Here is a 54941-nt window from a genome sequence, read left to right as displayed (position 1 = left end):
CGCATAAAGGCGAACCCGGTGAAAAACAGCAGCTGCCAACCGAATGGGTTGAAGAACCATTGGCGGTCCGACCAAGGCTCAGCCGGAAGGGCCAGCGCTCCGGTCTGAGCCACAAGCCAGATAGCGATCGACACAGCCGCCATCAGCCAAAAGCTGACGCGGTAAAGGGCCATGTAGAGCGGCATCATCGCCAGAACAACCAGATACATCGGCAGGATGTCGAAGTAGTTCGGCACATAGGTCAGGGTGAAAATCCCGACCATTTGCGGCAGCGGGTCATTGAAGAAATGCTGCAGGTTCAGCGACGATACGTAGCTTTTTTCAAACAGGCCGGAATTGTCCAGAGCGGCCATGCTCATGGCCACAAAGAAGAACAGACAGATATGCGCCCAGTAGACCTGCCAGATGCGGAAAGCCACGCGGGCCGTCCCCATCCACCAGCCTTTGCGCAGGAACGCGCCGCCAAAGGCGATGGCCGAAGCCATGCCCGAGCAAAACACGAAGATCTCGGTCGCATCCGAAAACCCGAAACGGGCCGGGATCCATTTGGCCCATGGGTCGTTCGGGATATGGGCGATCAGGATGATGAACATCGCAATGCCGCGATAGAAATCCAGTCGCGGGTCGCGCACACGGGCAGTGGGCGCTGCGGCCGAGGCCGCAACAGTCGCAAAATCAGAAGCGGGCGAAACAGTCGCCATACGTTTTCTGTCCTTCTTGGTCTTTTTGTTATTCAGCCGGGACGCTTTGTGCGTCGCCGTTGTCGCGGGCCGCGTTAATCAGGGCGCGGCGCGCGAGTGCGTAATTATCCTCACCACCGGCGCGTTTGGCGCGGCGGTCATCCAGAATACGCTCGACCGCATCCAGGCGCCCGGCGCGCAGGCCGGAATCAATTGTGATGCGCTCGAATACATCACGTTGGGCGTGACTGCCACCGGCCAACTGCATGCCCGAGCGGGCGGTCGACAAGAAATCAAACGCCGCGCCGTACAGACCGTCCCCAAAGGCCTCAAGCCCCTTGGCGGCGGCTATGCCGGGGTCAGACATGCGGATCGGCGTGTCGCCTTGGTTGCGCTGGGCGTCTTTCTGGATGCGCTGTAGCATCTTGGCCGTAGCGTCAGAGCGGTTGTCGCCGGTCAGCGCCAGCAGATAGTGCAGGTCGGCAAAAATCAGGCAGCCATCTTCGGTCCGTGCGGCGCTAAGATCGGCCAGCTCCTCCCACCGGTGGCCGACATCAATGCCCTCAAGCTCCATCCGGGACAGCAGCGAGGTTGCGTTCGAGATATCGCGATAATCGTCAGTCTTGTCCTTGCGGATATGCTGGTCATAGAGGTCGATGACCTGATCAACCTGACCCAGATCCAGATGCATCAGCGCCTTGTGCCACCAGACGTGATAGCGGAAGTTGTTGCAATGGGCCCAGGCGTCCTCACGCCCCGCCAGCCAATCCAGACCCAACTGAGCATTGCCCGTCATCTCGTGAACATGGGCGACTGCGTGCAGACCCCAGGCATCGTCGGACACCATCCATAGGGCCTGACGACCGGCAATCTCGGCCTTGTCATAGGATCCGGTCTCTTCCAGGGCGAAGGAATGACAGCCCAGCAGATAGCCACGGCCCGCATGATCCGGCTCATAAGCGGGCATGACTCGTTCGATCGAGCGCCGCATGCCCTCCGCATCGCCCAGCACAAACCGGGTCGCATGGCTGAGCTTCATCGCCAGCGAGTCGGTCGGATGGGCGCGCAGCACCTCTTCGAACTTCTGCACGGCCTGCGAGGGCACGTCCGCCAGATAGAGGGACAGGGCCTTAACAAAAAGCTGCTCTCGCTTCGAGATGGGCTGGCGTTTCATCGCTTCATTGGCGGCGCTCAGCGCGTCGACGGCTACGGGTAGCATCTCGCGTCGGCCCAGAAGAACCATGAACAGGCCCTTGACCGCGTGGCCCAGAGCAAAATCGGGCTCAAGCTCCAACACTTTTCCCAAATGATGAGGGGTAATCGCCGCATGCGCCATGAACCCAAGCAGAACACCGTCCCATGCCTCGACGGCCGCCGGGTGGGTCAGAGTGTTCATCTGTCCAAAAACGTCTTGTTTCATACTTGGGTCCAATCTGGTTGCGGTATTTGACACTGTTCGATTTACCAGAGTCTGCGACGGCGTCGTAACAGTATCGACCCTGCTCTCGAATTGGTGAAATCGCGTGTGTGAAAAAAGTGAAAAAAACCGCCGATTCAAGGGCATGTTTCAGCAAGTTGCTGCCGAAACATGCAAGTGTTTCAATCTTCGAACGGGTTTTCAGCGCTTAAAATATCATCAGTATCGGCCCCGAAGACCGGTGGCGCATGCCGATATGTTACAGGTGTGAGCGACAGGTTGAGCGGATTGCCGATCAGATTCACCTCTGCCGGTTGGGCCTGCATGGCGATCTTCATCTGCCGCGCGGCGACCTGATCGGTGTCAAACACCTGATCCACCGTTTGCACCGGGCCGACGGGTACCTTGCGGGCCTCAAGCTCGGAAATTACGGTCGTCGTCGGATGCTGTTTCATCGCCGGGCGCAGGATCGCGTTCAGTGCGTCACGGTGCTCCAGTCGCGCCGGATTGGTGGCAAAGCGTGCGTCGTCGGCAAGATCCGCGTGGCCGATGAACGCGCAGAACCTGCGGAACTGGCTGTCATTTCCAACGGCCAAAATCACGTGACCATCTGCTGTCTCATAAACCTCATATGGGACAATATTAGGATGTCCGTTGCCGCGCCGCTGAGGTACCTGGCCCGAGGTCAGGTAGTTTGTGCCTTCATTGATCAACCATGAGATCTGTGCATCCACCAAGGCAAGGTCGATCTGTTGCCCTTCACCGGTCTGATCGCGGTGGCGCAAAGCTGCCAGAATACCAACGGTTGCGTACATGCCGCACATCACGTCGGCGATGCCGACGCCTACCTTCATCGGAGCGCCGTCTGGGTCGCCGGTCAGGGACATGATCCCACCATACCCTTGCGCCATCAGGTCATAGCCGGGCTTGCTGGAGTTTGGTCCCGTTTGCCCGTAGCCGGAAATCGAGCAATAGACGAGGCCGGGAAGATCCTGCGACAAGCTGTTGTAATCCAGCCCGTATTTCGCCAGCCCGCCGGGTTTGAAATTCTCGATCAGGATATCAGCATGCGAGGCCAGCCGCTTGATCTCGGCTTGTCCTTCGGGTGTTGCAACGTCGATGGCAACAGATTTCTTATTCCTGTTGGCCGACATGAAATACGCGCTCAGGTCGGAACGGTTGCCCGCTTCATCCTCAACATACGGAGGGCCCCATTGCCGCGTATCATCCCCACCGGTCGAGGGGTTTTCGATCTTGATGACACTCGCGCCCAGATCGCCCAGAAGTTGGGTGCAGGTCGGTCCGGCCAGAATGCGCGACAGGTCCAGAACCTTTACGCCTTTCAGCGGCCCATTAGATTCGGCCATCATATCCTCCACGTTCGATCTCGGCAGCGATGACGGTGAAGCGGTCGGCTTTGACCGCCTCAACCAGTGCTGCACGCAGTTCTGCGCGGTTGCGGACCGTGTGTCCATAGCCTCCGAACGCGCGGCCCAGGGCGGCAAAGTCATGACGGTCGAAATCGACCCCGTTATTGCTCATCTGCCGTTGGCGTTGTTTCAACTCGATCAGGGCGAGGGAGGCGTCGACAAAGACCAGAAAGATCGGGTTGCCGCCCATTTCGGCGGCGGTCGACAGCTCTCCGGCGACCATCAGGAACCCGGCATCGCCCGAAAAGCTGATCACAGGACGGTTCGGTTCCGCCAGTTTCAGCCCAATCGCCATCGGAACAGCGCAGCCCATGGTGCAAAGGGCCGAGGACTGGATCAGCCCGCGTGGCTCCGAACACGCCCACATCTGGCTGAGGAGAATGCGGTGCGCGCCGCTATCCGCCGTTGCCAAAGTATTCGCGGGCAGGGCGGCACGGGTTTCGGCGATCACGCCAGCTGGCCCCCAATCGTCATTCTGTGGGAAGGCTTCTGCCAATGCGGCTTTGACCTTCGCAGGCTCTCCGGCAGGCCATGTGGCGCGGGCGGGGTTGCCTTTGGCGATGGCCTCGAGGGTCTCGCCAGTATCGGCGACAAGGTTTAGCCCGGCCTGATGCATGTAGTGATCATTGACCACGGCCGAGATATCGATCACGCGCGTTTCTTCGGGATCCCAGATCTCGCGCCAGCCGGGGCGCATTTCGATAGGGTCATAGCCCAGGCACAGAACCAGATCGGCCTGTTCCACCAGCGCGACAAGGTGTTTGTCGGCCAGAGGGGACAACCCGGCACCGCCCAGACACAAGGGATGATCTTCGGGCACTACGCCTTTTGCTTTGTAGGTCGTGACGAAGGGGATGCTGAAATGCTCCAGAAACGCCTGAACCACGCTGCGCGAGTCGTCATATAGGACGTCCAGCCCGATGATCGCAATCGGACGCTCGGCTTCGGCCACCCAGCGTCGGGCTTTGGATAGGCAATCGCCTTCGGGGGCCACTGCGGCCACTTTGGCCAGACGGCGGCGTTTCGTCGATAAGACGCGGGTATCCGCGACCGAGATCGGTACGTCGATATGCACCGGGCCGGGGCGGGGCTGGTTGGCAAGCGACACCGCTTTGTCTGCGATGATATCCGCGCCCTCGGCGGTGAGGGTAAAGGTCCCTTTGGTGATCGAGCGATAGACTTGGCTGTGGTCCATGACCTGATGCGTGTAGGTCAGCGCTTCATCCGCGTCGACGCAGCCGGTCAGCACGATCATCGGCACCCGGTCTTGCAGCGCGTTGGCAACCACGTTGATCCCGTTCATCGCGCCGGGACCAAGGGTTGCAACCAGTATCGCAGGCGCGCCATCGCGGTGATGGACTGCTTCGGCCATGAACCCGGCTGCGTTCTCGTGTTTGGTCAGATGAAAGGTGATGCCAGCTTGTTCCAGCGCGCCCACCAGCGTCAGAACCTCACCGCCCGGCATGCCGAACGCATGGCGACACCCTGCCTCATACAATCTTTGAGCCAGTAGATCCGCCGCGCGGGGAGAGAGGTCCTGCATCAGTCATGCTCCGAGAAAAAGATATGTGACAGCAAATGTCTGACACACCGGCAAGAGGCAAGCGGGTTCACATCAGTGTGACTATTTGACGGCTGTTTTCGCGATCGATTGAAACTTTTGGTCCAGTTCTGCGGCAATATCGGACAGGGCCTGCCCGCCCTGACTCGTGTAGGGCTCAAACACAAAGCTGGGGGTTTTGTAGGACAAGCGCGCGCTGCCGTCGTCATTTTCGGTCACATAGAGGCGAATCGGCGCCTCGATCATCGCAGCGGTCGAGGTTTCGAGTACCCGCACCGCATAGTCGTTGTTGAATACGCCGATCACGCGATTGCCCGGAATGGTGATCCCACGGGCCGCCGCCGCTTTGGTCGGCCCGGCCTGAGTGACAACGATCAGCCCGTGTTCCTTGACGGCAGCCTTGGTGTCGGCCACCAGCGCGTCATAGGATTTCCCCGTGTCATGAACCGCCCATCCCGGCAGGGCCTGATCCGCAAGGGCAGGCGAGGCCAGCAAGCAGATTGCAGCGCAGATTGCTCTCATCACAGGGTCTCCGTCTTGTTGGTGCCCAACTAGAGCAGGTTTCGCCCATCGCTGCATTCACATTTTCGTATGCGTCTTCAGGGTGACCGTTTTTGCAGCAGGTAGATATCCATGATCCAACCATGATCGGCGCGGGCCTGCGCACGGGTGGTCAAAATGGTCTCGGCCACCTCATCCAGCGGGCCGTGGATCAGGATCTCTTCCTTCATGCCGACATAAGCGCCCCACCAGATATCGAACGCCTCCATGTCCAGAGCCTGGAACGAACACTCGCCGTCCAGCATCACGGCAACCTTGGTGGCGTCCGAGGGCCAGCCTTCGTCGCGAATACGACGGCCAGTGGTAACAACATAAGGCGCGCCGATCTCGTTGATGGGAATGGTATGGGCTGCTGTCAGCGCTTGTAGCGCGGTAATCCCCGGAATCACGCGTTTGCGCGGTTGCGGGTCCAGCCGAGAGGCAATCCGAAGCGAGCTGTCATAAAGCGAGGGATCCCCCCAGATCAATAGGGCGATCTTTGAGGCCTCAGGATGTTCCGCCATCGCTTCTTGCCAGCGCAGTGCAATAGCATCGTGCCACTCGTCGACGCCTTGCAGATATCCGTCGTCCGAGCGGCGCTTGGGGATATCGAAATACGCGATCTGCGGAGGCATCTCAGTGACCTTGGCGATGATCTCCTCCCGCAGTCCGGCCAGATCGGCTTTGTTCTCACCCTTGCGCGGGATCAGGATCAGATCCGCCTCGCGGATTGCCTGCGCGCCTTGCAGGGTTACGTGATCGGGATTTCCGGTGCCAATTCCGACCAGGGACAGCTCATACATCCTCGAACTCCGCCAAGGGCCCATAGAGGATAAGGGCAGGGGCCGTTCCGATCTCGGATTTCAGCGTGTCGGTCAGCGCGCCAATGGTCGAGCGGTGCAGCTTCTGATCCGGTGTGGAAACGGATTCCGCCATCAGTGCAGGCGTATCCAGTGGCAGGCCGTTGGCGTGCAGGGCCTCGACCAGCAGCGGAAAGGTCCGTTTGCCCATGAACACAACGGTGGTCGCCGCAGCGTCCGCCAAAGCGGTCAGGTTCAGATCGGGGGGCAGTTGCCCGCTGACATCGTGGCCGGTGACAAACTGTACACGCCGGGCCGTCAGCCTGCGGGTCAGCGGAATACCGGCAGCGGCTGCGGCTGCGATGGCCGAGGGGATGCCGGGGATGATCTCATAGTCGATCCCGGCTGTACGCAGGGCGACGATCTCTTCCTCAAGCCGTCCGAACATGCCGCCATCACCGGATTTCAACCGCACGATACGTTGTCCGGTCTGCGCGTATTCCACGAGCAGGCGGCTGACATGATCCTGTTTCGGCGAGGGCCGCCCGGCCCGTTTGCCGACGCCCACAAGATCCGCATCCGGTTGCGCGTGGCTCAGAATGGGCCCGCTGCTCAGATCGTCGAACAGAACGGCGTCGGCCTTCTGCATCCGGTCCACAGCCTTCAGGGTCAGCAATTCCGGGTCTCCCGGACCGGACCCGATGAATGACACAAACCCACTCATGCCGAGGCCTCGGCGATGAGGTGAAAGAACGTACCGGTGACATTGCTACGGCGTGATCCGGTCTGCGGGCCTTCATCTCCTTCGGCATCGAACACGCGCGCCAGCGGTGCATCAGGCTGTTCGATGATCGAGGAATAGTGGAACTCATGCCCGCGCAGCGATGCGCCTTGCGCAAACCCCGGCATCGGAGACAGCAGTTCGGCCCGGCGATACCCCAGGTTGAACTTGCGCTTCTGGTACGAGGTCTGCAGCCCCAGCAATCCAGCCATCTGGTGCGGCACGCCCTCTTTGTCGATCAGAACCTCACCAAGGGCCATATAGCCACCGCATTCCCCATGCACCGGCTTGGTTTCCGCGTGTTTCCGCAAACCGGTCAGGAACGTGCCCGCGGCAGCCAAAGTGCCCGCGTGCAGCTCCGGATACCCGCCCGGCAACCAAACCAGATCGGCATCATCGGCAGGGGCTTCATTGGCTAATGGAGAAAACGGCAGGATCTCGGCCCCCGTCGCGCGCCATCCCTCCAAAAGATGCGGATAGGTGAACGAAAACGCCGCATCCCGGGCCAATGCGATTCGTTGCGCCGGAGGCCGCGGCAGCGCGGCTGACGATGGCCCTTTGGGGCCTGAGGAAGCCGCCAGTTTGATCGCCTCAAGGTCCACATGTTCCCGCAGGAAGGAAGCATATCCGACAATGGCGCTTTCCAGATCAGGATGCTCAACCGCTTGGATCAGCCCTAGGTGACGTTCCGGCAGAGTCAGGTCTCCGCGACGGGGCAATACGCCCAGAACCGGCAGGCCTGCACGTTCCATTCCCAGCCGCGTCAAACGCTCATGCCGAGGGCTGGCGCAGCGGTTCAGGATAACTCCGGCGAAAGGCAGGTCGGGGTTGTACATCTTGAACCCAAGCGCGGTCGCCGCCGCCGATTGGGCCTGACCGCCCACGTCCAACACCAGCACAACAGGCCAGCCCATCCGCTGTGCTGTCTCGGCGCTGGACCCATGCCCCAGCTCTCCTGGTTTGGCGACGCCGTCAAACAAGCCCATCGAGCCTTCGGCCACCACGATATCCGCCCCTTCGGCCTGATCCGAGATCGCGCCAAGCAGCCCGTCGCCCATCGCCCAACTGTCGAGGTTGAACGACGCCCGCCCCGCAGCCGCGCGGTGGAAGGCCGGGTCAATATAGTCGGGGCCGCTCTTGAACGGCTGTACTGTGAGGCCATCCTCGGCCAGCGCCCGCAACAGGCCCAGCATCACGGTGGTTTTGCCGGTCCCCGAAGAGGGGGCCGATATCAGAATGCCCGGAGGGTTAGTCATCGAGTCATTCATCCTCGGGGCTCCAGCTAGACCATGGGCTGTCCGCACTTTGCGGGCGATAGCGACGGTCATAGTCTTTTGAGTACAGGCAGCTTTCGTCGAACCCTTCACCTGCCAACGCAGGCCCGACAATGATCAGCGCGGTGCGCGAAATACTTTCATCCAGCGCGTCTTCGAGGGTGGCCAATGTCGCGCGGATGATCCGCTCATCCGGCCAACTGGCTCGATAGACGACCGCTACTGGGCAGTCCGCGCCATAGGCAGGGCTCAGATCGGCAATCACCTTGTCCAAGTTGCCGATCGACAGATGAATGGCCAATGTCGCACCAGTGCGGGCAAAGTTTTCCAACGTTTCGCCTTCGGGCATCGAGGACGCACGGCCCGGGGTCCGCGTCAGGATCACAGATTGCGCCAGGCCGGGCAAGGTCAGCTCGGTGCCCAAAGACGCCGCAGCCGCAGCGAATGAAGGCACGCCCGGGGTAACGCTGACGGGGATGCCCATATCTTTAAGTCGGCGGATTTGTTCACCCATTGCCGACCAGACCGACAGATCGCCCGAATGCAGGCGTGCTACATCCTGGCCGGCCTTATGCGCCGCATCGATCTCGGCCATGATCTGATCCAGATCCATGGGCGCGGTGTTGATGATCTTAGCGCCTTCGGGGCAGTGGCTCAGAATTTCTTCGGGCACCAGAGATCCCGCATAGAGGCAAACGGGGCAGGAGGCGATGATATCGCGCCCACGCAGTGTGAGCAGATCGGCAGCGCCCGGTCCGGCGCCAATGAAATGAACGGTCATGAGTGTCCTCCGATGGCAATGGCGCATGTCGCCAGCCCGTCGTCCGAGATATGTCTGGGTGAAAGAAGCCGCGCGCCTTTCCCGGCGGCGACCAATGCGGATGCTTCGGCCACGCTACCAGTGCCATAGGTGGCGCGGCTGCGGTTCGAGCATGTCAGGGTGCGCTGCCCGGCCAGATCGGCTGCGGCAACGAAATGCAAGGGCAGGGCAAGGCCTTCTGCGAAACTGGCCAGAGCCAGGTGGCCCTCTTTGTCGGCAACGGTTGCCAAGGCTTGAACGTCATGATCAGCGGCAGCGGCGTCATAGGCCGCGCGCAGGCTGTCCACTGTTGCGCTTGATGAAAAGCCAAGGCCTGCGACGATCATAGCGTCACACTCCATTGCACGACCGGATAGGCCGATTTCCATCCGCGCCGAGAGCCGAGCGGTGCCGAGTGCGCAAGTTCAATCCGCAAAAGATCTCCGCCCAATTCTTCGTGCCAGCGGGCCAGCAGCGCTTCGCTTTCCAAAGTAACGGCGTTGGCGACCAAGCGGCCGCCTGATGGAAGGGCATCGCGCAGCCACGCCAAGAGATCGGCGCTGAGACCGCCTCCAATGAACACAACATCGGGCAGAGGCAGACCTGACAGCGCATCCGGCGCCGTACCGTGAACGACATTCAACCGATCTTGCCCCAACGCATCGGCATTGCGTCGAATGCGTTCGGCACGATCGGCACGCGGTTCTATGGTTGTGGCCGTCAAGGTCGGATCGCACATCAGCCATTCAATGCTGATCGAGCCCGTGCCGCCACCAATATCCCACAGATGCTCACCGCGTTGTGGGGCCAGCGCCGACAGGGTGAGCGCACGGATGGGGCGTTTGGTAATCTGGCCGTCGGTCTCGAAAATCTCGTCGGGTTTGCCCGAGGCCTTGGGGAAAACGCGTCCCTCGCCCGCAACCTCCAGCCCGACGCAGACCGGGTGATCGAACGTGCCCAGAAGCGCTTCGGTCAACGAGACCGAGCGTGCGCGTTCACGCGGGCCGCCCAGAGCCTCCATCACGTGCAACTGGGTATCGGCGAAGCCCGTCTCGGTTAAATAGGTCGCAAGCTCTGCAACAGCTGCACCATTGCGCAGCAGGATGATCGCCCGCAGCCCCGGAGACAGGTGCGGTCGCAAACGCGTCAGAGGAGCGGCGTGTAGACCAAAGGTCTGGATGCCCTCTAACGGCCACCCCAAACGCGCGGCGGCCAGCGAAAAGGTGGATTGGCCGGGTCGAGCTGTCCACTCGGCAGCCTCGAAATTGCGTGCAATCACCGAGCCCGCGCCGAACCAGAAGGGATCGCCCGAGGCCAGAACCACCGTCGCACGACCCCGAAGTCCGGTCAGGATCGGCAGACCGTCGGAGAACGGCACCGGCCATTCGATCCGCTCAGCCCCAGTTTCGGGCGCCAGTGACAGGTGGCGAGGCGGGCCCATGATGACCTCGGCCCGATCCAGCACTTGACGGTTTGCGGGCGACAGGCCATCAAGCCCATCTTCACCTAGGCCCAGAACGGTTAGCCACGGAGTATCAGACATGACCCACCTCCTGATCCTTGGCGGAACGACCGAGGCAAACGCTTTGGCCAAAACCGTTGCCGAACAGGGGCTTGCAGCGACCTATTCCTACGCGGGACGAGTCGAGAATCCGCGCCCGCAGCCCTTGCCGGTTCGGGTCGGCGGGTTTGGCGGCGTTCAGGGTCTGGTTGCTTACATCCACCACAACGGGATCAGCCATGTGATCGACGCGACGCATCCTTTCGCCTCGCAGATGAGCCGAAACGCGATTGAGGCCTGCCGTGATGCGCAAACGCCACTGGCCGCGCTGACGCGACCCGCCTGGCGCGCGCAGTCCGGCGATGACTGGCGACACGTTCCCGATATTCCCGCCGCAGTTGACGCGTTGAACGTCGAGGCGCAGCGTGTGTTTCTTGCGGTTGGTCGGATGCATCTTGAGGAGTTCTCGGCCCAGCCCCAGCATCACTATTTGCTGCGACTGGTGGATGCGCCCGAAGAGCTGCCCTTGCCGAATGCCGACGTGGTTGTCGCGCGCGGCCCGTTTGCCGAGGCTGACGACCGCGCGCTGATGCAAAGGCACGGGACGCAGTTGGTTGTGTCCAAGAACGCAGGCGGCACGGGCGCGCGGGCCAAGCTGGACGCGGCGCGGGCGCTGGGCCTGCCGGTGCTGATGATCGACCGTCCGGTCCTGCCAGAGCGGACCGAGTTGTCGACGATTGCACAGGTTCTGGACTGGCTGGCTCATTCTGGCGTGAACCTCGGCGTGTAGACAATCGGCGCGCCGTCGCGCTCGATCACGCGGGTGCGCGATGATCCGACAATGACCACCGTCTGCATATCCGCCATCTCGGGCGTGGCCTCGGCCAGAGTGGAAATCCGGATCGCTTCGTCCTCGCGCGACACGGCGCGCGCGAAAAGGATCAGGCGTTCAGGCTCACATTCCTCACGCAGGATTTCCAGCGTTTTCACAAAGCCTTCCGGTCGCGACTTCGAGCGGGGATTATAAAAGGCCATCGAGAAATCCGCTTGCGCCGCTAGACGCAGCCGCTTTTCGATCAGGGACCAGGGCTTGAGGTTGTCGCTAAGGTTGATAGCGCAGAAATCATGCCCCATAGGCGCGCCTGCACGGGCAGACGCGGCCAGCATCGCGGTAATCCCGGGCAGTACATCAATCTGAATGTTGCGCCATTCTTCCGGGCCGTTCTCCAGCGCCTCGAACACCGCAGCGGCCATCGCAAAGACACCCGGATCGCCAGAAGACACAACGACGACGCGTTTCCCCTCGGCCGCCATCTGTAACGCGTGTTGCGAGCGGTCGATCTCAACCCGGTTGTCACTGGCGTGCAGCGTCAGGTCGGGGCGTTCGGCCACGCGCTCAATATAGGGGATGTAGCCGACCACATCGGTCGCCTCGGCCAACGCAGCGGAGACTTCGGGCGTGACCAGGTCTTCATTGCCCGGCCCGAGGCCTGCGATCTTGACCCAGCCGCTCATGGCCGACGCCCTTGACCATGCACCAGGATAATCGAGAAATAGGGGGTGATCCCCTCACAATTCTCGGATAGTTTGCAGACGCGCTGGTTTGGCATTTGCGCGTATTCCACGATCCACGCGCGGTCATACATTCCGGCGGTCTTGAGCGCGCGCTTCACCTTGTCGATATTGCGCCCGATCTTCATCACGACCAGCGCATCAGTCTTCGCCATGCGTTCGGCCAGAACCTCTTCTGGCAGGGTCGCTGCCAGAACTGTCAGGATATCGTCGCCCCATGTGATCGGATCGCCGGTTGCTGTCCAAGCGCCCGACATTCCGGTGATGGCCGGGACGACCTCGACCGGGGCGATATCGCGGAGGCGGGTATAGAGATGCATGAACGAGCCGTAGAAGAACGGGTCACCCTCGCACAGTACAACGACGTCTTCGCCCGTCCCAGCAAGGGCTTTCAGATGGTGCGCGCAGTCCTCGTAGAATGCAGCCAACAGTTCATTGTAGCGCGGATCGTTCAGAGGGATCTCGGTTGTGACGGGGTATTCCATCGGGAACTCCACCGCGCCTTCCGGGATCATACCGTTGACGATCTGGCGGGCCTGACCACTGCGGCCCGGCTTGCGGAAAAACGCCACGTGGCGGGCATTGCGCAGCAGGCGGTCGGCCCGCACGCTCATCAGGTCGGGGTCACCTGGGCCGAGGCCAACGCCATATATCTTGCCGGCGCTCATTCGGCGCGGCTCGCGATGGCGTTGATGGCGGCGACCGTGATGGCGCTGCCACCGAGACGGCCTTTGACGATGCAGGACGGCACCGGCTGCGCCTCCCATAGGGCGTCCTTGGATTCGACCGCGCCGACAAAGCCCACGGGGCAACCTATGATGGCAGCGGGGCGCGGGCAGTCAGGGTCTTCCAGCATGTTCAGCAGGTGAAACAGAGCCGTCGGCGCATTGCCGATAGCGACCACAGCGCCTTCCAGATGCGGGCGCCACAACTCTAGCGCCGCAGCAGAGCGTGTGTTGCTCATCTCTTCAGCCAGAGGGCGCACGCGCTCGTCATGCAGCGTGCAGATCACCTCATTTTCGGCGGGCAGGCGGAATCGGGTCACGCCCTCGCTGACCATGCGCGCGTCGCACAGGATCGGCGCGCCGTTTTCCAGCGCGGTACGCGCGGAGGATACAAAACCGGGTGAGAAATGGACGAATTCTTCCAGCCCGACCATGCCAGCCGCGTGGATCATCCGAACGGCGACCTGCTCTTCATCGACGTCGAACCGGGCCAGATCGGCCTCGGACCTGATGGTTGCAAAGCTCTCCTTGTAGATCGCCGCGCCGTCGGTTTCATAAGTGTAGGGCATCAGGTGAAGTCCATCGTCATCAGTGTTTCGGGGTCCAGCCCGCGCAGGATTGGCTCATCACCCGCACGGCCCTGTTTGACAAGATCAAATCGTTCGTTCTGGCCGACTAAAGTCACATCCGCGGGACCCATCCGGGCGCACCCTTTGGAACACCCCGAAACATGAAGTGTGCCGGGTACAAGCGGGGCCAATTCGCGCGCGATATCGCGGGTTTCCGCTTGCGCCTGCGGGCAGAACGGAGCGCCGGGGCAGGCGTCGGTGGTCATAAGCGGGTCGGTGCCGTCCGTGACGAAGCCCGGGGCGGGTATCGCCGCCCCGCCTTCCAGCAGGATCAGCCGCCAAGGGGTGACACGCAGGGCAGAGGCGCCGCAGTCGCGGATCAGCGTGTACAGATCATTCGCGGGCAATTGCCCAAAGACCGCACCATAGAGGCTGCCCAGAGCACAAGCGCCCGGTTGCAACGGCGCGCCGATGGGGCCGGGGTCGCTGCCTTGCCATTCCGCAGGCAGCCCAAACGCCGCCACGGCTCGCGCCATGCGGCGGGTGTCTCGCGTGAAGACCTTTGCAAACCAAGTAGCCAGAGCAATGAGGTGATCAATGGCCTCAGCCTCGGAAATTGCGTGCCCTGTCTCTGCCCCGTCGGCGCGCAGGATGAGCCCATCGGCGGAACGCTCCAACCGGATATCGGCCGAGGCCGTCGCCAGCAGGCGCTCCGGTCCTGTATCGATGGCAAAGCCGAACTTGGCCGGTAACGCGGGCAACTCACTCAGGCGATCGATCAATTCCTGAGTCAGCCGCGCGGTCAGATCGCCCGGCTGATAAAGCGGTGAGACCAGAATATTGCGACGGACCTCAATACCCGGCTCCGCGTCCAACAGCCCAAGCGCGGACAGCTCGGACAGCAAAGCCTGGTGTTCCCCTTCCTGTACGCCACGCAACTGAAGGTTCGCACGGTTGGTCAGGTCGATTGTGCCATTGCCAAATTTTTGGGCCAGTTCACACAGGCCAAGCGCTTGTGGCGCGGTCAGCCGCGCCAGCCGAGGGCGCACGCGCACCACCAGCCCGTCCCCAGACATCATCGGTCGGTGGGCGCCGGGGCACCAGCCTTGGACGACTGGTTTTGGGGTGGGCGCGCTCATTCCAGCCCCTCCAGATCCGCCCGAATTGAGTTGCGCCTTGTGTTCCACAACCCAGCATCCAACAGCGCGCGGAACCGGTCCTGCATGGCCTGATGGGCCTGCGGATTGGCCTGCTGCAGGAAGGCATCCACGTCTTCATCGCCCAGCGTGGCATCGTGGTAGAGGTCGAACAGATGCGGCGCAACGGTGCCCGACAGATGCGCGAATGAGGCCATGTGATCCAGCGTCGCCGCGATCTCGGCCGCGCCCCGGAAGCCATGCCGCTGCATCCCGGCGATCCAGTCCGGATTGGCTGCGCGGGCGTGGACAACGCGGCTGATCTCTTCCGGCAAGGTGCGGGCGCGTGGGTTTGCGGGGTTGGTATTGTCCAGATGATACAGCTGCGCGGTGCCACCCGTGGCCTTCTTGGCGGCGGCAAAACCGGCCTCATGCGTGGCGTAGTCATTGGCCAGGAGAAGGTCTGTTTCGGTCAGGTCCTGCAGGTGAACAAAACTGTCGGCATGTGCCACACGTTGCGTGATGCCCGCCTTGTCCTGAACGATATTCTCGCCCTCCAGCGCGAAGGAGCTGGCCTCAAGCCATGCCTCACCTGCCTGCGCGCGGGCCTCGTCGGTATAGACCTCGGACAGTTGGGTCATGTTGACGCCATAGCTGCCAGGCGCGGGGCCGAACACGCGGGCCGACGGGGCCTGACCGGCATAAGGGTTCCAGTCGGTCGCCTCGTCCCGCGCCGCTAACGCGCGGATCGCCTGACCGTAAAGCGCCGAGAGGGTTGGGAAGACGTCCCGGAACAGGCCCGACACACGCAGCGTCACGTCCAAGCGCGGGCGGCTGAGGTCGGTGATCGGCAGCACCTCGATCCCCGAGACCCTTTCGGAGCCTTTGTCCCAGACCGGTTTCACGCCCAGCAGGTGCAGCGCCATGGCGAATTCCTCGCCAGCCGTGCGCATGGTGGCCGAGCCCCACAGGTCGACGATCAGCCCCTTGGGATAGTCGCCTTCTTCCTGAAGGTGGCGGCGGACCAGTTCCTCAGCCAGTTTGACGCCTTGGGTATAGGCCGCCCTCGTCGGCACCGATCGGGGGTCGGTGGTATAGAGGTTCCGCCCGGTTGGCAGAACATCCGAGCGTCCGCGATAGGGGGACCCGGACGGCCCGGCCTCGATCCGTTTCCCGGCCAGCGCGTCGATCAGAGCATTTCGTTCCGCATTGGCCGAAGGCGCGGGGTCGAAAGTACCGGATACCTCAGGTGCGCGGCCATAGATATGCAGCCCATCGCCGAACTGGCTTTCTTTGATATCGCAGACAAAGCGGTCGATGCGGGTGATCGCCTCTGCAGTGCAAGTGGCTTGATCGAGGCCCAGATCGCTTTCCAACCCGATGGCCTGTGCCTCATCCCGAATGTCCTCTTGAAGGCGGTCGCGGCGTTTGGGATCAAGCCCGTCCGCGTTCGAGAACTCGTCTAGCAGAGATTCCAGCCGCACCATACGATCCGGCGTGCCGCTTTCCTTCATCGGGGGCGGGATATGGCCCAGCGTCACAGCCCCGATCCGACGCTTGGCTTGCGCGGCCTCGCCCGGGTCGTTGACGATGAAGGGGTAGATCACTGGCAAGTCGCGGATCAGCGCCTCTGGCCAGCAATTCGCCGACAAGGCAACGGATTTGCCCGGAAGCCATTCCAAAGTGCCATGCGCACCGATATGGATCAGCGCATCAGCACCCAGCCCCTTGCGCAGCCACAGATAGAAGGCGACATAGCTGTGGCGCGGGGTGCGAGACAGGTTGTGATAGTCGTCATCGCGCAGATCGGGTGTGCCGCGTTCGGGTTGCAGGGCAACCAGCGCGTTGCCTCGGCGCAGGGCGGTGAAGTGGAACGCGCCTTCGGTAAAAACCGGGTCGTCCTCGGGCTTACCCCAAACGGTTTGCAGATCGGTGCGCAGTTGCTCGGACAGGTCTGCTAGGGCTGCCTGGTAATCTTCCAAAGACCATGAAATGCGCGCATCCAGCAGGGTTTCAGCAATTGGTTCGGCCGGTGCGGTGTTGTAGCCCTCGGCCTGAAGATCGGTCAGGATCGCCTCGGCCGAGGCCAGCGCGTCGAGCCCCACCGCATGCGCCATTTGCCAGTCTTTGCCGGGATAGGTCGACAGCACCAGCGCGGGCACCTGATCCGCCTTGGGCTTGTCATGCAGGGTCAGCCAGCCGGTGACACGGTCGATAATCGCTTCGATCCGTTCTTGCTCAGCCCGGTGGGCAAAGCGGGAATATTCCAGATGCGGATCGCGCTTGCCCGGTTCCTTGAACGAGGCTATGCCCGCTGAAATGCGCCCGTCGACTTCGGGCAGTACCACATGCATGGCGAGGTCGGCGGGGGAGAGGCCTCGTTCGGCCTCGGCCCAAGCCTTGCGGCGGGACGTGGCGAGAGCCATCTGAAACACGGGTACGCCCGCCGTGTCCAAAGGAGACGTTCCCGATGCCCCTTTGCCCGAGAAGGAGGTGGCGTTGATGATCGCCGAAGGTTTCAGCGCGACGATGTTGTCACGCAACCATTCAGCGGCAGCAGGAGCCTTGAGCGAGGGGGCGAATAGGCCCACCGCCTCGAACCCGCGACCCCGCAAGCTGCGGATCACGGCGGCAACAGGGGCCGTATCCGCCGAGGTCAGGTAGGCGCGATAGAAGGTGACGACGATACGTTTTGTGTCGCCCGCAAAGGCCGTCTCAACCGGGATCACGCCGCGATCAGGACACCACGCGCCAGATTCGGGCAGGGTCTTGGCCCCCATCACCGGGCCAGCGTAAAGCCCCGCCGCGAGCGCCATCTGCGCCAAGGCGGCCTGTGCCGCGACTTCACCGCCGGTGTCTGAAAGATGGGCCAGACGGCGCAGGGTCGAGACGGGTAAGGTGGAATATTCATCCAGCCGCGTATCCTCACGCCCGTCGGCGGGCAGGACGGCCAGCGCGATCCCCTTGGCCTGCGCAAGTGACAGAACTTGCTGCAGCCCGTAGGCCCAGTAAGGCACGCCGCCAATCAGACGGATCAGAATGCCCTTGGCGCCCTCAAGCGTCTGTTCCACATAGGTGTCGACTGACAAAGGGTGCTTCAACGCCGTCAGGTTCGCCAACCGCATCGTGGGCATACGCCCATCCGGCCCGCCACCGCGATGCCAGCCCGCCGCGAAAGCGCCAAGGTCGCTGTCCGAGAAGGACAGCACCACCAAATCCGCCGGGCTCTGGCCCAGATCGGTTGGGGTTTCTGTTTCTTCTAACCCGTGGCTTTCGCGGAAGACGACGTGCATTGGTCTTACTCAGCGGCCTCGGTGACACCAGCGAGGATATCGCGGATTTCTGCTTCTCTGATGTCGTCATGTTCGGCGATCACCACCATACGCGAGCGGCGGTCTTCACCGGGCTCCCACGGACGGTCATACTGGTGACGCACACGAGCACCCACGGCCTGAACCAGCAGGCGCATAGGCTTGCCTTGAACGGCGGCATAGCCTTTTACGCGTAGGATGTTCAGTTCATTGGCCAGACGCTCGATCTTGGCGACCAGATCGGCAGGATCGGACTGTTCCGGCAGATCAACGATGATACTTTCGAAATCGTCGTGCTCGTGATCGTGGTGAGCATCGTGATGCGACGGGCGAGCGTCCATGTCATCCTCGGCTGCGGCCTCAAGACCCAGAACGACGCGCACATCCACGGCGCCTTCGGCCACTTCGACAACGGGAAGCGGGCGAGGGGCCTCGGCGGCGATGATCTCTTTCGCTTTGGCCACGCCTTCGGGACCGGCCAGATCAGGCTTGGTCAGCAGGATGATGTCGGCGCAGGAAATCTGATCCTCAAACACCTCGGACAAGGGCGTTTCATGGTCGATGGAGTCATCGGCCAGACGCTGAGCGTCCACCGCTTCGACATTCGGAGCAAAGCGACCAGCGGCCACAGCCTCGGCATCGGCCAACGCGATCACGCCATCGACGGTGATCTTGGAACGGATATCGGGCCAATCGAACGCCTTCAGCAGCGGCTTGGGCAGGGCGAGGCCCGAGGTTTCGATCAGAATGTGATCGGGGCGCGGCTCCAGCGCCATCAGAGCTTCAATGGTTGGGATGAAATCGTCGGCCACGGTGCAGCAGATACAGCCGTTGGCCAGTTCCATGATGTTCTCGGCCGGGCAATCCGGGATGGCGCAGGATTTCAGTATATCGCCGTCGACGCCAACATCGCCGAACTCATTGACCACCACCGCCAGACGCTTGCCCTGCGGGTTCTGCATCAGGTGCTTCACCAGAGTCGTTTTGCCCGAGCCCAAGAAGCCAGTGATCACGGTGACGGGGAGTTTTTCCAAGTTGCTCATTTCAGGGCTCCAATCGGGGGAATGCGGGCTGCGCAGTTTTTGCGGAAATGTTCGGGGCGTTCGCGCCATTTGACCAAGCCGTCCTCGGTCGCGAGGTACTTGGTGGCGCCGTCAACGATCACGTCGACATGGTCTGTTTCGTTCAGATGTTCATAAACGAAGGTCCAGCGATCCGGGCCGCCGCGCAGCACGATGGAACAGCCCTCGTTGCAGTTCGACAAGCATTCCACGGCTTTCAGGATAATCCCTTCCGGCAGGTCCGCCTGTTCAAGCGCCTTATGCAACAGGGTGCCGGGGCGTTTCGCATCGTCTTCAACGGGCAGCCCGCGACGACAGGTGGTGCAAACCAGCAATTCGACCGGAGCGGTCTCGGTCATGTCTCTCATCCCCCCAAATCCTCATCGTGGGGGACGGGGTTTCATGCGGGTCCCTTGACCCGACACCGGAACACCCCGTCCGGTTTCATCTTCGGGCGCTGGCAGGTCTCCCGGCTTGCGGATGTCAGAGGCGTCCTCTGTCGGATGTCCCGCCTTCCCGGCTTTGCGCCAGTGGCTTGGGCACCCTCTCCGGTCACGGTCGCGGGGGCGGCTGCGTTTGGCGGAAAACCCGTTGACGCATTCCCTTTTCATCTGTTCTCACAGACACCAACACGAGGCTCATGCGGCACGCACCCGCAGCTTGTCAAGCGCGATGCAGCCCAGACCGCTGCGGCACGTTGAAAAGCGACCTGCCAGCGTCGCTAGGCGGCATGAACATGGCGCTGATGCATGGTCGCATGGCCTCAAATCGCAAACGGAGGCGAAATCCATGAAAGTAGGTTTTATCGGGCTTGGGAATGTGGGTGGCAAGCTGTCGGGGTCATTGCTGCGCAATGGAATCGATCTGACAGTTCATGACCTGAGTTCCGATCTGGTCGAGGCCTTTGTCGCGCAAGGCGCCAAAGCGGCTGAAAACCCGGCCCAGATGATGCGCGATTGCGATGCCGTGATCACCTGCCTACCGTCGCCTGCGGCCTCGGACGCGGTGATGCAAGAGATGCTGCCTGAGGTTGGCCCCGGTAAGATCTGGATGGAGATGTCCACCACCGACGAGGCTGAGGTCAAGCGGTTGGGGGCATTGGTTCTGGAGCGCGGAGGGGCCGCCGTCGATTGCCCTGTCTCGGGTGGCTGCCACCGCGCGGCGACCGGCAATATCTCGATCTTCGCTGGCTGCGATCGCGACACCTTCGAACGCATTCTGCCCTTCCTTACGACCATGGGGCGGCGCGTTCTGCACACCGGAGAGCTCGGCTCAGCCTCGGTTCTTAAGGTGCTGACCAACTATCTGGCCACAGCCAACCTGATCACTTGTGCTGAAGCGTTGGTTACCGCCAAGGCCGCCGGGATGGATTTGAACACCACCTATGAGGCCATCAAAATCTCGTCGGGGACATCGTTCGTGCACGAAACCGAAAGCCAGGTGATCCTGAACGGTTCGCGCGATATTTCGTTTACGATGGATTTGGTGAAAAAGGATATCGGCCTCTTTCAGGACGTCGCCGACCGCGCCGGTGTTCCGCTGGAAATCAATCCGGTGATGATCAAGATCTTTGAAGACGGCATCGCCCGGTTTGGCGAGCGTGAGCTGTCGCCAAACATCATCAAACGCCTGGAAGAGGCCACGGGCTTGGACATCCGCGCACCGGGTTTTCCTACGGAAATGCAGGACGATGAGCCGGAAGAACCAGGGTACGAGGTTGTGCCTCAGGGGCGTTCCTTCTGAAAACTGATTTCCAGAGATGTTATTTAGAGGAAGGGGATGTGGAGGCGAGTACCGGAATCGAACCGGTGTACACGGATTTGCAATCCGCTGCGTCACCACTCCGCCAACTCGCCTTTTCAAGTAAAATCAAATACTTGCCGTGGTGTGATGGGCGTTTTAGCAGCTTTCATCGGGGGCGTCCAGAGTATTGCAGTCGATTTTGGGCCGCAAATCAATTTTTGTGGGCGGCCGGTCTAAACGGATCGTGAACAAGGCTTGCGGCATCTGGGCCGTTGTCGAGACAGGTCGAGTGTGGCACAAGCCAATTACCCAAGGGATTGAAAAGAGAGATCAGATGTCAGATTTCGCAGCCCGGCGCCGCACAATGGTTGATACGCAGGTACGACCCTCGGATGTGACCAAGTTTCCAATCATCGACGCGATGCTGTCCGTTCCGCGTGAAAGCTTTGTGCCATCGGCACAGCGCGAAGCGGCCTATGTTGAAGGGTTGATCGATCTGGGTAACAACCGCTGCATCCTTGAGCCCCGCACTCTGGCCAAGATGCTGGACGCGCTGAATATCTCGAATGACGAAATGGTCCTCGATATCGCGCCGGCTTACGGGTATTCAACCGCTGTCGCCGCGCGGATGGCGCAGCTGGTGGTTGGAGTCGAATCCGACGAACATCTTGCCTCTGAGGCGCAAAGCGTGCTTACCGAAGAAAATGTCGACAATGCCGTCATTCATGTCGGTCCTCTTGAAGAAGGGGCTGCCGAGCATGGCCCTTATGACGTGATTATGATACAAGGCGGTGTCGAACAGGTGCCCGACGCGGTACTGGACCAATTGAAGGATCAGGGCCGGATCGCCTGTCTGTTTGTGGATGGGCAACTGGGTACGGTTCGCATCGGTCGCAAGGCCGGTGGTGTGGTCAGTTGGCGGGATGCCTTCAACGCCAGTGCGCTGGTTTTGGACGGTTTTTCCCAAGAGTGTGCATTTTCGCTATAGTCCGCTGACTGTTGTTTCCACCACCTTGATTAGTTGAACATAAAGACGCAAACTGCCGGAGAGGCAGCGTAATTTCGATTTGAGAGGATTTGGTATGCGTGGAAAGACAGCGGGAAAGCTGGTCAAAGCGCTTGCAGTGACTGCGGCCATTGCCCTGAGTACTGTTCCCGGACGGGTCGTCTGGGCTGACAATCTGACAGATGCGTTCATCGGAGCGTATAACACCAGCGGTCTGCTGGAACAGAACCGAGCCCTGTTGCGGGCAGCGGATGAAGACGTGGCAATTGCGCTTTCCGCGCTGCGCCCGATCATCAACTGGACGGTTCAGGTTAGTCAGGATTACACGAGAACAAGAACTGACTCCGTCAGAACAAGCACCGACCCGTCGCGATTCTTCTCGGGTCTGACGCTCAGCCAGCTTTTGTATGATGGCGGGGCATCGGTGCTGGGCAAGCAGTCCGCACAGGAAACGGTTCTGTCGACGCGCCAGTCGCTAATCGATATCGAGCAGCAAGTTCTTTTCCGGGCCGCAACCGCGTATCTGAGCGTCCTGCTGCAAGAGGAAACGGTTCAGATTCGGCAAAACAACGTCGATCTGTCGAGCGAGGAACTTCGGGCCTCGAACGACCGCTTCGAAGTGGGTGAAGTAACGCGGACTGACGTGGCTCTTTCTGAGGCGCAGCTGGCCAGTTCGCGCGCGGATCTTGCGGATGCCAGAGGGGATCTCAGCACCGCTCAGGCCGAGTATGTTAATGCGGTCGGCAAGTTGCCGGGGCGTACGGCTGGGCAGCCGGGGCTTCCGAATCTCCCACGCTCGCAATCCGAGGCAATCAGCCTCGCGCAGCGCAATCACCCGGCGATTCTATCGGCTCAGCACCAGGTGCGGGCGCTGGATTTGATCGTGCAGCAGCAACGTGCCAACCTTGGGCCCAATGTCAGCCTGAACGCGGACGCGGGTGTGACGCAGCGATATGACAATGATGACTACATCAACGACGCCACTGTTTCGCTGAACTTCAACCAGCCGATCTATGCAGGCGGTCGTCTTGCGGCAAACGTGCGCCGGGCGATGGCTACGCGAGATTCGTCGCGGGCCAATCTGCTGAATGTGCAGAAAAACATCACTCAGGGTGTGACAGATGCGTTTGTGCGGTTCCAGACGGCAACGGCCAGCCTGACGGCCTCGACCGAGCGGGTCCGGGCCTCGCAAGTGGCGTTCGACGGGATTCGCGAAGAAGCAACGCTAGGCGCGCGGACCACGCTGGACGTGCTGACCGCTCAGCAAGATCTTCTGGATGCGCAATTGGCCGAGGTGGCCTCGCGCACCGAACGGTCTTTGGCGGCATACCAGCTGTTGCAGGCGCAAGGTCTTCTGACGGCTGAACGTCTGGGGCTTGCGGTGCAAATCTATGATCCGACGCTGTACTACAATCTGGTCAAAAAGGCTCCGGCGCAGGTCAGCAAGCAAAGCAAGGATCTGGATCGCGTTCTCAAAGCGTTGCGGCGGGACTGATCTATACTACTGGTTGTGACGCCCGACGTGTTTGGCTACACTTGGTCTCAAGAATAGAGCGGTAGAGAACAATGTCGGATAGCGTCATGACCTCAGGTATCGAGGATGTACTGTCGTCGGTAAAACGACTGGTGAGCGAAGACGGTCGCAAAGTGTCGGATGTCGATACTGCGACCGCTCCACGCAAGCCGGGGCGATTGGTCTTGACGGACGCGCTGCGCGTTGGTGACGCGCCAAAATCCGACCCCCTGAAACTGGAACCCAAATACAGTCCCGAGGATTCGGCGAAGCCGATGCTGCTGCGGGCCTGCGATATTGTTCAGCCGGGCGAAGCAGCCAATCACGATGGTGCTGAGGAGGTCGGCGACGAGACCACGTCGGAAAACCTGTCCGGCAGCCTGAGTGCCAAGATTGAAGCCCTTGAGGCCGCCATCGCGCGAACCGAGGACCAATGGGAGCCGGACGGAGACAGCGACGACGCGTATTCCGGCACGCCCTCGAAGGCGCTGCATTGGATACCTGCGCCCACCTTTGAAGAGGAGGACGCCGAGGATGTGGATGCACCCTCAGGCGAGGCGAATGCCGCGACAAAAGAACCGGCGACATTCGTTCGGCATGGGGACACTCCTAAAGCAGACCCAGTGGAAGACGACGCGTCTGAGGAAACGATCGAGGACGAGATCGGGTTGTCTGCGTCCGAGGAAGAAGCTCTGCGTGAGATGATCACCGAAGTTGTCCGGTCTGAGCTTCAGGGCGCGCTGGGTGAACGCATCACCCGCAATGTACGCAAGATGGTCCGGCGCGAGATTCACCGTGCTCTGACCGCCAAAGAGCTGGAATAATCGCTCAGGCCCGTTGCGGCGTCTGAGCAAGATCCAGCAGCAGATCCAGATCCATATGCTGTTCAAGATGGTCTGCCAGATCATCCAGCGCCTTTTCTACACCGTCTTCATAGGCGTTCTCGGAGGTGACTCCCAAACGCGATAGGTATTGCGCGCGGAAGGCATCGGATGAGAAAATCCCGTGCAGATAGCTGCCAAGAATGCGCCCATTGGCACTGGCGGCACCTTCAGGGCGTCCTTGCAATTCAAGCCAGGCGCGGGCGCAATCGGGTCCTTCGGTCCGGCCCATGTGAATCTCGTACCCGCTGACAGGTTCGCGATTTGGCAGGGCGCAAGCCTCGGTCAGGGTCACGTGTTTCTTGCCCGCCATGACCGTGTCAACGTCCAACAGCCCGAGCCCCTCAACCGTGCCGGGGCGGCCATCCACGCCTTCGGGGTCTGAGATCGTTTTCCCTAGCATCTGATATCCGCCACAAAGACCCATCACATGTCCACCACGGCGCACATGCGCGTATAGGTCGATATCCCAGCCCTGCTTCCGGAAATAGGTCAGATCACCGATGGTCGATTTGCTGCCGGGCAATAGCACCAGATCGGCATCACCGGGCAGCGGGCGGCCTGCGGGAATGATCTCGACACTGACGCCGGGCTCAGCCGACAGAGGGTCCAGATCGTCGAAATTGGCCATTCGCTCCAGCTGAGGCACCACAACCTTGCACGCCCCACCGGTATGAGAGCGGATGTCCATCATATCTTCGGCGGGTAGTTTCCAAGCGTCGTGGAACCAGGGCACAACACCCAGGCACGGCCAGCCGGTCCGCGCGGCGACATCATCTCGCCCTTCATCAAACAGAGATACATCGCCTTTGAAGCGGTTGATGGCAAAGCCACGGATCATCGCCAGATCGCCCTCGCCCAGCACGGCCTGAGTGCCCACGATTTGCGCAATAACGCCGCCCCGATGGATATCGCCCACCAGCACCACGGGAACTCCGGCGGCGCAGGCGAAACCCATATTGGCGATGTCACCTTTGCGCAGGTTGGTCTCAGCCGGGCTGCCCGCGCCTTCGATCAGAACCAGATCGGCGTCGCTGCACAGCCTGTCGAAGCTTTCCAGCGCGGCCCCCAGCAGTTTGGATTTGTCCTTGCGGTAGTCGCCGGCCTTCATCGTGCCTGCGCGCTGGCCCTGAACGATGATCTGCGCGCCGGTATCCGTTTCGGGTTTTAGAAGGATCGGGTTCATATCCGTATGCGTCGGGCGTTTGGCTGCGCGCGCTTGCAGGGCCTGCGCGCGTCCGATCTCGCCTCCGTTTTCTGTCACAGCTGCGTTGTTCGACATGTTCTGCGGCTTGAACGGAGCGACCTTCAGACCGCGCCGCGTGAATGCCCGCGCCAGCCCGGCAACCAGAACCGATTTGCCGACATTGCTGCCGGTGCCTTGAATCATGATGGCGCGAACCATGGCCGTCTCCTATACGTTAGGGGCAAATGACCTGATTTGACGCCAAAGGGAAAGCCCCAGATGAACACGCCTGCGCATCTTTTGATCGGCGCAGCCGCCTTTGCGCGGCCTGCACGCGGGCGCATACTTTGGGCGGCGGTGCTGGGGTCGCTGTTGCCGGATCTGTCGCTGTACCTGATGGCAGGAGTATCGCTGCATATTCTGAACATTCCACCCCATGTGGTGTTCGACGAACTGTATTTTTCACCGCAATGGCAGAAGGTTTTCGCCATCGATAACTCGTTCATCCTGTGGGGGCTGGCACTGGCGCTGGGGCTTTGGCGGGGGTGGCGAGTCCTAACGGTCGCGGCATCGGCAGGGCTATTGCATATAATGATGGATTTCGGGCTGCATGCGGGGGACGGGCGCCCTCACTTCTGGCCACTGAGCGATTGGGTCTTTCACAGCCCGGTCAGCTATTGGGACACGTCGCATCACTCGATTTGGGTCATGCCGGTGTCGATTACGCTATGCGTCGGCTCTTATGTCGTGCTTTGGAGCAGGGGGCTGTCGATATCCGCAAAGCTCTTCTTCGCGCTGTTGCTGGCGGCCGAGATCTGGGTCGCACGGCAATGGGTTCTGTTCTTCTAGGCAAAGCCAAAGAAAAACGCGCCCCAAAGTCTGGAGGCGCGCTTTTTCGTAGTGAAATCGCCTTGGATCAGGCGGCTTCGGCTTGTTGGGCGGCGTTGCGACGCTCGCTTTCTTCGCGTGACAGGGCGACGGAAGTCCGCACACCACGGCCAACGAAGTCCATCAGTCCGCTAACAACCCGCTCGTTCGGGTCAATACCCGCGCAGGACAGCACCTCGCGACCATCGCGCGAGCGGGCCCAGCGGGCGATTTGTTCGGGGCCATTGCCGTATTTCTTGTCATCGGCGATGGCATCATCCAGTGCGGCCAGCACAACAGCCGCGAAAAGTTTACGCGCACGATTGCCTTGCTCATTGTTAAAGGCAGTGCCGTCAACGAAATCTCTCATCTCGTCTTCCTTGTTGTTCTTGCTCTTGCATTTTCGGCGTGACGGTCCTTATGACCTATTAGCTCCGATTCGGATACAGCTAAAATGCATAGTTGCGTTGCGTCATTTGCATGGCTTGCTGCATGTGCAGCACTAGGTGTCGTTGTCTTGTCAGGGATGGTCCTGCCAGATATAGGGACGACAACTGACGCATCAACCGTTTGTGAAGGAATTATGTCATGCCCAAGATCAATGGGAACGAAATTCGCCCCGGCAACGTGCTTGAGCATAATGACGGGCTGTGGGCGGCTGTAAAAGTAGACCATGTAAAGCCCGGTAAAGGCGGCGCTTTTGCACAGGTCGAACTGCGCAACTTGCGCAACGGGTCTAAATTGAACGAGCGGTTCCGGTCGGCGGACAAGGTCGAGCGTGTGCGGCTGGAACAGAAGGATCAGCAGTTCCTGTACGAATCCGACGGTATGCTGGTGTTCATGGATGCCGAGACCTATGAGCAGATCGAACTGCCTGCAGACCTGCTGGGCGAGCGTCGCCCGTTTCTGCAGGACGGCATGACCATCGTGGTCGAGTTTTACGAATCCGAGGCGCTGAACGCCACGCTGCCACAAAAGGTCACTTGCCAGATCGTCGAGACCGAGCCGGTGGTCAAAGGTCAGACCGCTGCGAACTCGTTCAAACCGGCGGTTCTGGACAATGGCGTCAAGGTCATGGTGCCTCCGTTCATCGGTCAGGACGAGATGATCGTGGTGAACACCGAAACCATGGAATATTCCGAGCGCGCCTGATCGTCGCCCGTAAGTTTTGAAACAGACCGCGCTAATCTGACGCTGCGCGGTCTTTTCATGTGCGGTGGCGATAGCGTGTCGGGTCCGGGCCAAACAACTCCAACATCAGTTCATATTTGATCCGGTTGGCGCTGACTTGCCGGTAAAAGGCGATCAGGAAAGCCGTCGGCCCCTGAATGCGGCCGAGGCCACTGGTGGCGGCCACAACGGTCCCCACATCGGTTTTGCCCTGCAACACCAGCCAGCCGCCCAGCATCAATATTCCAACCGTGCCCGCGCCGTTGATTACGCTCAGCAAGAACTTGGCCGAAAGCTTCCACAGAAACATTCGCTTGCGGGTTTCATAGATGTCGTCGAACAGGGCATTGATATCCTGCTCGACCGCGTCAAGATCCTCGGTCGTCAGTTGATCTGTCGCACTGCGCAGGATGCGGACACGCTCGGCCACGAACACATTCACTTTGCGCTGCGAGACCAGAACGATAATGATCTGCGGCACGATCATCGAAAAGGCGATCAGACCCAGCCCGGGTTGCGTGGATGAGATGTAACCGATGACGCTGATCAACGTGCCGATCTGGACCACCGGGTCCGAGAATGCGCCGCCTGCGAATTTACCCAACTCCTCCGCCTCGGCCGAGATTGCGGTGGTCATGGTGCCCTTGCGCACGCTCTCGCCGGTTTCGTTGATGTCTGAGGATCGCCAAAGAAGGCGTTGGCGGATCAGGCGGATCATGTCCTCGCCCAAAGTACCCGCACGGTAGCCCAGAACCCATTTCAACGCGAGGCTCAGCAAGATCACCCCCATCATGCCAAGCCCCAGATAGACCAGGCGTTCTGCGCCCACATCGAGCGAGGTCAGATGGTTGACGATTGCGCGTTGAAACTCCAGCGGAACAGCGGCCAGAGCGGCCACGGCCACCGAGAGCAGAATAAGTAGGATCTGACGCCCGGCGCTTGCGCGCCAGATTGCGGAATAAAGTCTGAGCATGCGGGTATCCGGTTCATTCGAATAGCCGCACTGTGGCAGGGCAGGGACCGGGGTTCAAAGGGTCAGCGTTGAGACCGCTTTGGCCGCGTGCCGATTGGGCAACAAATATCAGTCGATCAGACGGATAGTGGCCGCGTCGGCCTGCATGTCACCGGTTGCCCGATCAAAGCGCAGATAGGCGATGGCGTGGCCGCCCGATTGCGTGAACAGCGTGCCCACCGGCTTGCCATTGGCTTCAATCGCGCTCCCCACAGGGGCTGCCCCGTCGATGGCGACGCGACACAGTCCTTTGCGCAGCTCAGTCTTGTGTTTCATGCGCGCGGTCACTTCCTGACCAACATAGCAGCCCTTTTTGAAGTCGACGCCTCGCAGCGGCTCAAATCGGGATTCGAGGATATAGCTGTCGGGGTGCAATTCGATGCCGGTTTCGGGGATGCAATGGCGCACGCGGATTGCTTCCCAATCGGTACCATCATCGCTTTCCGTCGACGCGATGTAAGCCCGCCATCCCAAGTCAGGATGACGCGGGTCAGGCAAGGCGCCCTCTGGCGCAGGCCCGGTGCCGCGCTGCAGGTTAAGGTCCGAGACTTCGATCGCCACATCCGCCCGCAGTTTGTACATGCTCAACCGTTTGATCAGGCCATCCGCCAACGACTCGGCCACGTCCAGCAACACAGCGTCGTCGTCGCGTTTTAGGAAGAAATCGGCCAGATACTTGCCCTGCGGCGTCAATAGGGCGGCATAGACCAGCCCTGCATCCAGCCCGCTGATGTCATTGGTGATCAGGTCCTGCAAAAAGCTCTCGGTATCCGAGCCGGTCAGGCGCAGTATGCGACGGGTTGGCATGGCGTGGTCCTTATCATCTGCCTCGGTCCCGAGATATAGGGAGTTTTGCGATCAAGACCAGTGGGTTTAGGCGCTTTGAAGCGCTTGAACTAGCTGTCCGCCTGCGCCTTGTTGGGACTGTCAGGCGCTGTTTCTGTCACCTCCTGCGGCGTGTCGGGATGCATCGTCGTGCGCAGCTCGACAATGGATTTCCCCAATCGGAAGGGCGCGGCAAAGCTGACGAGACACAGCGCCACGATCTGCAGAACAAGGATATGGGCGTTGGCCTGCAGATACTCCCATTCATCTTTCAGCTTGCTGACCTGCTCGATCAATTCGTCGTAGCTTTGGGCGAGGATCAAATAGTCCCCAGCAATCGCGGGGACTTTGCGGCGCATATTGTCGATGGCGGTTTGGGTTTCTTCATCCAGCGAGGTGAAGACCAGAAACTGTTCAATATCGAAGGCATCGGCTTTGGCAGCCATCTCCTCCATCTCATCCTTGTCTTGTCGTCCGAACAGGAAGTGCAAACCCTGCAGGGGGGCGACCTCATTCGTGACCGCGATGAAAAGGGGCAGATCGGTATTGCTGGCAGTTGAGGCCGACAGAAACTCGACCTTTTCGCACAAGACGCCGGTGTCGGGGTCATAGGCCGGGTCGCAAAACCGCAACCGGAACCGCGCCGCATCACGGTCAAAGGCCGAGGACGCCGCGTATGCCACGTCTATCTGCCGATCCAGCCGCGAGCTGTCGGATGTATAAAGCCCCGCTAGAACGGCTACCAGAGCGCCGATCCCGCCGAGGACCACCCAAACCAAATCGGCCAGCTTCCACGCCCTGTGCCCGGCTGGTTTACGAAACAGAAAGCCCGTTCCAACCGATCCGATCAGGAAGAATAGGATCAGCAGAGGCAATTGGTTTTCGGTCACAAAAGTCATGAGACAAGTTTAAGTGGTCCGCCCCCTCACGCAACAGCGATCACGCGCTGTTGTTTCGTCTTTCAGGATGACCATACTGGGCGGAAATAGGTGGGAGGTTTTTATGAAGAAGCATATTGTCCTGATCCACGGCGCGTTTGCCGGCCCTTGGTGTATGGAGGGTTACGCTGGTTTCTTCCGTGACCGTGGTTGGACGGTCCACACCCCGGCGCTGCGGTATCACGATGCGGACCCCAAGGCCGAGCCGGATCCGGGCCTGACCGACACAAGCGTCATGGACTATGCGGATGATATCGCTGCGTTGGTTGAAGGGCTCGACAGCAAACCCGTGCTACTGGGCCATGCCATTGCGGGGGTCGTGGCGCAACAGGTCGCCGCGCGCGGCCTGGCCAGCGCCATTGTTCTGATTAACCCTAACGCGGCCTGGGGCACTCTGCCCGAGACCGACGACGAACGCGCCGTGCCGCGTGCGTTGATGGAGGGTGGGGCCTTCTGGAAGCAGCCCATGCGGGTCGAATTCGACCTCATGGCCCCGTTCGCGCTGAATAAGCTGCCCGAGGCGCAACAACACGCGGTCTTCGATCGGCTCGGCCCGGAAAGCGGGCGCGTGATGTTCGAGATGTTCTTCTGGATGTTCGACGACCATCACGCGATGAAAGTGGACATCGATAAGGTCGACTGCCCCGTGCTGATCGTCTCCGGTACCGAGGACCGGGCCGTGAACCCCAGCACCTGCCACGCCCTAGCGGACCTCTACGGAGACCGTGCGACTTTCATGCCCGCCGAAAACCACGCACATTTCCTGTTCATGGAGCCAGGGTGGGAGGGACCAGCAGCGCAGATCGCGGACTGGCTGGACCAGAAGCTAGGGTAGGCACTGGATGCCTCTACCACTCCAGCCAGTCTGACTGTTTTCAAGTCGTATCGAGTGCCAATTGCGCGAGTAGGTCTAACTCTAGCACCTGAGGTCACGCACTGATCGTCTCGGCAACGTTCCAGCAATTCGGCGGCAAAGTCGAAGACGTCAGGATCGACCGGATTGTGACCTTCCCGAATGAGCCTTCGAGCTCGTGTACAAAAACCATGTGATGGCGCCTGAAATGACGCGCCTGCACCCGATAAAATACTCTCGAAACAGGGTCTGCTCCTTTCAGGGCCAATCTACTTCGTTCAGAATGGAGCTTGTATCGTCGCAGATTGGGGCTTCATTGTCAGACTGAGGTCCATCGGCCGCAATATACAGTCGTACCGGTTCGTCTCAAACACGGTCCTGTTTTGTCTGGGTGCTTGAAGATCAGAATGAGAATCGGAGGCATTGATAGGTGTTTGCGTTCGTTGCTATGCGCTAGGGTTCGATCCTTACTTTCATGCAGAGAACAAACCGGTCTTTCTGAGGCGCTTTTGGGTGTACCAAATGCGACTTGTAGACCCCTCAACAGTCTCAAGCAATCGATCCTACTTGAGGCATGTGCACAAAGGTGTCCTTGAGCGAGCATTCAGATCGTGCGAGCAGGGCAGGCTTTCTGCCCCGCCACAACAGAGAAAAATGAAGGGCGGTGTGGGGCAGGAATGCCGTGAGAGAATATGTCGCCTACAGCAGTATTCTGTGTTGCGAATAGCCCTTTAGTTGTTGGTCGAAAATGTGCTTTGTGGTCTCCACTTAAGCGTGCCGTCACTGTCTCGATGACAACGCAGCAGGCGCTCTTGTACGGTCGTGATCGTGTTGGTGACGGTGTTGTCGCCCACCATCAAAACGAAAGCGTCCTCGGAATAGGCCAAGCCTTCGTAATAGCAGAACCGGGTCTCGGCCCCATCCGGCATAGGTGATGCAAGGCTAAGCGTTTGCTGCGCGCTAGTCGTTGAGGCCAGCAGGGTTAGCGCCAGCCCGAGGGTGAGTGCTTTCATATCGTCCTCCCTTATTGGAAATCAGTTGGTCAAATGGGTCGTGGACGCTCGGAACCTCAGATGTCGTTCTTGGATAACGGACTGCATGTAAGTGTGAACGAGATCAACAGGTTAGGCAAGGGGATTGCGCGCGCCAGCAGAAATGTAGCTTTTCAAGGGCGGGAGCAGCTTAGCAGCGCGAGTGAGATAGGACACGCTCGCCATTCTATCCGATCGTTTGGACTCTCGTCGAAATTCACCTGTGGCGAACAGGGCACAAGCTCAATAGTTCTTGATCAGCCCTTCAATCTGCATCAAATCATAAAGGCACAATCTACGAGCAGCTTTACCGCGCTGTCGCAACAAGGGAAGTCAGTATGAAAACAGGCGCAAAGGGTGATACCTACTACGGCAAAACCGCCCGGAACTACGAAAAACGCCGGACCAAGCAGGAATGGTGGGGCGTGGAGCAGCGCGAAATGGCCAGCCTGCTTGATCTGCTTCCGGACGGTTTGCGCGTGTTGGATGTGCCTTTTGGTACGGGTCGCTTTGTGCCCTACTACCTGAAAAAGAGCTTCACCGTTCAGGGCCTCGATGCCTCCCACGAGATGCTGGCGACAGCCAAGGACATTCTGGGTGACGATTTCGCCAAATGCACGACCTCAACCGGCACTGCCATGTCGCTGGAGTTCGATGACGGCGCCTTTGACCTCGTTGTCAGCACCCGGTTCATTCGGGACATCATTGTAGCAAGTGACGCGAAAAAAGCGCTGGCGGAGTTTGCGCGGGTGACCCGGAAATATGCGATCATCCAACTGGGCGAAAACACGCGCGATCAAAGTGATCCGGTGGACCCAAATGTGGTGTTTGGCAGCCGGCTATCCGCTGCGGATAACGCCGAGATGCTGGCCTCTGTTGGCCTGAAGGTCGTCGAGAAACGTCTGGTGAAAAGCGACGAGAAGGAAAACTCTCACATCTATCACGTGCTGTGTGAAAAAGCCGCCTGATGATCGTTGAGATGGTAGGTCTTCCTGGCTCTGGGAAGACAACTCTGGCAAAGGCGGTGCGCACGGCGGGCAAGCGTGAGGGGGTGGATATCCTGCTGCCCTACGGCTCGGACCTCGAGACGCAGCTGAACCCTCGTACGCCGCGCTATGTGAAGCGCCACGGCCATCGTAGGCTTTTGTACAGCAGCATCCTGTTTGCCAATGACCACCCCGAACTTATCTCCTTTTGCAGACAGATGCGGCCTTCGGGGGCCGAGGCGGATGAGTTTTTGTTCTCCCTAAACGGCGCGCTCTACCAGAACGCTCGGGACAAGGGCGAGGGCGTGTACTTGTTTGACGAAAGCTTCCTTCAGCGTGGTGTGAACCTGCTGATGGACCAATCGCGGCTTGAGGCTTATCTGCCGCTTGTCCCTCTGCCGGATCTGGTCGTGCATCTGCACGTCGAGGCGCAAGTCGCCTTTGACCGTTGCATTGAACGTCGTGGAAGCGGTGACGATATCCGCGAGAAAGTGACCTCCAAATTCGGGGATGCAGGCCAATTCGAGCATCGTGCGGCATTGAACCAGTTCAGCGTTGATGCGGTTGAAGGGAGAGGGGCCGAGGTCCTGCAACTCGACGGAACAGAGGCCGTTGACCTCCTGGCGCAAGTCGTTGTCGAAGCGTGTCTGGCGAAATCAAACAGCTGATCGGATTGGGTTTGATGTCAGCAGACACCAGTTTTAGGCTGCTTTTCTTATTGCTGCACGCTACCCGACCAAGGCTTGATACATAGCATCATGAACGCGCCCGACTCACCCCTAAAGGCGGGCGCGATAAGTGTAGCTCTTTTGAATGGGTGTTTCCGCCCACCTGGAGTCACCCAAACGATAGGCGCGAGTACCGTGCCTTCGTCGGCGGTTGAGTGGATTTTAGTTAATTGAGTTTAGTTGGGGTGCTGACACTCACTCCAGAAACTCTGAAGTTTTGGTCAAAGCTTAAAATCAACCGGTATTCGAATATCAATTCATAGCGAGTCAGCGAAGAGAGCCAGGATGGACTAACTTCTCTATACTGCTCGATCGTCCAGCGGGCGGTTACTTGGTAAATCGGCTGAGTGTCAAAGCGCGGTCGGAAATTCTGGGACCATTGCCTATTCAAGCCACTAAATCGAAACTTTTGATACTGTAGCCATGTCAAGGTGCGGTCAGCGCTCCCTAGACTACTTGCAACACGAAAAACGCAAACCTCTGCACCTGATCCCGTTCCCACCCGCTCCCAATCCAATTCAAGTAAGTTTGGCTCTTCTTTTTCGCGCTCATTTTTTTCCAAACAACTCACAACGTCTGGATAGCGCCACAGAGCTAGTCTGTATCTCATCCATTGCGGATGCAGGTTATCTACAACTTTTCCTAAAAAAGGAAGGGATCGGTTTCTTGATTGGCTAAGTGATCATATTCAATAGTGCAGCTATTGTCGGTGCGGCAACTTTCCCAGAAACCGAGGGGGTTTTCTTCCTCAAGAATAATAAAACAGCTACAAACCCACACGAGTGACGATGCAACTGCCAATACCTGAGTGCGCTTAATATTCATTGACCTTACCGAAACGTAGCAAAGAGTATTTGGAAGCTCTGCTACCAATCTAAAAGTCCCAAAAATTGAAGCTAGTCGGAAATACCTTGCCAGCGGTAAGTGCTATCTATCTTGTTAAAAACGCGGGTAATTGTTCAACGAACAATCACGCCCGTTGATCAAACATCAAGCTCCTCCACAAACCGCGCGTTCTCCTGAATGTACTGGAACCGCAGTTCGGGTTTTTTGCCCATCAGTCGCTCGACCAGGTCGCCGGTCTCGCCGGGTTCGTCCTCGTCGATGGTGACGCGGATCAGTTTGCGCGAAGCGGGGTCCATCGTGGTCTCTTTCAGGTCCTTGGCGTCCATTTCGCCCAGACCTTTGAAGCGTGAGACGTCGATCTTGCCTTTGCCGCCCAGTCCTTTTTCCAGCCACTCGTCGCGCTCGGCCTCGTCCAGGCAATAGACGCGCTTGGCGCCCTGGGTCAGGCGGTAGAGGGGCGGGCAGGCCAGATACAGGTGACCCGCGTCGATCATGGGGCGCATCTGGGTGAAGAAGAACGTCATCAATAGCGAGGCAATATGCGCCCCGTCCACATCCGCATCGGTCATGATGATGATCTTGTCATAGCGCAGGTCATCGACGTTGAACTTGGTGCCAAGGCCCACACCCAGCGCTTGGGTCAGGTCGTTAATCTCGGCATTGGTGCCCAGTTTCGAACTGGCCGCGCCCAGCACGTTCAGGATTTTGCCGCGCAGTGGCAAAAGGGCCTGTGTTTTGCGGTCGCGCCCCATTTTGGCCGATCCACCCGCCGAGTCGCCCTCGACGATGAATAACTCGGTGCCATCGCGTGTTGAACTAGAGCAATCCACCAGTTTGCCGGGGAGACGAAGTTTCTTAGTGGCGGATTTGCGTTGTGTTTCCTTCTCGGCCCGTCGGCGCAGGCGTTCTTCGGCCCTCAGGATGAGGAAATCCAGAATCGCGCCGGCGGACTTCGTGTCAGCCGCCAGCCAGTTGTCGAAATGGTCGCGGACGGAGTTTTCGACCAGCCGCTGTGCTTCGACCGTAGCAAGGCGATCTTTGGTCTGGCCGACGAATTCGGGCTCGCTGATAAAACACGACACCAGCGCGCAGCCGCCGGTGATCAGATCATCGCGGGTGATCTGACCGGCTTTCTTGTTGTTGATCAGTTCCCCATAGGCCTTGATACCCTTAAGAACCGCGGCCCAGAAACCGGCGACATGGGTGCCGCCTTCGGGTGTGGGGACGGTGTTACAGTAGGACTGGATGAACCCGTCGCGCGAGGGCGTCCAGTTGATCGCCCATTCGACCTTGCCCGGCGTTCCGAATTTCTCATTGAAGTCCACGGTGCCCGCGAAGGGCTGCTCGGCATAGGTGGAGGAGCCGTTCATCGTCTCCTTCAGATAGTCCGACAGGCCGCCGGGGAAGTGGAACGTGGCCTCAGTTGGCGTTTCACCGTCATCGATGGCAGATTTCCAGCGGATTTCGACGCCCGAGAACAGGTAGGCCTTGGAGCGGATGGATTTGAACAGCCGCGCCGGTTTGAACTTGTGATGGCCGAAGATCTCGGCATCTGCGTGGAAGGTCACGGTCGTGCCGCGCCGGTTCGGGGCCGCGCCGACCTTTTCGACCGGACCCAGAGGAATCCCGCGCGAGAATCGCTGCTCGAACAGCGTTTTGTCTCGCGCCACCTGCACGACCATCGAATCCGATAAGGCGTTCACAACCGATGCACCCACGCCGTGCAGACCGCCCGAGGTCTGATAGGCTTTGCCCGAGAATTTACCACCCGCGTGCAGGGTGCACAGGATGACCTCAAGCGCGGATTTGTCGGGGAATTTGGGGTGCGGGTCGATCGGAATACCGCGCCCATTGTCGCGTACCGTCAGGGCGTAGTCCGCGTGCAACTCAACCTCGATCCGGTTGGCGTGACCAGCGACCGCCTCGTCCATCGAGTTGTCGAGGATCTCGGCGACCATGTGGTGCAGAGCGCGCTCATCCGTGCCACCGATATACATACCGGGGCGTTTTCGAACCGGCTCCAGCCCTTCAAGCACCTCGATAGAGGAGGCATCGTAGGTGGTGGTCGCGCTGGGCGTCAACAGATCGTCGGGCATCGGTGCTGCTCTTGTTTTTGAGTTTCCCCCATTATGGCAGGTGATGTGGGTCGGGGGAAGAGGGACCCGAGGTCTTGTGGATGGATTGCCTAAATGTCGGCGATTGGCATCCTACAAAGACAGCCAAAGCGCCCCATCCCTGTACCCGCCACGCACGGAGTATTCCGGTTGCAAAACCGCGCCAAACTCCTCGGCCCAGTCGCGGAAGCGGTCGTTTGATACGACGATTGCCCCATAATCTTTAGCAACTTGCAGCACCAGGGGGTCGGCGGGCGTGCCGCTGGGGGCCACCATGACGTGATCCTCGGGCAGGTTTAGCAGATCGGCAAGGGCGTTGTGGTGCAAGTAGCGGCCCTCGATCTTGTAGCCCACGTTAGCGTCGAAGACTACGCCGGGCGTTAGACCGGCGCCGGTCAGTTTCTCGACTACTTCTCGCACCGTTTCTATGCGAGGTTCGCCATCCTTCCAGTGCATGACATTCGATCCGTCGATAACGGCCCAGCTGCGTGGCTTGCGTTTAAGCCATCGTGCCAGGATAAAAAGCGAACTGGCCATGGCGCAAGGGGCAGTTAGCAAAAGCCAATCGATAGAAATCAGAGAGAGCGCGGCAAAGGCAGTTGCGGCGGAGGATAGAAGAAAAACAACAAGGAGAATACGCACGGTGGCCTCTGGCAAGGAATCGCGTCTAGGGTGAAGCATCTGGAGGGAGTTCAACCCTTTTGGAATCTGTTTTCAATAGCGGTTGATTGTTTGCCTCAAATGTAGCCAAGCTGTGTACGACCTAAAATGTTTAAGGAAAAAGGGGCCTCGTTTCAATGAGCTGGATCAAAACCGTGCCATTTCAGGAAGCGACCGGTAAGCTAAAAAAGTTGTATGATCGGGTGACTGGGCCCGACAATAATGTGGACAACATCATGATGGCGCATTCCCTGCGCCCGCATTCGATGGAAGGCCACATGACGCTGTACAAAAACGTGCTGCACCATTCGGCCAACACGATCCCCAAATGGTTTCTGGAGACGCTTGGTGTTTGGGTTAGTGCGTTGAACACCTGTTCTTATTGCGTCGAGCATCACTTCAACGGTCTGCAACGGCTACTGGCCGATCCGCCAAGGGGGGATGCGATCCGCGCGGCGATTGAGGTGGGCGATCCAGAGGTCGCGCCTTTGAACGCAGCGCAGATCGCAGCGATGCACTATGCGCGCAAGTTGACCGAGGCGCCCGGCGCCATGGTCGAGGCCGATGTCACAGCCCTGCGCGACACCGGGTGGGACGACGGAGAAATCCTCGAGATCAATCAGGTCTGCGCATATTTCAACTACGCCAACCGAACGGTTCTAGGCTTGGGCTGTTCGACTAAGGGGGACGTGCTGGGGCTGTCGCCTAGCAACTCGGACAATCCCGATGATTGGGGGCATCGCTAGGCTGCTCGTCTCGGAACCCCCGGTTTTTTCGTCGAAATTCGCTCCAATTTGATCCCAATCAACGCAGGATCTTGCGCTTTCTGCTAGCTCGTTCTCAAGACAAGAACAACAAGAGGACAGCTGAATGGAAACGACCGCCCAGAAGAAACCCGAAGCCGTTAACATCAAGGTAGTGCCCACACCTGCACCCGAACCGGCCGCGCCCAGCGCCGAGAAGATTCGGCACGCGTTCGAAAGCGGGAAGTACCCCTATGGTCGCAAGATGGCGCGCAAGGATTACGAGGCGCAGAAGGCCAAGTTGCAGGCCGAATTGCTGAAGGTTCAGCATTGGGCTCAGGATACGGGCCAGCGTTTCGTTTTGTTGTTCGAGGGTCGCGACGCTGCGGGAAAGGGCGGTACCATCAAGCGCTTCATGGAACACCTCAACCCGCGTCAGGCACGTGTTGTTGCGCTGAACAAGCCCACGTGGGAGGAGAAAGGCCAGTGGTATTACCAGCGCTACATTCAGGAACTGCCCACCGTTGGTGAAATGGTGTTCTACGACCGCTCCTGGTACAACCGCGCAGGTGTTGAGCGGGTGATGGGGTTCTGTGATCCTAGCGAGTATCTGGAATTCATGCGTCAAACCCCGGATTTGGAGCGGATGCTGGTGCGCTCGGGCATCAATCTCTACAAATACTGGTTCTCGGTCACGCAGGAAGAACAGCAGCGCCGCTTCAAGAGCCGCGAGACCGATCCGCTGAAGCAGTGGAAGCTGTCTCCCATCGACAAGGCCAGCCTGGACAAGTGGGATGACTATACCGAGGCGAAAGAGGCAATGTTCTTCTACACCGACACCGCAGACGCGCCCTGGACCGTTGTCAAATCCAACGACAAGAAACGCGCGCGCCTGAACTGCATGCGCCATTTCCTGTCGACGCTGGATTATCCGGACAAAGACGTCTCCATAGTTGATCAGCCTGATCCGCTGATCGTCGGTCAGGCGCATCATGTGATTCACCGCTCGGATCATATTCTGGGAACGGCGCTGCACCCGGACGCCAAATCCAACTAAAACGCAAAGTGGAAAGAAGCCGTTGAGTGCCAACCTGCAACGGCTTCTTCTTTCGGCGGGCATCTATCTAAAGTCTCACACTGAGTTTTTCTTTTCTGCCTTGATTTTGGGCAGGGCGCGGGCCTATGGCTGGCGAGATGACGAAAGTGATGACATATCCCGCCCATTTCCGGGCGATTGCTGTGCTTGGCCTGCCGCTGGTTGGCGGGCATTTGGCGCAGTTCGCAATCGGCCTGACCGATACAGTGATGCTCGGCTGGTACGGGGTTGAGGCCCTGGCCGCAGTGACACTGGCAAGCAGCTACTACTTTGTGTTGTTCCTATTTGGGGCCGGATTTGGCTGGGCCGTTATGCCCATGGTGGCGACGGCCGCCGCAGAAGAGGACGAGACCAGCATCCGCCGCTCGACCCGCATGGGCTTGTGGCTGTCACTGCTCTATGCCGCGCTGATGATGCCGCTGCTTTGGTGGTCCTATCCCATCCTGATTGCCCTGAAACAGGAGCCGCAGGTGGCGCAGACCGCCTCGGAATATCTTCGCGTTGCAGGATGGGGGCTGTTTCCTGCGCTGCTGGTGATGGTGCTGAAGTCTTATCTGGCCGCGTTGGAGCGTACTCAGATCGTGTTGTGGATCACCGTGATCGCCGCGGTCGTGAATGGCGTGACGAATTATGCATTGATCTTCGGCAATTGGGGCGCGCCCGAGCTTGGGGTCATGGGGGCAGCGATTGCATCCGTGGTGACACAGATCGTATCTCTGGTTGCGGTTATCATCTATGCGGTTCGGGTTTTGCCGGAGCACAGTCTGTTTCAACGCTTCTGGCGCCCGGATTGGGACATGTTTGGCCGGGTTCTGCGGCTGGGCGTTCCGATTGGCCTGACCACACTGGCCGAAGTCACTTTGTTTGCGACCTCGGCGATCATGATGGGGTGGCTGGGGCAGGTGCCGCTGGCGGCGCATGGGATTGCGCTCAACCTCGCTTCGGCGACTTTCATGGTGCATCTCGGCCTGTCAAACGCGGCGACCATTCGCGCGGGCAACGCGCTGGGCCGCCGCGACCGCGCGCATCTTGAGCGTGGCGCGATTGCGGTTACCGGCATGTCTCTGGTCGTGTCCGTGCTGACGATCATACTGTTCCTGACCTGTGCCGAGCCTCTGATCTCGTTGTTTATGGAGGCCGACAACGCGCAGCGCGGCGAAATTTTGGCGATTGGCACGGGCCTTCTGGCCATGGCGGCCCTGTTTCAGCTGGTCGATGGTGCGCAGGTGATCGCGCTGGGCCTGCTGCGCGGTTTGCAGGATGCACAAGTGCCGATGATCATGGCAGCCCTCAGCTATTGGGTGATCGGAATCCCGGCCTCTTATTACTTCGGCTTTGTGCAGGGCATGGACGGAATCGGCGTCTGGATGGGCCTTGTGCTCGGGCTGGCCTTTGCGGCGGTTCTGCTGATGGCGCGGTTCTGGATGCGATCTGTCCGCGAGGTGGGCGTACCGGCCGAGTAACCCTCAGCCGCCTTTCAGCCGGTCCGCTTTCTTGCGCACCAGAACCGAGCGCAGATCGTGCATCGCCATCAACAGCCGGTCGGTCACCTCTTCAAGCTGTTCTTCCGAGGCTTTGGACTGCGCCCATTGCGTGGTCAGGTTCAGGTAGTCGACGGCCCGGTGAATATCGTCGATATCGCGCTGGGCCAGCAGGGCCTTGCGCGCATCCATCCATCGGGCGATCTCGGCCTTGTCGGCCTCGGTCAGGCTGCGTTGACCATGCGGTTTGACCTCGCCATTGCGGATGTTGATGACCGCGATCTGATCCATCTCGATCCGCTGCTGCCGGTTCTCGGTGTCGATCCTGAAAACCACGGCCCCGTTTTCTCGGACGCGGAAATAATACTCTGGCAGCTCTGCGGTCATGCGTGGCTCCGGCTTAGGTCAAAGAGGCACAAAAACGCTGGATACGCGTGCAGGCTTCGGTCAATGCCTCGTCCGACGTTGCGTAGCTGACCCGGAAGTTAGGCGACAGGCCAAAGGCTGCACCAAAGACGACGGCAACGTCGTGTTCTTCCAGCAGAGCGGTGGCAAACGCCTCATCCGAGTCGATCACCGTGCCTTGCGGTGTGGTCTTGCCAATCAGACCCGCGATTGAGGGGTAGACATAAAACGCGCCCTCGGGCGTCGGGCAGGTGATTCCGTCGATGGCGTTCAACATGCCGACGACCAGATCGCGACGCCGTTTGAACGTCTCATTGTTGGGGACCAGAAAGTCCTGCGTGCCGTTCAACGCCTCTACCGCCGCCCATTGACTGACCGAGCAAGGGTTCGACGTGGACTGGGACTGGATCTTGCGCATGGCGGCAATGATCTCGACCGGACCGGCGGCATAGCCGATCCGCCAGCCGGTCATCGCATAGGCTTTGGAGACGCCGTTGCAGGTCAGCGTGCGATCAAAGAGGCCGGGCTCAACTTCGGCCGGGGTGCAGAACTCAAACCCGTCATAGGCGAGGTGTTCATACATATCGTCCGACATGATCCAGAGATGCGGGTGGCGCATCAGAACGTCGGTCAGCGCTTTCAATTCGTCCCGGCTATAGCCCGCGCCTGTGGGATTCGATGGCGAGTTGAAGATGAACCATTTGGTTTTCGGCGTGATCGCAGCTTCAAGCTGCTCGGGGGTCAGCTTGAAGCTGTTCTCCAACGTGGTCTCGACCACAACAGGCGTTCCGCCCGCCAGCAGGACCATATCGGGATAGCTGACCCAATAAGGCGCGGGGATCAAAACCTCATCGCCCTCGTTCATCGTTGCCATCAACGCGTTATAGAGCGTCTGCTTGCCGCCCGTTCCGACCGAGATCTGCGCGGGCGTATAGTCCAGCCCGTGATCGCGCTTCATCTTGGCACAAGCCGCCTGTTTCAACTCGGCAATGCCATCGGGCGCGGTGTATTTCGTCTTGCCTGCCGCAATGGCCGCAACGGCTGCATCCTTGATGTTTTGCGGTGTATCGAAATCCGGCTCACCCGCGCTGAGGGCGATGATATCGCGCCCGGCGGCTTTCAACTCGGCCGCTTTTGCGGTCATCGCGACGGTCGGAGAGGGTTTTACGCGTGACAATGTCGCAGACAGGAAACTCATGAGCGGCCTCGGTTTGTATGTTCAACTTGTCTGTCATAGGGTGCGCCCGATTGACGATCAAGCTGTATGACACACCAGAATTGGAGACCCCGATGAACGACGAAACCGACTGGTACGGACCGGATGCTGCAACGTTCGGAGACAGACTGGCCGGGGCGCGCGAAGCAGCGGGGATGACGCAGGCACAATTGGCGCGTCGTCTGGGTGTCAAGAAGGCGACGATCGCGGCGTGGGAGAACGACCTGTCCGAACCGCGCGCCAATCGCTTGTCGATGATGGCAGGCATGATCAACGTCTCGATCATGTGGCTGCTGACCGGTGAAGGCGAAGGCATGGAGGCCCCCGTTGAAGAAGGCGAAGCCAGTCTGGAACTGGCAGGCGCGGTTGCCGAATTGCGTGCCATTCGTGGCGAGATGCGGGCCAGCGCAGAGCGGGCCGCCCGCTTGGAAAAGAAACTGCGTTTGATGCTGGAGCTGGACAAGAATGACTGAAACACGCGAGGTCCGGATCAAACGCCTGCAGATGCGCTCCATGCGGCGGGGGATCAAAGAGATGGATCTGATCCTATCGGCTTATGCAGAACGCAACCTCAACACGATGGATGCGGCTGGGCTGGACTTGTATGACGCGCTTCTGAAGGAAAACGATCAGGACCTGTATCAATGGGTCACTGGGCAGGTGAATACGCCTGATCCATTCGCTGATCTGATCGCAGATATCGCGCAAACGTTTCAGAAATAAAGCAAATAAGACTTAACCGATTTTTCGGAAATTCAGGTCATCGTGTCTGAAACGACACGGCTGAATCGGAGGGTCGGATGAGTATGGAAATGCAGGTCTCTGCGTCGGGGGCCAAAGGCTTCATGACCAGTTATCTTGAGGCGCTTGCGTTGGTCGAGCGTTTGCATCGTCTGTTGCTGGATGTCATCAAGGATGAGTTCGAACGGGTGGGCGTGCTGGAAATCAACGCGGTTCAGGCGCTTTTGCTGTTCAACATCGGTGATCATGAGGTGACCGCAGGTGAACTGAAAAGCCGCGGCTACTATCAGGGCAGCAATGTCAGCTATAACCTCAAGAAACTAGTTGAGATGGGGTATATGCATCACCAGCGCTGCGAGATTGACCGGCGCTCTGTCCGCGTTCGTCTGACGCCACAGGGGCGCGAGATTCGCGATATCGTGTCCGAGCTGTTCCAGCGCCATGCCGAAGGGTTACAGAACCGCGGCGTTCTGGGGTCGGAAGGGATCGAGGATATCACCACTTCGCTGCGTCGGGTCGAACGCTATTGGACGGACCAGATTCGTTATATCTACTGATCAGAGGCTTGGGATAGGATGATCCCCTGCAGCTCTCGGATCAGTTTGCGCGTCATGGCATCCTCATAGGCCTCAAAACCCAGTGCGACCTCGACAAACGCATCGGGGCCAAGGATGACCCAGGCGTTGTAGTAAGCTGACAGCTCTCCAATCTGGACATCCCGTTGGTCGCCATAGTTGGAGTCGTCGACACCGATCACCAAACCGTTGATGGTGATGCCGTTGTCCTGCAGCAGCGCCTTGGCTGCGCGTGGGTGGAGACCGAGATTGTGTTTCCCATCTCCGGACAAATCCAAAGTGCGCTTCCAACACTCCGGTTTTTGATTCAAGAGGTCCGCGCCAAACAGCATCGCATTGCCCACGGCTGTGCCTTGCGGCGCGGCGCTGCGGGTCACGTCTCCCAGTCTCGCCGCGATCCTGCCTAGATCAGATTCGGTGCGGATTTCGGTCCATTTTACAAGCACGCGCTGATGGCCGGGTTCGCTCCATTCGAACACCGCAAGGCGAACGGGAAATGCGAGGTTTGCCAAAATGATCTTGCGGATTTCAGGGCGCCGCAACGCAGCAGCCAAACCATCGATCTGCAACCTGTACTCGTGAACGTCGACAGAGCCGGACACATCCAACCCAAGCGCCAGAGCTTGACGGCATTGCGCCGAAACGGATCCTGCCAGAAGGCAACAAACAAGCGCGAGCAACCGTGTCATCTATGGCCTGTTTCTTGCAGAGATCCCAATTGTAGGCCGCTCAATTCTCGTTCCAGCTTGCGGCGCATGGCACGCTCAAAGTCTTCAAACCCCTGCGCGAATTCAAGAAAAGCACCCGGTCCATGCAGGACGTTTTCTTCGAAGAAAGGAACCAGAAACAACTCGCCCTCGAAATCGGCGGCATTGATCACCAACCCGTTCACCGTGACAGCATCGAAGGGAAAATGTTTGTAGGCGATTTTAGGGCCATAGCCATCATTGTTCGCTCCGTCTCCGGAAAGATCGATGGTTTGAAACAGACAGTCCGGACCATCCTGCAACATGGTAGCCCCGTAAGCCAGCGCATGCCCCATCGCGGTGGCAGACCCGGAATCCGAACGCTCGGACTGGCTGATCCGGGTTGCCGCGGCCAGCAAGTCGCCTTCGTTTTCAATCATCTTCCACGGCAAGACGACATGCTGGGTGGATCGGCCGCTCCATTCATAAACGGCCAGCGCAACAGGAGCGGGAGACGAGAAAAAAGCGGCCTGAACCTCGGGCGCGAGCATCGCGGCGGCAAGGCCCTGACGTTGCAGTGCATCCTCGGCCTGATCTACGGAGACCGAGATATCCAGCGCCAGCAAAAGGGCCAACCGGCAGCCCTCGGCCTGCGCGGGGCTGGCCAACGCGGCCAACCCCAGTGCTGTCAAAGTGCGGATCACCAGTGCCCGGTACTCTCCATGCTGCTCCATGGCTCGGCGGGCTCGAGTGCGTCACCGTTCTGCAGCAGCTCGACAGAGATGTTGTCGGGCGAGCGAATGAACGCCATCCGACCGTCGCGAGGCGGGCGGTTGATCACGATGCCATTGTCCTGCAGGTGCTGGCAGGTCTCGTAGATGTTGTCGACGCCATAGGCGAGATGACCGAAATGACGACTGTCACTCGGCAGCGCATCGTCACCGTCCCAGTTATAGGTCAGCTCAAGCGGGCGATCCTCCTGCCCGGGAGGGGCCATGAAGATCAGCGTGAACCGGCCTTGTTCACTTTCGTGGCGGCGCGTTTCCTTCAGGCCTAGCAGCTCATAGAACGCCATTGATTTCTCAAGATCCTTCACGCGGACCATGGTGTGCAAGTATCTCAGCCCCATCTTGGCCTTCCTCCTTTTCTTCGCTTGGTGCGCAGCTTAGCGCGGTTGCGCGAGGTGTCGAGAGGGGCTGGGAACACGATTTCGAACTTCGCGGCGCTTACGGCAGATATCGCGGTTCCAGTGGTGGAGTTGACGATATATAGTGGGTGTCGACTCATTCTTGGAAAGGATAATTTCATGCCTCTGTCTGCCGACCAACTGGCCGAGATCGAAGCGCAGCGCGCGCAATCGCATCCAACTCGCCGCGTTGTAGCACCGGGCATGGAAGACCACCTTTACACGGCCCATCAGGTGCTGGACCACGGTTTTGTCCGGGTCATCGACTATATGGGCGACGATGCAGCCATTTGTCAGGCGGCGCGTGTATCCTACGGCAAAGGCACCAAATCCGTGCAAAATGATGAGGGCCTGATCCGCTATCTGATGCGTCACTGGCATTCGACGCCGTTTGAGATGTGCGAGATCAAGCTGCATGTAAAGCTGCCGGTTTTCGTCGCGCGCCAGTGGATTCGCCACCGGACCGCCAATGTGAACGAATACTCGGCGCGCTATTCGATTCTCGACCGTGAGTTCTATATTCCCGCCCCTGACCACGTGGCCGCGCAGTCCGAGGTCAACAACCAGGGACGCGGGTCCGCATTGGAAGGGGAAGAGGCCGCGCGTGTACTGGAAATCCTCAAGGCCGACAGCGCCCGCTGCTATGACAATTATGAGGCGATGATCAATCAGGACGGGCAACAAGGTTTGGCGCGCGAGCTGGCACGGATGAACCTGCCTGCAAACATCTACACGCAGTGGTATTGGAAGGTGGACCTGCACAATCTGTTCCACTTCCTGCGTCTGCGCGCTGACCCGCATGCCCAGTACGAGATCCGCGTCTATGCCGATATGATGTGCAAGATCGTCGTCGATTGGGTGCCCTTCGCCTATAAGGCTTTCGAGGACTACCGATTGGGTGCCGTCAACCTCTCGGCCCAAATGGTCGACAGCCTGCGCCGGATGTTGGCAGGTGAGACTGTGACCCAGGAGAACTCGGGCATGACGGCGCGAGAATGGCGTGAGTTCGAGGATGTAATCCGCAAGGATTGAGCCTCAGAAGCATATCTTTTGTATATACGTTTTGTCATGAAGCTGTTACATTGGCTTCATGACTTATCTGTTTCGCCTGATCCCACTGTGTCTTGTGCTGGCGTCACCTGCGCAGGCAAAATCACCTATAGCCGAAATACTGTGTGAAGCGACCCCTAGGCTCCAAGAGAAACTGACCCGCCAATTCGGCGCCGAACGCGTGGCAACCGGCATGCGCGGGCCCGAGCAGATCATGGAGGTCTGGAGCAGCGACCGCGGCGACTGGACCATGGTCGTTACCTACGCGACAGGAACGTCCTGCATCGTGGCAATGGGCGAAGACTGGCATGCCCGCACCAACGAGAAATCGACACGTGGGTAACGCCGATTTCTAGAGAATATTTGGCTGACGGCCTGAAATTGGCCGTCAGCCTTGATTGGAAACACCCCACATCTGGCGGGGTGGAGGTTACAACGGCTTCAAATCAGCTGCCATCTGGCGGCCGTCACGCCCGTCCTGCAACTCGTACGAGACTTTCTGATTGTCTGCGAGTCCGGTGAGGCCGGATCGTTCTACGGCCGAGATATGAACAAACACATCTTTGCCCCCCTCATCAGGGGCAATAAACCCATAGCCTTTGGTAGTGTTAAACCATTTCACGGTGCCGGTTGGCATGTCCCGTGTCTCCTTCTACTTGCGCATTGTCCCACAAATTGGTGGGGGCTGTGTCGACGTCATGGCGTATCGGGCTGATTTCTGGGTCAGATACAGTCCGAAACGCACGTTTCGTCTTTTTCAACATTGCACGGTGAAGTAAAAAATCAAGAAATACCGCTGGGAACCAACCAGTTTGCATAAAAAAGTTACAAATGCAGGAGCAGCCCAAAAATGCGCCTTTATGGTTTGAAAAACTGCGATACGTGCCGTAAGGCGCTGAAATCGCTGCCAGAAGCGAATCTCGTGGATGTAAGAGCAGACGGAATTCCGGCTGAGACCTTGTCGCAAGCTTTTGCCAACTTCGGCGAGGCTTTGCTCAACACCCGGTCAACAACCTGGCGTGGATTGGACGATACCGAGCGCGCGCGGCCGCCGTTGGAGTTGCTGGCCGATCACCCGACGCTGATGAAGCGCCCTCTGATCGAAAATGAAGGAGAGTTGTTTCTGGGCTGGACCGCTGAAACGCGGTCCTCTCTTGGTGTTGCGTAGCCGCGTACCTATCTGCTGATACGAACTGTAAGGGAAGTTACATGCGAAACGCTGCCATGATTTTGGGCGTCATCGCCGGTTTGATCGGTATGATTGTCGGGTTTTTCGGATATGGCTATGTCGAAGCCATCAAGCATTTTGGCGATATCGAAGGGATTGCCGAGCAGGTGGATAACCCCGACCTGATTCAGGCGGCCTCGATCCTTGCGCCTTTGTTGGCGATTGCGGGCGGGGCCATGGCCCATGCGCGGGCGTTGATTGCAGGGATTTTGTTGTTGGCCTCGGCTGCTGGGATGTACTACGCGTTCGGTTTCGGCGTCTTCACCATGTTCCCGATTGCCTTTGCCGCGGTAGCCGGGGTGCTCGGGCTCGCCGCGGGAAAACCGGACGAACCCAAGGCTCATTTCTGAGTTATTTCAGGCGCAGGATGCGATCCAGGGACAGCGGGCCTGCGCCATTAATAACCATCACCAGGAACAGGAAGGTCCACATGGTGCGCTGATCCACCAGGTCAGGCGCAGCATTAAACAGGCTACCAAGTTTCACGCCATGGCCGGTCACGTCAACAATGGTCTGCACCCAGACAAATCCGATCATTGCAACTGCAGCCAGACGTGTGAACAGGCCGACCAGCAGCAGTGCGGGCAGGACGAACTCGGCAACGGTGCCAAGGAAGATCACGATACGCTGGAAGAACGTCATCTGCGTGACGTCCCACAGCACGGCTTCGGCGGCTTTCGGAAAGATTTGCCCAAATGCACCACTGGATGGCGAGAAGATCGACCCATCAATCTTCAGCATCGCCGAGTTCCAGTAATAGACCAGCAGTACAGCAATAAACACGAGCCGGGCGAGGGTCGGCGTCAGCCAACCGGACGCATGGTCCACCTTTCCCAAAACGGAGTTGTGGATTGAGATGATCGCAGTCATGACTCCAGCCTTTCGATAGTCACAGAGGTTATTGCACCGCCTTGCAAAAGCAGTGCCAGAGTGGTTCCAAGATCAAAGTCAGGCGTGTCAGCAGCGGTTTTTTCGAACGCGCTGCCGATGGTGTCGCCCGCTTGCATATGTGCGATCCAGCCTGCTCCGCCTTTGGGCAGAAGATGCGGCGCGGGATCAAATTCGGGGCGGGTGACCAGAACGTCCTCGGTCTGAGCGACCGGTTTTGGGGCGTCTGCTTCCGAATTGTAGCGCCAGATCGCGTGGATCGGCCAATCCGACCGGATCACCCGCATCGCCGGGGCAAAACTCAGCCGCGCGCGCATCACGTCTTCGGGGGGAACGGCCAGCGCATCGGCGGGCGCAGGCGTGCTGTCTGCCGCGTGGTAGGAGTGGCGCAGGGCAAGTTCCAGCCGCGCCATGTCGGCAAGGTAACCCAGATGGGACAGTTGAGGCATTCCGGCGACAAAGGCGGGAAACGCCTCACCATAGAACATCATCAACGGGGATGTGGGCGGGTGCTGGCGCAGGAAAATGCCCGAAAGGCCGTCCATGTTCTGCGATCCCAGCAGCTTGGTGATCACGGGAAAGGCCTGCTGCATAGCCTCGGTCAGTGAGACAGCGACATTGTTGCGATAGACGCTGAACCGACGGCCAGCGGGTTGGTTTTCGGAATCCAGCAACCCCTCCGGGACTGGGGCAGAGGCGTCCAGAAGCGCGGCGCGGAACTGGGTTTGCGACACGCTCATGCCGGGATCCGCTCCAGTGCCGCCTGGGCGCGCACGGCCTCGTCCCGCAGGACCGGCCAGTCGGGGACATCCGTGTCCCACTCGACCAAGAGAGGCTTCGGCCCGGACCGATCCAGAACATAGTCCAAAAGCGCCCAGACCGGATCAACGACCTCGCGCCCGTGGCTGTCGATCAGCAGAGGTTTGCCGTGGTCGTCTTCGTCTTCATCGTGACCGCCGAGGTGAATCTCACCAACCTTTTCAAGCGGGTAGGCGTCGATATAGCCCTGAGGCGAGAAGTCCAGATTTGTAGCTGAGACAAAGACGTTGTTCACGTCCAGCAACAGCCCGCATCCGGTTCTGTTCGAAACTTCGCGTAAGAAATCGGGCTCGGACCAGGTGCTTTCCTCGAACGCCAGATAGCTGGAGGGGTTTTCGAGCAGCATTTGCCGTCCGACGACCTCTTGCACCTGATCGATATGATCGCAGATCCGGGTCAAAGTGGCATCGGTATAGGGCAGGGGCAGAAGGTCGTTCAGGAAGTAGCTGTCATGAGTCGACCAAGCCAGATGCTCAGAGAAGCTGGCCGGGTTCAGCCAGCCGACCAGATGTTTCAATCGCGCCAGATGGTCGGCATCCAGCGGGCCTTCGCCGCCGATGGACAGGCCAACACCGTGGACAGAGATTGGGAATTGTTCTGACAGATGGCGCAGTTGCGCCAAAGGGCGGCCCCCGTCGCCCATGTAATTCTCGGCATGGATTTCCAGCCATGCGACGGGCTGCGCGTGTTCAAGGATCTGTGCAAAGTGCTGGGGTTTGTACCCAACACCCGGCGCTGCGGGTAGTCGGTTCGACCTGAGTGCGTCGTCCAGCATGTGTCAGTTCCCTATGATCAGGTGAAAAGGGGCGGGCGAATTGGCCCGCCCCTTGGATCTCGTATGGCAGATATTATGCCGGCAGGTCGCGGTTCAGCTCTTCCAGCGAACCTTTGCGCGGGGTGCCGTCTGCCTGTGCAGGCAGTTCGATATCGGCGCAGGTGCCTGCATCAACCAGAGTCCAGGCGTTGCCCTGATAGTCAACGGTCGAGGTGCCCGCGCATGTGGTGCCGGGGCCTGCGGCGCAATCGTTCTGACCGGCCAGCGAAACGCCATAGCATTTCTCTTTCGCTTGTGCGGAGGCGGTGGTTGCTGCGCCCGAAACGGCGGCTGCGACTGCTGTTGCGATAACCAGGGATTTGGCTGTGTTCGACATCTCGGTAATCCTTTTGATGACTGCGTATGTCTGCTTGTGACAATGACAAAGGTAGCGACTAGTGAGCCACAGTTAAATTCACGAGGCCGTGTCTCACAAGCGCGTCAGGCATTGTCATGCCCTCTTGCAGGTTAACAAATTGTTTTTGAATTGAAAAATGGAAAATGTTTCAATCCGGCCCCGATTTCAGGGCCGGATGAGGGGTCAGAAACTGACTTATGTTACAGCAGGTCCGGAGGAGTGGCTGCCTTGGACAGCTCATTTGTTACAGTCTCAAGAGATTGAACCTGCGTTTGTTTTTCGCCCAGTCGGCGGACACTTACAGTGCGCTCATCCACCTCGCGGTGACCCACGGCCAGAATGACCGGAACCTTGCCGACCGAGTGCTCGCGGACCTTGTAGTTGATCTTTTCGTTGCGGATATCCGCCTCGGCCCGGACACCAGCGGAGCGGAGCGTTTCAACAACCTCGGCCACATAGTCATCCGCATCCGAGGTGATCGAGGCCACAACGACCTGCCGCGGCGCCAGCCAGAACGGCAACTTGCCCGCGTGTTCTTCGATCAGAATGCCGATGAACCGTTCGAACGACCCAAGGCAGGCCCTGTGCAGCATGTAGGGGCGATGCTTGGACCCGTCAGCGCCGATGAAATTCGCATCCAGACGCTCGGGCAGGTTAGGGTCGACCTGAAGCGTGCCGCATTGCCAATTCCGGCCGATGGCATCTGTCAGAGTGAACTCCAGCTTCGGACCGTAGAATGCGCCCTCGCCTTCCAAGACCTCGTACTCATACCCAGCGGCCTTGCAGGCATCGCCCAAAGCTTTCTCGACGAAATCCCAGCTTTCATCGCTGCCGATCCGCTTTTCCGGGCGGGTGGACAGTTTGATGGTCCAGTCGTGGAAGCCAAGGTCGGCGTAGACCTTCGACAGGAAAGCAATGAACTTTGCGGTCTCGGATTCGATCTGATCCTCGGCGCAGAAGATGTGACCGTCGTCCTGAGTAAAGCCGCGCACCCGCATGATCCCGTGCAGCGCGCCCGAGGGCTCATACCGCGCGCAGGAGCCGAACTCTGCCATGCGCAGCGGCAGATCACGATAGGATTTCAGGCCCTGATTGAACACCTGCACGTGGCAAGGGCAGTTCATTGGCTTCAGCGCGTTGATCGCCTTTTCGCGGGCATGCTCTTCGTCGACTTCGACGATGAACATGTTCTCCTGGTACTTGTCCCAGTGACCCGAGGCTTCCCAAAGTTTGCGGTCGACGACCTGTGGGGTGTTGACCTCGACATAGCCGTCACGGTCCTGCATCCGGCGCATGTAGTCCTGCAGGGTGGTGTAGATTTTCCAGCCGTTGGGATGCCAGAACACCTGACCCGGAGCCTCTTCTTGCATGTGATACAGGTTCATCTCGCGGCCCAGCTTGCGGTGGTCGCGCTTGGCGGCCTCCTCCAGCATGTTCAGGTGCGCTTTGAGCTTTTCCTTGCCCGTGAACGCTACGCCATAGATGCGCTGCAACATCGCGCGGTCGCTGTCGCCACGCCAATAGGCGCCCGCAATGCTCATCAGCTTGAAGGCGTCGCCCGGCAGTTGACCGGTGTGCTGCAGGTGCGGGCCGCGGCACAGATCCTGCCAGTGGCCGTGCCAGTACATGCGCAGTGGCTCATCACCCGGAATGGCTTCGATCAGCTCGACCTTATAGGGCTCATTGTTGGCCTTGTAGAATTCGATCGCGCGGTCGCGATCCCAGACCTCGGTGGTGACGGGGTCGCGCTTGTTGATGATCTCTTTCATCTTTTTCTCGATGAGGCCGAGATCTTCGGGCGTGAATGGCTCTTCGCGGTCAAAGTCATAGTACCAGCCGTTTTCGATAACGGGGCCGATGGTGACTTTGGTCGCGGGCCAGATTTCCTGCACGGCGCGGGCCATGACATGCGCCAGATCGTGGCGGATCAGCTCATTGGCCTGATCTTCATCCTTCATGGTGTGGATGGCGATTTGGGCATCTGCTTCGATGGGCCATTGCAAATCCCAATGCTTGCCGTCGACCGTGGCCGATATCGCCCTTTTCGCCAGCGAAGTTGAGATGTCGGCAGCCACCTGCGCAGGCGTTATGCCTGCGTCATAGGAACGTGCATTGCCATCGGGAAAAGTGAGAGAGACGGATTTTGAATCCAGGGCCATATCGGCTCTCCTCGTCGGTTCGGCGCCCACTGAACGCCCGGTTGCGGGTTATTTGCGTCTGGCTGCTTTGGCAGGTGGTTGTACTTGTGTCAAGTGGCTGGAGCGAGGGGCCAGCCCCTCGCGCTCCCCGAGGTATTTTTAGCCAGATGAAGGAGGATCACGGAATTGCACTTGGGCGGGGGGCGTGCATGATGTCAGGAAAGCAAAGAGGGCTTCATGGCAGCAACAGATTTTTTGGAAACGGCGCAGGGGCGGCGGTTGGCGTATCACAAGAGCGAAGGGGCCGGTCCGACCATTGTTTTTCTGGGCGGTTTGAAATCGGATATGGAGGGCACCAAGGCCGTTCATCTTGAGGCTTGGTCGAAGGCACGGGGGCAGGCGTTCTTGCGGTTTGACTATTCCGGGCATGGAGAAAGCTCTGAGGCGTTCACAGACGGCTGCATTGGAGATTGGCACGAAGACACGCTGGCAGCGGTGGGTGCCTTGACCGAGGGGCCTTTGGTGGTCGTTGGGTCCTCGATGGGCGGTTGGCAGGCGCTGCTGCTGGCAAAGGCGTTGCCGGAGCGAATTGTTGGCATGGTGACCATCGCGGCAGCCCCGGATTTTACCGAGGACGGCTATTGGGCGTCCTTCTCAGATGCGCAGAAGGCAGCGCTGGAGGAGGTTGGGCATGTGGAATTGCCCTCGGACTATATGGAGCCTTACATCATCACAAAGCGTATGATCGAGGATGGTCGGCAGCGTCTGGTTCTGCGGGACGCGTTGGATCTGCCGTTTCCCGTGCGTTTTTTGCAGGGTACGGCTGATACGGCGGTGTCGACTGAAACAGCCGTTCGCCTATTGGAGCATGCGACTGGCCCGGATATGCGATTGTTGCTGGTAAAGGATGCGGATCATCGGTTCTCGGACGGGCCATGCCTTGGTTTGATCGAGAACGCCGTGCTTGACGTTCTGGGGGATGGGTAATGCGTTGGTTCGGATGGGTGCTGGGGCGAATTCTACTGGCGCTGATCGTCGTCGGGGGCCTGATCTATTGGTTCGGGCCGCGGGAAGAGGTAAACTTGGCCCCCGATTTCGACCCCCGCAAGTTTGGCGAAGGTGTTCAGATCTATTTTGAAAGCACGGAATCCGCCTTTGACGATATCGTCCCCGGTGTCGAAAAGCGTGTGATCTGGCAGGACGGGTTCAAAGAGCGGCGGACGCCCTATTCGGTGCTGTATGTCCATGGCTTCTCGGCCAGTTCAGAAGAGATCCGTCCCGTGCCTGATATGGTCGCTGACGCTCTGGGGGCCAATCTGGTATATGCACGCTTGCAAGGACATGGGCGCAGTGGGGCCGCGATGGGCGATGCGACCGCCTCTGGCTGGATGCAGGACATGGCCGAGGGGCTGGCGGCGGCCAAGGCCGTTGGGGAAAAGGTCGTGGTCATTTCGACATCGACCGGCGGCACGCTGGCGGCGGCGGCGGCTTTGAACCCGGCACTCAGCGAAGATGTCGCGGCAATGGTGTTTGTGTCGCCGAATTTCGGAGTGAATTCGACAGGGGCGTTCATACCCGGTCTGCCGTGGGCGCGGGATTGGTTGCCATTGTTGATGGGGCCGGAACGAGATGTATCCGGGCCGGATCCAGAAAAGAACAAGTACTGGACTTCGGTTTACCCGTGGGAGGCCGTGGTGCCGATGACAGTTCTGGTCGAAACGGTCTACGGTCTTGATTTCTCGCAAGCTTTGATGCCAGCGCTGTTCTGGTTTTCGGATGATGATCAGGTCGTGCGCCCGGACAAGACCCACAAGGTGGCCGAGGCCTGGGGTGCGCCAGCAACGGTTGAGCTTGTCACGATGGGGCCTGAAGATGATCCGATGTCGCATGTGATTGCCGGTCGCCTGATGTCACCGAACCAGACAGAGCCGACGGTGAATGGGATATTGGCGTGGTTGAAAACGCAGGGGATCGAATGACCCCTCCTTCAAGAGCATAGAG

At 59.4% G+C, this 54941-nt stretch carries 59 protein-coding genes, 1 tRNA gene and 1 riboswitch (1 of these 61 only partly in view); of the genes, 22 read left to right on the top strand and 38 right to left on the bottom strand.

Going from position 1 to position 54941, the window contains the following annotated elements:
* The 11 genes from ACP15L_RS03665 to cbiE all read right to left on the bottom strand — a co-directional run.
* A protein-coding gene (locus ACP15L_RS03665) for an OpgC family protein (RefSeq protein WP_425083163.1) crosses the window boundary here: on the bottom strand, window positions 1–701 show its 5' portion. 520 nt of this gene lie to the left of the window's left edge; 701 of the gene's 1221 nt are visible here — the first part of the coding sequence; its start codon is at window positions 699–701; its stop codon lies beyond the left edge, outside the window.
* Between the two features lie 28 nt (window positions 702–729).
* Window positions 730–2100 carry a tetratricopeptide repeat protein gene (locus ACP15L_RS03660; RefSeq protein ID WP_425083162.1) on the bottom strand — a complete coding sequence of 457 codons (1371 nt, stop codon included), beginning with the start codon at window positions 2098–2100 and terminating at the stop codon, window positions 730–732.
* A gap of 179 nt (window positions 2101–2279) precedes the next feature.
* Window positions 2280–3464, bottom strand: coding sequence for a CaiB/BaiF CoA transferase family protein (locus ACP15L_RS03655; RefSeq protein WP_425083161.1), 1185 nt, complete (start codon window positions 3462–3464; stop codon window positions 2280–2282).
* On the bottom strand, window positions 3451–5070 hold the full coding sequence (locus ACP15L_RS03650; protein ID WP_425083160.1) for a thiamine pyrophosphate-binding protein: 1620 nt from the start codon (window positions 5068–5070) through the stop codon (window positions 3451–3453). The genes ACP15L_RS03655 and ACP15L_RS03650 overlap by 14 nt, the downstream gene beginning before the upstream one ends.
* 81 nt (window positions 5071–5151) lie before the next feature.
* Window positions 5152–5610, bottom strand: a complete 459-nt coding sequence (locus tag ACP15L_RS03645) for a DUF302 domain-containing protein (protein WP_425083159.1) — start codon at window positions 5608–5610, stop codon at window positions 5152–5154.
* Between the two features lie 77 nt (window positions 5611–5687).
* Window positions 5688–6431 (bottom strand): precorrin-6A synthase (deacetylating), encoded by a 744-nt coding sequence (gene cobF / locus ACP15L_RS03640; protein ID WP_425083158.1) that lies wholly within the window; start codon window positions 6429–6431, stop codon window positions 5688–5690.
* The gene (cobA, locus tag ACP15L_RS03635; RefSeq protein WP_425083157.1) at window positions 6424–7152 is read right to left on the bottom strand and encodes a uroporphyrinogen-III C-methyltransferase; all 729 of its coding nucleotides are present in this window, start codon (window positions 7150–7152) and stop codon (window positions 6424–6426) included. Before cobA ends, cobF begins: the two co-directional genes overlap by 8 nt.
* Entirely contained in the window at window positions 7149–8477 is a 1329-nt protein-coding gene (locus ACP15L_RS03630) for a cobyrinate a,c-diamide synthase (protein ID WP_425083156.1), read from the bottom strand. The genes cobA and ACP15L_RS03630 overlap by 4 nt, the downstream gene beginning before the upstream one ends.
* Window positions 8470–9264, bottom strand: a complete 795-nt coding sequence (cobM, locus tag ACP15L_RS03625; protein WP_170688941.1) for a precorrin-4 C(11)-methyltransferase — start codon at window positions 9262–9264, stop codon at window positions 8470–8472. The genes ACP15L_RS03630 and cobM overlap by 8 nt, the downstream gene beginning before the upstream one ends.
* Window positions 9261–9629, bottom strand: a complete 369-nt coding sequence (locus tag ACP15L_RS03620) for a cobalamin biosynthesis protein (RefSeq protein ID WP_425083155.1) — start codon at window positions 9627–9629, stop codon at window positions 9261–9263. Before ACP15L_RS03620 ends, cobM begins: the two co-directional genes overlap by 4 nt.
* The gene (gene cbiE, locus ACP15L_RS03615; RefSeq protein WP_425083154.1) at window positions 9626–10825 is read right to left on the bottom strand and encodes a precorrin-6y C5,15-methyltransferase (decarboxylating) subunit CbiE; all 1200 of its coding nucleotides are present in this window, start codon (window positions 10823–10825) and stop codon (window positions 9626–9628) included. The genes ACP15L_RS03620 and cbiE overlap by 4 nt, the downstream gene beginning before the upstream one ends.
* On the opposite strand from cbiE, the gene ACP15L_RS03610 reads away from it, so the two are divergent.
* A complete protein-coding gene (locus tag ACP15L_RS03610) occupies window positions 10824–11573 on the top strand; it encodes a cobalt-precorrin-6A reductase (protein WP_425083153.1) in 750 nt (249 codons plus the stop codon). The two genes, cbiE and ACP15L_RS03610, sit on opposite strands and share 2 nt — an antisense overlap.
* On the opposite strand, the gene cobJ is transcribed toward ACP15L_RS03610, so the two are convergent.
* From cobJ to ACP15L_RS03575, 7 genes are read right to left on the bottom strand one after another with little or no spacing between them, the layout of a single operon-like run.
* Window positions 11546–12298, bottom strand: coding sequence for a precorrin-3B C(17)-methyltransferase (gene cobJ / locus ACP15L_RS03605; RefSeq protein WP_425083152.1), 753 nt, complete (start codon window positions 12296–12298; stop codon window positions 11546–11548). The genes ACP15L_RS03610 and cobJ overlap by 28 nt on opposite strands.
* Complete coding sequence (locus tag ACP15L_RS03600) at window positions 12295–13023, bottom strand: precorrin-2 C(20)-methyltransferase (protein ID WP_425083151.1); 729 nt, start codon at window positions 13021–13023, stop codon at window positions 12295–12297. The genes cobJ and ACP15L_RS03600 overlap by 4 nt, the downstream gene beginning before the upstream one ends.
* Window positions 13020–13649 (bottom strand): precorrin-8X methylmutase, encoded by a 630-nt coding sequence (locus ACP15L_RS03595; protein ID WP_425083150.1) that lies wholly within the window; start codon window positions 13647–13649, stop codon window positions 13020–13022. The genes ACP15L_RS03600 and ACP15L_RS03595 overlap by 4 nt, the downstream gene beginning before the upstream one ends.
* On the bottom strand, window positions 13649–14788 hold the full coding sequence (cobG, locus tag ACP15L_RS03590) for a precorrin-3B synthase (protein ID WP_425083149.1): 1140 nt from the start codon (window positions 14786–14788) through the stop codon (window positions 13649–13651). Before cobG ends, ACP15L_RS03595 begins: the two co-directional genes overlap by 1 nt.
* Window positions 14785–18078, bottom strand: a complete 3294-nt coding sequence (gene cobN / locus ACP15L_RS03585; RefSeq protein ID WP_425083148.1) for a cobaltochelatase subunit CobN — start codon at window positions 18076–18078, stop codon at window positions 14785–14787. The genes cobG and cobN overlap by 4 nt, the downstream gene beginning before the upstream one ends.
* A 5-nt stretch (window positions 18079–18083) precedes the next feature.
* Complete coding sequence (gene cobW, locus ACP15L_RS03580; protein WP_425083147.1) at window positions 18084–19139, bottom strand: cobalamin biosynthesis protein CobW; 1056 nt, start codon at window positions 19137–19139, stop codon at window positions 18084–18086.
* Window positions 19136–19516, bottom strand: coding sequence for a DUF1636 domain-containing protein (locus ACP15L_RS03575; RefSeq protein ID WP_170374172.1), 381 nt, complete (start codon window positions 19514–19516; stop codon window positions 19136–19138). The genes cobW and ACP15L_RS03575 overlap by 4 nt, the downstream gene beginning before the upstream one ends.
* A gap of 83 nt (window positions 19517–19599) precedes the next feature.
* Window positions 19600–19803: riboswitch (cobalamin riboswitch) on the bottom strand.
* Between the two features lie 26 nt (window positions 19804–19829).
* Between ACP15L_RS03575 and ACP15L_RS03570 the strand changes: the two genes are divergently transcribed.
* A complete protein-coding gene (locus ACP15L_RS03570) occupies window positions 19830–20900 on the top strand; it encodes an NAD(P)-dependent oxidoreductase (RefSeq protein ID WP_425083146.1) in 1071 nt (356 codons plus the stop codon).
* 39 nt (window positions 20901–20939) lie between these two features.
* Here ACP15L_RS03570 and ACP15L_RS03565 read toward each other — a convergent pair.
* Window positions 20940–21013, bottom strand: a tRNA-Cys gene (locus ACP15L_RS03565).
* Between the two features lie 221 nt (window positions 21014–21234).
* Between ACP15L_RS03565 and ACP15L_RS03560 the strand changes: the two genes are divergently transcribed.
* The 3 genes from ACP15L_RS03560 (at window position 21235) to ACP15L_RS03550 (ending at window position 24243) form a co-directional block, all read left to right on the top strand.
* Window positions 21235–21888 carry a protein-L-isoaspartate O-methyltransferase family protein gene (locus ACP15L_RS03560; protein ID WP_425083145.1) on the top strand — a complete coding sequence of 218 codons (654 nt, stop codon included), beginning with the start codon at window positions 21235–21237 and terminating at the stop codon, window positions 21886–21888.
* A gap of 94 nt (window positions 21889–21982) precedes the next feature.
* On the top strand, window positions 21983–23401 hold the full coding sequence (locus ACP15L_RS03555) for a TolC family outer membrane protein (RefSeq protein ID WP_170666384.1): 1419 nt from the start codon (window positions 21983–21985) through the stop codon (window positions 23399–23401).
* An 86-nt stretch (window positions 23402–23487) separates the two neighbouring features.
* Window positions 23488–24243 carry a hypothetical protein gene (locus ACP15L_RS03550; protein WP_425083144.1) on the top strand — a complete coding sequence of 252 codons (756 nt, stop codon included), beginning with the start codon at window positions 23488–23490 and terminating at the stop codon, window positions 24241–24243.
* Window positions 24244–24247: 4 nt separating this feature from the next.
* Here the strand turns inward: ACP15L_RS03550 and ACP15L_RS03545 are convergent, their stop codons facing one another.
* Window positions 24248–25705, bottom strand: coding sequence for a cobyric acid synthase (locus ACP15L_RS03545; RefSeq protein WP_425083143.1), 1458 nt, complete (start codon window positions 25703–25705; stop codon window positions 24248–24250).
* A gap of 60 nt (window positions 25706–25765) precedes the next feature.
* Here ACP15L_RS03545 and ACP15L_RS03540 point away from each other — a divergent pair, with 60 nt between their 5' ends.
* Entirely contained in the window at window positions 25766–26335 is a 570-nt protein-coding gene (locus tag ACP15L_RS03540) for a cobalamin biosynthesis protein CobQ (RefSeq protein ID WP_425083142.1), read from the top strand.
* 67 nt (window positions 26336–26402) lie between these two features.
* Here ACP15L_RS03540 and ACP15L_RS03535 read toward each other — a convergent pair whose 3' ends face one another.
* Entirely contained in the window at window positions 26403–26723 is a 321-nt protein-coding gene (locus ACP15L_RS03535; protein WP_108785849.1) for a DUF6280 family protein, read from the bottom strand.
* A 218-nt stretch (window positions 26724–26941) separates the two neighbouring features.
* On the opposite strand from ACP15L_RS03535, the gene efp reads away from it, so the two are divergent.
* Window positions 26942–27505 carry an elongation factor P gene (gene efp / locus ACP15L_RS03530; RefSeq protein WP_170459112.1) on the top strand — a complete coding sequence of 188 codons (564 nt, stop codon included), beginning with the start codon at window positions 26942–26944 and terminating at the stop codon, window positions 27503–27505.
* Between the two features lie 55 nt (window positions 27506–27560).
* On the opposite strand, the gene ACP15L_RS03525 is transcribed toward efp, so the two are convergent.
* The 3 genes from ACP15L_RS03525 to ACP15L_RS03515 all read right to left on the bottom strand — a co-directional run bounded on the left by ACP15L_RS03525 (window position 27561) and on the right by ACP15L_RS03515 (window position 30259).
* On the bottom strand, window positions 27561–28496 hold the full coding sequence (locus tag ACP15L_RS03525) for an ABC transporter transmembrane domain-containing protein (RefSeq protein WP_425083141.1): 936 nt from the start codon (window positions 28494–28496) through the stop codon (window positions 27561–27563).
* A 108-nt stretch (window positions 28497–28604) separates the two neighbouring features.
* On the bottom strand, window positions 28605–29342 hold the full coding sequence (locus ACP15L_RS03520) for a YgfZ/GcvT domain-containing protein (RefSeq protein WP_425083140.1): 738 nt from the start codon (window positions 29340–29342) through the stop codon (window positions 28605–28607).
* A gap of 89 nt (window positions 29343–29431) precedes the next feature.
* Window positions 29432–30259 (bottom strand): hypothetical protein, encoded by an 828-nt coding sequence (locus tag ACP15L_RS03515; RefSeq protein ID WP_425083139.1) that lies wholly within the window; start codon window positions 30257–30259, stop codon window positions 29432–29434.
* Between the two features lie 103 nt (window positions 30260–30362).
* On the opposite strand from ACP15L_RS03515, the gene ACP15L_RS03510 reads away from it, so the two are divergent.
* Window positions 30363–31133, top strand: a complete 771-nt coding sequence (locus tag ACP15L_RS03510) for an alpha/beta hydrolase (RefSeq protein ID WP_425083138.1) — start codon at window positions 30363–30365, stop codon at window positions 31131–31133.
* Window positions 31134–31882: 749 nt separating this feature from the next.
* On the opposite strand, the gene ACP15L_RS03505 is transcribed toward ACP15L_RS03510, so the two are convergent.
* On the bottom strand, window positions 31883–32164 hold the full coding sequence (locus tag ACP15L_RS03505; protein WP_425083137.1) for a hypothetical protein: 282 nt from the start codon (window positions 32162–32164) through the stop codon (window positions 31883–31885).
* Window positions 32165–32520: 356 nt separating this feature from the next.
* On the opposite strand from ACP15L_RS03505, the gene ACP15L_RS03500 reads away from it, so the two are divergent.
* Window positions 32521–33150: a class I SAM-dependent methyltransferase gene (locus tag ACP15L_RS03500; RefSeq protein ID WP_425083136.1), complete on the top strand. Its 630-nt coding sequence runs from the start codon at window positions 32521–32523 to the stop codon at window positions 33148–33150.
* On the top strand, window positions 33150–33836 hold the full coding sequence (locus ACP15L_RS03495; protein WP_425083135.1) for a hypothetical protein: 687 nt from the start codon (window positions 33150–33152) through the stop codon (window positions 33834–33836). The genes ACP15L_RS03500 and ACP15L_RS03495 overlap by 1 nt, the downstream gene beginning before the upstream one ends.
* A 1043-nt stretch (window positions 33837–34879) precedes the next feature.
* Here ACP15L_RS03495 and parE read toward each other — a convergent pair.
* Complete coding sequence (parE, locus tag ACP15L_RS03490; protein WP_170375956.1) at window positions 34880–36838, bottom strand: DNA topoisomerase IV subunit B; 1959 nt, start codon at window positions 36836–36838, stop codon at window positions 34880–34882.
* Window positions 36839–36949: 111 nt separating this feature from the next.
* Window positions 36950–37498, bottom strand: coding sequence for an NYN domain-containing protein (locus tag ACP15L_RS03485; protein WP_425083134.1), 549 nt, complete (start codon window positions 37496–37498; stop codon window positions 36950–36952).
* Between the two features lie 155 nt (window positions 37499–37653).
* On the opposite strand from ACP15L_RS03485, the gene ACP15L_RS03480 reads away from it, so the two are divergent.
* The 3 genes from ACP15L_RS03480 (at window position 37654) to ACP15L_RS03470 (ending at window position 40818) form a co-directional block, all read left to right on the top strand.
* Window positions 37654–38262: a carboxymuconolactone decarboxylase family protein gene (locus tag ACP15L_RS03480; protein WP_425083133.1), complete on the top strand. Its 609-nt coding sequence runs from the start codon at window positions 37654–37656 to the stop codon at window positions 38260–38262.
* Window positions 38263–38386: 124 nt separating this feature from the next.
* On the top strand, window positions 38387–39316 hold the full coding sequence (gene ppk2, locus ACP15L_RS03475) for a polyphosphate kinase 2 (RefSeq protein ID WP_425083132.1): 930 nt from the start codon (window positions 38387–38389) through the stop codon (window positions 39314–39316).
* A gap of 149 nt (window positions 39317–39465) precedes the next feature.
* A complete protein-coding gene (locus tag ACP15L_RS03470) occupies window positions 39466–40818 on the top strand; it encodes an MATE family efflux transporter (protein WP_425083131.1) in 1353 nt (450 codons plus the stop codon).
* Between the two features lie 3 nt (window positions 40819–40821).
* On the opposite strand, the gene ACP15L_RS03465 is transcribed toward ACP15L_RS03470, so the two are convergent.
* Together ACP15L_RS03465 and ACP15L_RS03460 are read right to left on the bottom strand one after the other, a co-directional pair.
* A complete protein-coding gene (locus tag ACP15L_RS03465; protein WP_170482531.1) occupies window positions 40822–41223 on the bottom strand; it encodes a hypothetical protein in 402 nt (133 codons plus the stop codon).
* A gap of 13 nt (window positions 41224–41236) precedes the next feature.
* Window positions 41237–42439: a pyridoxal phosphate-dependent aminotransferase gene (locus ACP15L_RS03460; RefSeq protein WP_425083130.1), complete on the bottom strand. Its 1203-nt coding sequence runs from the start codon at window positions 42437–42439 to the stop codon at window positions 41237–41239.
* A gap of 92 nt (window positions 42440–42531) precedes the next feature.
* Between ACP15L_RS03460 and ACP15L_RS03455 the strand changes: the two genes are divergently transcribed.
* From ACP15L_RS03455 to ACP15L_RS03445, 3 genes are all read left to right on the top strand, one after another.
* Window positions 42532–42930: a helix-turn-helix domain-containing protein gene (locus ACP15L_RS03455; protein ID WP_425083129.1), complete on the top strand. Its 399-nt coding sequence runs from the start codon at window positions 42532–42534 to the stop codon at window positions 42928–42930.
* Complete coding sequence (locus ACP15L_RS03450) at window positions 42923–43180, top strand: succinate dehydrogenase assembly factor 2 (protein WP_170482540.1); 258 nt, start codon at window positions 42923–42925, stop codon at window positions 43178–43180. The genes ACP15L_RS03455 and ACP15L_RS03450 overlap by 8 nt, the downstream gene beginning before the upstream one ends.
* Window positions 43181–43257: 77 nt before the next feature.
* Window positions 43258–43755 carry a MarR family winged helix-turn-helix transcriptional regulator gene (locus ACP15L_RS03445; protein ID WP_425083128.1) on the top strand — a complete coding sequence of 166 codons (498 nt, stop codon included), beginning with the start codon at window positions 43258–43260 and terminating at the stop codon, window positions 43753–43755.
* Here ACP15L_RS03445 and ACP15L_RS03440 read toward each other — a convergent pair.
* Genes ACP15L_RS03440 through ACP15L_RS03430 form a run of 3 tightly spaced genes read right to left on the bottom strand, consistent with a single transcriptional unit; the run spans window position 43749 to window position 45588 of the window.
* Window positions 43749–44462, bottom strand: a complete 714-nt coding sequence (locus ACP15L_RS03440) for a DUF1194 domain-containing protein (protein ID WP_425083127.1) — start codon at window positions 44460–44462, stop codon at window positions 43749–43751. The genes ACP15L_RS03445 and ACP15L_RS03440 overlap by 7 nt on opposite strands.
* A complete protein-coding gene (locus tag ACP15L_RS03435; RefSeq protein ID WP_425083126.1) occupies window positions 44459–45193 on the bottom strand; it encodes a DUF1194 domain-containing protein in 735 nt (244 codons plus the stop codon). The genes ACP15L_RS03440 and ACP15L_RS03435 overlap by 4 nt, the downstream gene beginning before the upstream one ends.
* Entirely contained in the window at window positions 45160–45588 is a 429-nt protein-coding gene (locus ACP15L_RS03430) for a VOC family protein (protein ID WP_425083125.1), read from the bottom strand. Before ACP15L_RS03430 ends, ACP15L_RS03435 begins: the two co-directional genes overlap by 34 nt.
* A gap of 177 nt (window positions 45589–45765) precedes the next feature.
* Here ACP15L_RS03430 and thyX point away from each other — a divergent pair, with 177 nt between their 5' ends.
* Complete coding sequence (gene thyX, locus ACP15L_RS03425; protein WP_425083124.1) at window positions 45766–46677, top strand: FAD-dependent thymidylate synthase; 912 nt, start codon at window positions 45766–45768, stop codon at window positions 46675–46677.
* 58 nt (window positions 46678–46735) lie between these two features.
* Window positions 46736–47038: a hypothetical protein gene (locus tag ACP15L_RS03420; RefSeq protein WP_170488721.1), complete on the top strand. Its 303-nt coding sequence runs from the start codon at window positions 46736–46738 to the stop codon at window positions 47036–47038.
* A gap of 87 nt (window positions 47039–47125) precedes the next feature.
* Here ACP15L_RS03420 and ACP15L_RS03415 read toward each other — a convergent pair whose 3' ends face one another.
* A complete protein-coding gene (locus ACP15L_RS03415) occupies window positions 47126–47332 on the bottom strand; it encodes a cold-shock protein (protein WP_008758035.1) in 207 nt (68 codons plus the stop codon).
* 213 nt (window positions 47333–47545) lie between these two features.
* Between ACP15L_RS03415 and ACP15L_RS03410 the strand changes: the two genes are divergently transcribed.
* Both ACP15L_RS03410 and ACP15L_RS03405 read left to right on the top strand, forming a co-directional pair.
* On the top strand, window positions 47546–47863 hold the full coding sequence (locus tag ACP15L_RS03410; protein WP_425083123.1) for an ArsC/Spx/MgsR family protein: 318 nt from the start codon (window positions 47546–47548) through the stop codon (window positions 47861–47863).
* Window positions 47864–47904: 41 nt separating this feature from the next.
* Window positions 47905–48273, top strand: coding sequence for a hypothetical protein (locus tag ACP15L_RS03405; protein WP_170459066.1), 369 nt, complete (start codon window positions 47905–47907; stop codon window positions 48271–48273).
* A 1-nt stretch (window position 48274) separates the two neighbouring features.
* On the opposite strand, the gene ACP15L_RS03400 is transcribed toward ACP15L_RS03405, so the two are convergent.
* The 5 genes from ACP15L_RS03400 to thrS all read right to left on the bottom strand — a co-directional run bounded on the left by ACP15L_RS03400 (window position 48275) and on the right by thrS (window position 52961).
* Complete coding sequence (locus tag ACP15L_RS03400) at window positions 48275–48793, bottom strand: DoxX family protein (RefSeq protein WP_425083122.1); 519 nt, start codon at window positions 48791–48793, stop codon at window positions 48275–48277.
* Window positions 48790–49551: a putative DNA-binding domain-containing protein gene (locus ACP15L_RS03395; protein ID WP_425083121.1), complete on the bottom strand. Its 762-nt coding sequence runs from the start codon at window positions 49549–49551 to the stop codon at window positions 48790–48792. The genes ACP15L_RS03400 and ACP15L_RS03395 overlap by 4 nt, the downstream gene beginning before the upstream one ends.
* Complete coding sequence (locus ACP15L_RS03390) at window positions 49548–50405, bottom strand: DUF692 domain-containing protein (protein WP_425083120.1); 858 nt, start codon at window positions 50403–50405, stop codon at window positions 49548–49550. The genes ACP15L_RS03395 and ACP15L_RS03390 overlap by 4 nt, the downstream gene beginning before the upstream one ends.
* A gap of 73 nt (window positions 50406–50478) precedes the next feature.
* Window positions 50479–50781: a DUF2282 domain-containing protein gene (locus ACP15L_RS03385; RefSeq protein ID WP_170374122.1), complete on the bottom strand. Its 303-nt coding sequence runs from the start codon at window positions 50779–50781 to the stop codon at window positions 50479–50481.
* Window positions 50782–51002: 221 nt separating this feature from the next.
* A complete protein-coding gene (gene thrS, locus ACP15L_RS03380; protein WP_170374121.1) occupies window positions 51003–52961 on the bottom strand; it encodes a threonine--tRNA ligase in 1959 nt (652 codons plus the stop codon).
* A gap of 216 nt (window positions 52962–53177) precedes the next feature.
* Here thrS and ACP15L_RS03375 point away from each other — a divergent pair, with 216 nt between their 5' ends.
* Entirely contained in the window at window positions 53178–53927 is a 750-nt protein-coding gene (locus ACP15L_RS03375; protein WP_425083119.1) for an alpha/beta fold hydrolase, read from the top strand.
* Window positions 53927–54919, top strand: a complete 993-nt coding sequence (locus tag ACP15L_RS03370; protein WP_425083118.1) for an alpha/beta hydrolase — start codon at window positions 53927–53929, stop codon at window positions 54917–54919. The genes ACP15L_RS03375 and ACP15L_RS03370 overlap by 1 nt, the downstream gene beginning before the upstream one ends.
* Window positions 54920–54941 lie beyond the last annotated feature (22 nt).

Source organism: Ruegeria profundi, from assembly GCF_049800715.1.
Taxonomy (GTDB): domain Bacteria; phylum Pseudomonadota; class Alphaproteobacteria; order Rhodobacterales; family Rhodobacteraceae; genus Ruegeria; species Ruegeria profundi_A.
The sequence above is the reverse complement of the archived record's forward strand: the minus strand, read 5'-3'. Positions and strand labels throughout refer to the sequence as shown.

Coding starts and splice junctions, on each gene's coding strand:
- ACP15L_RS03660 (WP_425083162.1), bottom strand. CDS start 2,100: ATGAAACAAGACGTTTTTGGACAGATGAACACTCTGACCCACCCGGCG.
- ACP15L_RS03655 (WP_425083161.1), bottom strand. CDS start 3,464: ATGGCCGAATCTAATGGGCCGCTGAAAGGCGTAAAGGTTCTGGACCTG.
- ACP15L_RS03650 (WP_425083160.1), bottom strand. CDS start 5,070: ATGCAGGACCTCTCTCCCCGCGCGGCGGATCTACTGGCTCAAAGATTG.
- ACP15L_RS03645 (WP_425083159.1), bottom strand. CDS start 5,610: ATGAGAGCAATCTGCGCTGCAATCTGCTTGCTGGCCTCGCCTGCCCTT.
- cobF (WP_425083158.1), bottom strand. CDS start 6,431: ATGTATGAGCTGTCCCTGGTCGGAATTGGCACCGGAAATCCCGATCAC.
- cobA (WP_425083157.1), bottom strand. CDS start 7,152: ATGAGTGGGTTTGTGTCATTCATCGGGTCCGGTCCGGGAGACCCGGAA.
- ACP15L_RS03630 (WP_425083156.1), bottom strand. CDS start 8,477: ATGAATGACTCGATGACTAACCCTCCGGGCATTCTGATATCGGCCCCC.
- cobM (WP_170688941.1), bottom strand. CDS start 9,264: ATGACCGTTCATTTCATTGGCGCCGGACCGGGCGCTGCCGATCTGCTC.
- ACP15L_RS03620 (WP_425083155.1), bottom strand. CDS start 9,629: ATGATCGTCGCAGGCCTTGGCTTTTCATCAAGCGCAACAGTGGACAGC.
- ACP15L_RS03610 (WP_425083153.1), top strand. CDS start 10,824: ATGACCCACCTCCTGATCCTTGGCGGAACGACCGAGGCAAACGCTTTG.
- cbiE (WP_425083154.1), bottom strand. CDS start 10,825: ATGTCTGATACTCCGTGGCTAACCGTTCTGGGCCTAGGTGAAGATGGG.
- cobJ (WP_425083152.1), bottom strand. CDS start 12,298: ATGAGCGGCTGGGTCAAGATCGCAGGCCTCGGGCCGGGCAATGAAGAC.
- ACP15L_RS03600 (WP_425083151.1), bottom strand. CDS start 13,023: ATGAGCGCCGGCAAGATATATGGCGTTGGCCTCGGCCCAGGTGACCCC.
- ACP15L_RS03595 (WP_425083150.1), bottom strand. CDS start 13,649: ATGCCCTACACTTATGAAACCGACGGCGCGGCGATCTACAAGGAGAGC.
- cobG (WP_425083149.1), bottom strand. CDS start 14,788: ATGAGCGCGCCCACCCCAAAACCAGTCGTCCAAGGCTGGTGCCCCGGC.
- cobN (WP_425083148.1), bottom strand. CDS start 18,078: ATGCACGTCGTCTTCCGCGAAAGCCACGGGTTAGAAGAAACAGAAACC.
- cobW (WP_425083147.1), bottom strand. CDS start 19,139: ATGAGCAACTTGGAAAAACTCCCCGTCACCGTGATCACTGGCTTCTTG.
- ACP15L_RS03575 (WP_170374172.1), bottom strand. CDS start 19,516: ATGACCGAGACCGCTCCGGTCGAATTGCTGGTTTGCACCACCTGTCGT.
- ACP15L_RS03570 (WP_425083146.1), top strand. CDS start 19,830: ATGCAGCCCAGACCGCTGCGGCACGTTGAAAAGCGACCTGCCAGCGTC.
- ACP15L_RS03560 (WP_425083145.1), top strand. CDS start 21,235: ATGTCAGATTTCGCAGCCCGGCGCCGCACAATGGTTGATACGCAGGTA.
- ACP15L_RS03555 (WP_170666384.1), top strand. CDS start 21,983: ATGCGTGGAAAGACAGCGGGAAAGCTGGTCAAAGCGCTTGCAGTGACT.
- ACP15L_RS03550 (WP_425083144.1), top strand. CDS start 23,488: ATGACCTCAGGTATCGAGGATGTACTGTCGTCGGTAAAACGACTGGTG.
- ACP15L_RS03545 (WP_425083143.1), bottom strand. CDS start 25,705: ATGGTTCGCGCCATCATGATTCAAGGCACCGGCAGCAATGTCGGCAAA.
- ACP15L_RS03540 (WP_425083142.1), top strand. CDS start 25,766: ATGAACACGCCTGCGCATCTTTTGATCGGCGCAGCCGCCTTTGCGCGG.
- ACP15L_RS03535 (WP_108785849.1), bottom strand. CDS start 26,723: ATGAGAGATTTCGTTGACGGCACTGCCTTTAACAATGAGCAAGGCAAT.
- efp (WP_170459112.1), top strand. CDS start 26,942: ATGCCCAAGATCAATGGGAACGAAATTCGCCCCGGCAACGTGCTTGAG.
- ACP15L_RS03525 (WP_425083141.1), bottom strand. CDS start 28,496: ATGCTCAGACTTTATTCCGCAATCTGGCGCGCAAGCGCCGGGCGTCAG.
- ACP15L_RS03520 (WP_425083140.1), bottom strand. CDS start 29,342: ATGCCAACCCGTCGCATACTGCGCCTGACCGGCTCGGATACCGAGAGC.
- ACP15L_RS03515 (WP_425083139.1), bottom strand. CDS start 30,259: ATGACTTTTGTGACCGAAAACCAATTGCCTCTGCTGATCCTATTCTTC.
- ACP15L_RS03510 (WP_425083138.1), top strand. CDS start 30,363: ATGAAGAAGCATATTGTCCTGATCCACGGCGCGTTTGCCGGCCCTTGG.
- ACP15L_RS03505 (WP_425083137.1), bottom strand. CDS start 32,164: ATGAAAGCACTCACCCTCGGGCTGGCGCTAACCCTGCTGGCCTCAACG.
- ACP15L_RS03500 (WP_425083136.1), top strand. CDS start 32,521: ATGAAAACAGGCGCAAAGGGTGATACCTACTACGGCAAAACCGCCCGG.
- ACP15L_RS03495 (WP_425083135.1), top strand. CDS start 33,150: ATGATCGTTGAGATGGTAGGTCTTCCTGGCTCTGGGAAGACAACTCTG.
- parE (WP_170375956.1), bottom strand. CDS start 36,838: ATGCCCGACGATCTGTTGACGCCCAGCGCGACCACCACCTACGATGCC.
- ACP15L_RS03480 (WP_425083133.1), top strand. CDS start 37,654: ATGAGCTGGATCAAAACCGTGCCATTTCAGGAAGCGACCGGTAAGCTA.
- ppk2 (WP_425083132.1), top strand. CDS start 38,387: ATGGAAACGACCGCCCAGAAGAAACCCGAAGCCGTTAACATCAAGGTA.
- ACP15L_RS03470 (WP_425083131.1), top strand. CDS start 39,466: ATGACATATCCCGCCCATTTCCGGGCGATTGCTGTGCTTGGCCTGCCG.
- ACP15L_RS03465 (WP_170482531.1), bottom strand. CDS start 41,223: ATGACCGCAGAGCTGCCAGAGTATTATTTCCGCGTCCGAGAAAACGGG.
- ACP15L_RS03460 (WP_425083130.1), bottom strand. CDS start 42,439: ATGAGTTTCCTGTCTGCGACATTGTCACGCGTAAAACCCTCTCCGACC.
- ACP15L_RS03455 (WP_425083129.1), top strand. CDS start 42,532: ATGAACGACGAAACCGACTGGTACGGACCGGATGCTGCAACGTTCGGA.
- ACP15L_RS03450 (WP_170482540.1), top strand. CDS start 42,923: ATGACTGAAACACGCGAGGTCCGGATCAAACGCCTGCAGATGCGCTCC.
- ACP15L_RS03445 (WP_425083128.1), top strand. CDS start 43,258: ATGAGTATGGAAATGCAGGTCTCTGCGTCGGGGGCCAAAGGCTTCATG.
- ACP15L_RS03440 (WP_425083127.1), bottom strand. CDS start 44,462: ATGACACGGTTGCTCGCGCTTGTTTGTTGCCTTCTGGCAGGATCCGTT.
- ACP15L_RS03435 (WP_425083126.1), bottom strand. CDS start 45,193: ATGGAGCAGCATGGAGAGTACCGGGCACTGGTGATCCGCACTTTGACA.
- ACP15L_RS03430 (WP_425083125.1), bottom strand. CDS start 45,588: ATGGGGCTGAGATACTTGCACACCATGGTCCGCGTGAAGGATCTTGAG.
- thyX (WP_425083124.1), top strand. CDS start 45,766: ATGCCTCTGTCTGCCGACCAACTGGCCGAGATCGAAGCGCAGCGCGCG.
- ACP15L_RS03420 (WP_170488721.1), top strand. CDS start 46,736: ATGACTTATCTGTTTCGCCTGATCCCACTGTGTCTTGTGCTGGCGTCA.
- ACP15L_RS03415 (WP_008758035.1), bottom strand. CDS start 47,332: ATGCCAACCGGCACCGTGAAATGGTTTAACACTACCAAAGGCTATGGG.
- ACP15L_RS03410 (WP_425083123.1), top strand. CDS start 47,546: ATGCGCCTTTATGGTTTGAAAAACTGCGATACGTGCCGTAAGGCGCTG.
- ACP15L_RS03405 (WP_170459066.1), top strand. CDS start 47,905: ATGCGAAACGCTGCCATGATTTTGGGCGTCATCGCCGGTTTGATCGGT.
- ACP15L_RS03400 (WP_425083122.1), bottom strand. CDS start 48,793: ATGACTGCGATCATCTCAATCCACAACTCCGTTTTGGGAAAGGTGGAC.
- ACP15L_RS03395 (WP_425083121.1), bottom strand. CDS start 49,551: ATGAGCGTGTCGCAAACCCAGTTCCGCGCCGCGCTTCTGGACGCCTCT.
- ACP15L_RS03390 (WP_425083120.1), bottom strand. CDS start 50,405: ATGCTGGACGACGCACTCAGGTCGAACCGACTACCCGCAGCGCCGGGT.
- ACP15L_RS03385 (WP_170374122.1), bottom strand. CDS start 50,781: ATGTCGAACACAGCCAAATCCCTGGTTATCGCAACAGCAGTCGCAGCC.
- thrS (WP_170374121.1), bottom strand. CDS start 52,961: ATGGCCCTGGATTCAAAATCCGTCTCTCTCACTTTTCCCGATGGCAAT.
- ACP15L_RS03375 (WP_425083119.1), top strand. CDS start 53,178: ATGGCAGCAACAGATTTTTTGGAAACGGCGCAGGGGCGGCGGTTGGCG.
- ACP15L_RS03370 (WP_425083118.1), top strand. CDS start 53,927: ATGCGTTGGTTCGGATGGGTGCTGGGGCGAATTCTACTGGCGCTGATC.